The organism is Pigmentiphaga litoralis (assembly GCF_013408655.1).
Taxonomy (GTDB): domain Bacteria; phylum Pseudomonadota; class Gammaproteobacteria; order Burkholderiales; family Burkholderiaceae_B; genus Pigmentiphaga; species Pigmentiphaga litoralis_A.
The window spans coordinates 691,297-747,740 of record NZ_JACCBP010000002.1 but is presented as its reverse complement, the minus strand read 5'-3'; the positions used below and the strand labels follow the sequence as shown (position 1 = coordinate 747,740).

At 65.3% G+C, this 56,444-nt stretch carries 53 protein-coding genes (2 of these 53 only partly in view); 19 read left to right on the top strand and 34 right to left on the bottom strand.

Features of this window, described 5'->3' with window-relative positions; all coding sequences use genetic code 11:
* Both HD883_RS23450 and HD883_RS23445 read right to left on the bottom strand, forming a co-directional pair.
* Positions 1–768: the 5' end (the start) of an extracellular solute-binding protein gene (locus tag HD883_RS23450; RefSeq protein WP_179589366.1), read on the bottom strand. It extends 789 nt beyond the left edge of the window; only the first 768 of its 1,557 coding nucleotides appear in the window; its start codon is at positions 766–768; the stop codon falls past the left edge of the window.
* A gap of 28 nt (positions 769–796) precedes the next feature.
* The gene (locus tag HD883_RS23445) at positions 797–2,047 is read right to left on the bottom strand and encodes a D-amino acid dehydrogenase (protein WP_179589365.1); all 1,251 of its coding nucleotides are present in this window, start codon (positions 2,045–2,047) and stop codon (positions 797–799) included.
* 132 nt (positions 2,048–2,179) lie between these two features.
* Here HD883_RS23445 and HD883_RS23440 point away from each other — a divergent pair, with 132 nt between their 5' ends.
* The 5 genes from HD883_RS23440 to HD883_RS23420 all read left to right on the top strand — a co-directional run bounded on the left by HD883_RS23440 (position 2,180) and on the right by HD883_RS23420 (position 6,484).
* Positions 2,180–3,109, top strand: coding sequence for a branched-chain amino acid ABC transporter permease (locus HD883_RS23440; protein ID WP_179589364.1), 930 nt, complete (start codon positions 2,180–2,182; stop codon positions 3,107–3,109).
* Positions 3,106–4,254 carry an ABC transporter permease subunit gene (locus tag HD883_RS23435; protein ID WP_179589363.1) on the top strand — a complete coding sequence of 383 codons (1,149 nt, stop codon included), beginning with the start codon at positions 3,106–3,108 and terminating at the stop codon, positions 4,252–4,254. The genes HD883_RS23440 and HD883_RS23435 overlap by 4 nt, the downstream gene beginning before the upstream one ends.
* On the top strand, positions 4,251–5,030 hold the full coding sequence (locus tag HD883_RS23430; RefSeq protein ID WP_179589362.1) for an ABC transporter ATP-binding protein: 780 nt from the start codon (positions 4,251–4,253) through the stop codon (positions 5,028–5,030). Before HD883_RS23435 ends, HD883_RS23430 begins: the two co-directional genes overlap by 4 nt.
* 17 nt (positions 5,031–5,047) lie before the next feature.
* Positions 5,048–5,818, top strand: a complete 771-nt coding sequence (locus tag HD883_RS23425) for an ABC transporter ATP-binding protein (RefSeq protein WP_179589839.1) — start codon at positions 5,048–5,050, stop codon at positions 5,816–5,818.
* Positions 5,819–6,052: 234 nt separating this feature from the next.
* Positions 6,053–6,484, top strand: coding sequence for an STN domain-containing protein (locus HD883_RS23420; RefSeq protein ID WP_179589361.1), 432 nt, complete (start codon positions 6,053–6,055; stop codon positions 6,482–6,484).
* 156 nt (positions 6,485–6,640) lie between these two features.
* On the opposite strand, the gene HD883_RS23415 is transcribed toward HD883_RS23420, so the two are convergent.
* Together HD883_RS23415 and HD883_RS23410 are read right to left on the bottom strand one after the other, a co-directional pair.
* Positions 6,641–7,831 (bottom strand): acetylornithine transaminase, encoded by a 1,191-nt coding sequence (locus HD883_RS23415; protein ID WP_179589360.1) that lies wholly within the window; start codon positions 7,829–7,831, stop codon positions 6,641–6,643.
* A 70-nt stretch (positions 7,832–7,901) separates the two neighbouring features.
* Complete coding sequence (locus HD883_RS23410) at positions 7,902–8,948, bottom strand: CDP-6-deoxy-delta-3,4-glucoseen reductase (RefSeq protein ID WP_179589359.1); 1,047 nt, start codon at positions 8,946–8,948, stop codon at positions 7,902–7,904.
* Between the two features lie 129 nt (positions 8,949–9,077).
* On the opposite strand from HD883_RS23410, the gene HD883_RS23405 reads away from it, so the two are divergent.
* A complete protein-coding gene (locus HD883_RS23405) occupies positions 9,078–10,103 on the top strand; it encodes an SDR family NAD(P)-dependent oxidoreductase (protein ID WP_257022610.1) in 1,026 nt (341 codons plus the stop codon).
* A 93-nt stretch (positions 10,104–10,196) separates the two neighbouring features.
* On the opposite strand, the gene HD883_RS23400 is transcribed toward HD883_RS23405, so the two are convergent.
* The 10 genes from HD883_RS23400 to HD883_RS23355 form a co-directional block, all read right to left on the bottom strand.
* Positions 10,197–10,820, bottom strand: a complete 624-nt coding sequence (locus HD883_RS23400) for a LysE family translocator (RefSeq protein ID WP_179589837.1) — start codon at positions 10,818–10,820, stop codon at positions 10,197–10,199.
* Positions 10,821–10,859: 39 nt separating this feature from the next.
* Positions 10,860–11,234 (bottom strand): aspartate 1-decarboxylase, encoded by a 375-nt coding sequence (gene panD, locus HD883_RS23395; protein WP_179589357.1) that lies wholly within the window; start codon positions 11,232–11,234, stop codon positions 10,860–10,862.
* Between the two features lie 588 nt (positions 11,235–11,822).
* Positions 11,823–12,761 carry an ectoine hydroxylase gene (gene thpD / locus HD883_RS23390; protein ID WP_179589356.1) on the bottom strand — a complete coding sequence of 313 codons (939 nt, stop codon included), beginning with the start codon at positions 12,759–12,761 and terminating at the stop codon, positions 11,823–11,825.
* A 33-nt stretch (positions 12,762–12,794) separates the two neighbouring features.
* Positions 12,795–13,193, bottom strand: a complete 399-nt coding sequence (locus HD883_RS23385) for an ectoine synthase (RefSeq protein ID WP_179589355.1) — start codon at positions 13,191–13,193, stop codon at positions 12,795–12,797.
* Entirely contained in the window at positions 13,190–14,506 is a 1,317-nt protein-coding gene (gene ectB, locus HD883_RS23380; RefSeq protein ID WP_179589354.1) for a diaminobutyrate--2-oxoglutarate transaminase, read from the bottom strand. Before ectB ends, HD883_RS23385 begins: the two co-directional genes overlap by 4 nt.
* 89 nt (positions 14,507–14,595) lie before the next feature.
* Positions 14,596–15,195, bottom strand: a complete 600-nt coding sequence (gene ectA, locus HD883_RS23375) for a diaminobutyrate acetyltransferase (protein ID WP_179589353.1) — start codon at positions 15,193–15,195, stop codon at positions 14,596–14,598.
* 10 nt (positions 15,196–15,205) lie between these two features.
* Complete coding sequence (locus HD883_RS23370) at positions 15,206–15,727, bottom strand: MarR family winged helix-turn-helix transcriptional regulator (protein ID WP_179589352.1); 522 nt, start codon at positions 15,725–15,727, stop codon at positions 15,206–15,208.
* A 184-nt stretch (positions 15,728–15,911) separates the two neighbouring features.
* A complete protein-coding gene (locus HD883_RS23365) occupies positions 15,912–17,252 on the bottom strand; it encodes a sigma-54-dependent transcriptional regulator (protein ID WP_179589351.1) in 1,341 nt (446 codons plus the stop codon).
* A complete protein-coding gene (locus HD883_RS23360) occupies positions 17,245–19,137 on the bottom strand; it encodes a sensor histidine kinase (RefSeq protein WP_179589350.1) in 1,893 nt (630 codons plus the stop codon). Before HD883_RS23360 ends, HD883_RS23365 begins: the two co-directional genes overlap by 8 nt.
* Positions 19,138–19,213: 76 nt before the next feature.
* Complete coding sequence (locus tag HD883_RS23355) at positions 19,214–21,433, bottom strand: DUF6351 family protein (protein WP_179589349.1); 2,220 nt, start codon at positions 21,431–21,433, stop codon at positions 19,214–19,216.
* A gap of 390 nt (positions 21,434–21,823) precedes the next feature.
* Between HD883_RS23355 and HD883_RS23350 the strand changes: the two genes are divergently transcribed.
* On the top strand, positions 21,824–22,909 hold the full coding sequence (locus HD883_RS23350; RefSeq protein WP_179589348.1) for a 3'-5' exonuclease family protein: 1,086 nt from the start codon (positions 21,824–21,826) through the stop codon (positions 22,907–22,909).
* 74 nt (positions 22,910–22,983) lie between these two features.
* Positions 22,984–23,544, top strand: a complete 561-nt coding sequence (locus tag HD883_RS23345) for a M23 family metallopeptidase (RefSeq protein ID WP_179589347.1) — start codon at positions 22,984–22,986, stop codon at positions 23,542–23,544.
* 8 nt (positions 23,545–23,552) lie between these two features.
* On the opposite strand, the gene HD883_RS23340 is transcribed toward HD883_RS23345, so the two are convergent.
* Positions 23,553–23,756, bottom strand: coding sequence for a hypothetical protein (locus HD883_RS23340; protein ID WP_179589346.1), 204 nt, complete (start codon positions 23,754–23,756; stop codon positions 23,553–23,555).
* A 95-nt stretch (positions 23,757–23,851) separates the two neighbouring features.
* Between HD883_RS23340 and HD883_RS23335 the strand changes: the two genes are divergently transcribed.
* The gene (locus HD883_RS23335; RefSeq protein WP_179589345.1) at positions 23,852–24,892 is read left to right on the top strand and encodes an NADP-dependent oxidoreductase; all 1,041 of its coding nucleotides are present in this window, start codon (positions 23,852–23,854) and stop codon (positions 24,890–24,892) included.
* Positions 24,893–24,941: 49 nt separating this feature from the next.
* Here the strand turns inward: HD883_RS23335 and HD883_RS23330 are convergent, their stop codons facing one another.
* Genes HD883_RS23330 through HD883_RS23310 form a run of 5 tightly spaced genes read right to left on the bottom strand, consistent with a single transcriptional unit; the run spans position 24,942 to position 29,676 of the window.
* Positions 24,942–26,312, bottom strand: coding sequence for an amidase (locus tag HD883_RS23330; RefSeq protein WP_179589835.1), 1,371 nt, complete (start codon positions 26,310–26,312; stop codon positions 24,942–24,944).
* The gene (locus HD883_RS23325) at positions 26,312–26,698 is read right to left on the bottom strand and encodes a cupin (RefSeq protein WP_179589344.1); all 387 of its coding nucleotides are present in this window, start codon (positions 26,696–26,698) and stop codon (positions 26,312–26,314) included. Before HD883_RS23325 ends, HD883_RS23330 begins: the two co-directional genes overlap by 1 nt.
* A gap of 34 nt (positions 26,699–26,732) precedes the next feature.
* Positions 26,733–27,425, bottom strand: coding sequence for a DUF2848 domain-containing protein (locus tag HD883_RS23320; protein ID WP_179589343.1), 693 nt, complete (start codon positions 27,423–27,425; stop codon positions 26,733–26,735).
* 32 nt (positions 27,426–27,457) lie between these two features.
* Positions 27,458–28,423: a Bug family tripartite tricarboxylate transporter substrate binding protein gene (locus tag HD883_RS23315; protein WP_179589342.1), complete on the bottom strand. Its 966-nt coding sequence runs from the start codon at positions 28,421–28,423 to the stop codon at positions 27,458–27,460.
* Between the two features lie 53 nt (positions 28,424–28,476).
* Positions 28,477–29,676, bottom strand: coding sequence for an FAD-dependent oxidoreductase (locus tag HD883_RS23310; protein WP_179589341.1), 1,200 nt, complete (start codon positions 29,674–29,676; stop codon positions 28,477–28,479).
* A gap of 153 nt (positions 29,677–29,829) precedes the next feature.
* Here HD883_RS23310 and HD883_RS23305 point away from each other — a divergent pair, with 153 nt between their 5' ends.
* Positions 29,830–30,774: a LysR substrate-binding domain-containing protein gene (locus HD883_RS23305; RefSeq protein ID WP_179589340.1), complete on the top strand. Its 945-nt coding sequence runs from the start codon at positions 29,830–29,832 to the stop codon at positions 30,772–30,774.
* Positions 30,775–30,807: 33 nt separating this feature from the next.
* Here the strand turns inward: HD883_RS23305 and HD883_RS23300 are convergent, their stop codons facing one another.
* From HD883_RS23300 to HD883_RS23290, 3 genes are all read right to left on the bottom strand, one after another.
* Positions 30,808–32,046 carry a CaiB/BaiF CoA transferase family protein gene (locus HD883_RS23300; protein WP_179589339.1) on the bottom strand — a complete coding sequence of 413 codons (1,239 nt, stop codon included), beginning with the start codon at positions 32,044–32,046 and terminating at the stop codon, positions 30,808–30,810.
* Positions 32,047–32,113: 67 nt separating this feature from the next.
* Positions 32,114–33,706 carry a nitric oxide reductase transcriptional regulator NorR gene (gene norR / locus HD883_RS23295; protein ID WP_179589338.1) on the bottom strand — a complete coding sequence of 531 codons (1,593 nt, stop codon included), beginning with the start codon at positions 33,704–33,706 and terminating at the stop codon, positions 32,114–32,116.
* On the bottom strand, positions 33,703–34,665 hold the full coding sequence (locus tag HD883_RS23290; RefSeq protein ID WP_179589337.1) for an aldo/keto reductase: 963 nt from the start codon (positions 34,663–34,665) through the stop codon (positions 33,703–33,705). The genes norR and HD883_RS23290 overlap by 4 nt, the downstream gene beginning before the upstream one ends.
* A gap of 204 nt (positions 34,666–34,869) precedes the next feature.
* On the opposite strand from HD883_RS23290, the gene hmpA reads away from it, so the two are divergent.
* From hmpA to HD883_RS23270, 4 genes are all read left to right on the top strand, one after another.
* Positions 34,870–36,111, top strand: coding sequence for an NO-inducible flavohemoprotein (gene hmpA / locus HD883_RS23285; protein ID WP_179589336.1), 1,242 nt, complete (start codon positions 34,870–34,872; stop codon positions 36,109–36,111).
* Between the two features lie 99 nt (positions 36,112–36,210).
* Positions 36,211–37,413: a CaiB/BaiF CoA transferase family protein gene (locus HD883_RS23280; RefSeq protein WP_179589335.1), complete on the top strand. Its 1,203-nt coding sequence runs from the start codon at positions 36,211–36,213 to the stop codon at positions 37,411–37,413.
* Positions 37,414–37,514: 101 nt separating this feature from the next.
* Positions 37,515–38,549 (top strand): Bug family tripartite tricarboxylate transporter substrate binding protein, encoded by a 1,035-nt coding sequence (locus HD883_RS23275; RefSeq protein ID WP_179589334.1) that lies wholly within the window; start codon positions 37,515–37,517, stop codon positions 38,547–38,549.
* 34 nt (positions 38,550–38,583) lie between these two features.
* Positions 38,584–39,537, top strand: a complete 954-nt coding sequence (locus HD883_RS23270; RefSeq protein ID WP_179589333.1) for a LysR substrate-binding domain-containing protein — start codon at positions 38,584–38,586, stop codon at positions 39,535–39,537.
* A 98-nt stretch (positions 39,538–39,635) separates the two neighbouring features.
* Here HD883_RS23270 and HD883_RS23265 read toward each other — a convergent pair whose 3' ends face one another.
* The 6 genes from HD883_RS23265 to mdlC form a co-directional block, all read right to left on the bottom strand.
* Complete coding sequence (locus HD883_RS23265) at positions 39,636–40,439, bottom strand: citryl-CoA lyase (RefSeq protein WP_179589332.1); 804 nt, start codon at positions 40,437–40,439, stop codon at positions 39,636–39,638.
* A gap of 12 nt (positions 40,440–40,451) precedes the next feature.
* The gene (locus HD883_RS23260) at positions 40,452–40,790 is read right to left on the bottom strand and encodes a MaoC family dehydratase (RefSeq protein ID WP_257022608.1); all 339 of its coding nucleotides are present in this window, start codon (positions 40,788–40,790) and stop codon (positions 40,452–40,454) included.
* Between the two features lie 26 nt (positions 40,791–40,816).
* Positions 40,817–41,266, bottom strand: a complete 450-nt coding sequence (locus HD883_RS23255) for a hypothetical protein (protein WP_179589331.1) — start codon at positions 41,264–41,266, stop codon at positions 40,817–40,819.
* 111 nt (positions 41,267–41,377) lie between these two features.
* A complete protein-coding gene (locus HD883_RS23250) occupies positions 41,378–42,346 on the bottom strand; it encodes a Bug family tripartite tricarboxylate transporter substrate binding protein (RefSeq protein ID WP_179589831.1) in 969 nt (322 codons plus the stop codon).
* 143 nt (positions 42,347–42,489) lie between these two features.
* Positions 42,490–43,941, bottom strand: coding sequence for an aldehyde dehydrogenase (locus HD883_RS23245; RefSeq protein WP_179589330.1), 1,452 nt, complete (start codon positions 43,939–43,941; stop codon positions 42,490–42,492).
* Between the two features lie 43 nt (positions 43,942–43,984).
* The gene (gene mdlC, locus HD883_RS23240; protein WP_373563471.1) at positions 43,985–45,586 is read right to left on the bottom strand and encodes a benzoylformate decarboxylase; all 1,602 of its coding nucleotides are present in this window, start codon (positions 45,584–45,586) and stop codon (positions 43,985–43,987) included.
* Positions 45,587–45,736: 150 nt separating this feature from the next.
* Here mdlC and HD883_RS23235 point away from each other — a divergent pair, with 150 nt between their 5' ends.
* Positions 45,737–46,642, top strand: coding sequence for a LysR family transcriptional regulator (locus tag HD883_RS23235; protein ID WP_179589328.1), 906 nt, complete (start codon positions 45,737–45,739; stop codon positions 46,640–46,642).
* Here the strand turns inward: HD883_RS23235 and HD883_RS23230 are convergent, their stop codons facing one another.
* Positions 46,643–47,635, bottom strand: a complete 993-nt coding sequence (locus tag HD883_RS23230; protein WP_179589327.1) for a LysR family transcriptional regulator — start codon at positions 47,633–47,635, stop codon at positions 46,643–46,645.
* A 212-nt stretch (positions 47,636–47,847) separates the two neighbouring features.
* On the opposite strand from HD883_RS23230, the gene HD883_RS23225 reads away from it, so the two are divergent.
* Positions 47,848–49,389 (top strand): CoA-acylating methylmalonate-semialdehyde dehydrogenase, encoded by a 1,542-nt coding sequence (locus tag HD883_RS23225; protein WP_179589326.1) that lies wholly within the window; start codon positions 47,848–47,850, stop codon positions 49,387–49,389.
* 151 nt (positions 49,390–49,540) lie between these two features.
* Here the strand turns inward: HD883_RS23225 and HD883_RS23220 are convergent, their stop codons facing one another.
* Positions 49,541–50,503 (bottom strand): Gfo/Idh/MocA family oxidoreductase, encoded by a 963-nt coding sequence (locus HD883_RS23220; RefSeq protein WP_179589325.1) that lies wholly within the window; start codon positions 50,501–50,503, stop codon positions 49,541–49,543.
* A gap of 232 nt (positions 50,504–50,735) precedes the next feature.
* Here HD883_RS23220 and HD883_RS23215 point away from each other — a divergent pair, with 232 nt between their 5' ends.
* Positions 50,736–52,049, top strand: coding sequence for an NTP/NDP exchange transporter (locus HD883_RS23215; protein WP_373563470.1), 1,314 nt, complete (start codon positions 50,736–50,738; stop codon positions 52,047–52,049).
* A gap of 57 nt (positions 52,050–52,106) precedes the next feature.
* Here the strand turns inward: HD883_RS23215 and HD883_RS23210 are convergent, their stop codons facing one another.
* The 3 genes from HD883_RS23210 to HD883_RS23200 form a co-directional block, all read right to left on the bottom strand.
* On the bottom strand, positions 52,107–53,141 hold the full coding sequence (locus HD883_RS23210; RefSeq protein ID WP_179589324.1) for a Bug family tripartite tricarboxylate transporter substrate binding protein: 1,035 nt from the start codon (positions 53,139–53,141) through the stop codon (positions 52,107–52,109).
* Positions 53,142–53,261: 120 nt separating this feature from the next.
* Positions 53,262–54,374: an endonuclease/exonuclease/phosphatase family protein gene (locus HD883_RS23205; RefSeq protein WP_179589323.1), complete on the bottom strand. Its 1,113-nt coding sequence runs from the start codon at positions 54,372–54,374 to the stop codon at positions 53,262–53,264.
* A 221-nt stretch (positions 54,375–54,595) separates the two neighbouring features.
* The gene (locus HD883_RS23200) at positions 54,596–54,910 is read right to left on the bottom strand and encodes an HNH endonuclease (protein WP_179589322.1); all 315 of its coding nucleotides are present in this window, start codon (positions 54,908–54,910) and stop codon (positions 54,596–54,598) included.
* A gap of 90 nt (positions 54,911–55,000) precedes the next feature.
* Between HD883_RS23200 and HD883_RS23195 the strand changes: the two genes are divergently transcribed.
* Both HD883_RS23195 and HD883_RS23190 read left to right on the top strand, forming a co-directional pair.
* Positions 55,001–55,294: a DUF3253 domain-containing protein gene (locus HD883_RS23195; RefSeq protein ID WP_179589321.1), complete on the top strand. Its 294-nt coding sequence runs from the start codon at positions 55,001–55,003 to the stop codon at positions 55,292–55,294.
* 167 nt (positions 55,295–55,461) lie between these two features.
* On the top strand, positions 55,462–56,444 hold the 5' portion of the coding sequence (locus HD883_RS23190) for a SulP family inorganic anion transporter (RefSeq protein ID WP_179589320.1). It continues 502 nt past the right edge of the window; only the first 983 of its 1,485 coding nucleotides appear in the window; it begins with the start codon at positions 55,462–55,464; its stop codon lies beyond the right edge, outside the window.

The following is a 56,444-nucleotide window of genomic DNA, read 5'->3' as shown; positions in this document are numbered from 1 at the left end:
GCAGCTGACGCCGGCACCCAGCAGGGCGATCAGGTGCTTCTGCATTTCACGCCAGGTCTTTGGCGGTGCATCGGGATCCAGGCCTGCCTGCTTGTACAGGTCGCGGTTGTACATATAGACCGGCGCTTCGGCCATGAAGGGCAGCGCCAGCAGGCGATTCTTGGAATCGCGCATGGTGCCCGTCGTTTGCGGCAGGAACCAGCGCAGGTCCTTGATCGGGTACTTGTTCAACAGTTCGAACATGGGCAGCACCGCGCCCTGCTGGGCGATCAGTTCCGGCGAATGGTTGTCGCCGATCTCGATCAGGTGGGGCTGACGCTTGGCGCGGATCGATGCGATGCCGTCCTGGATCAGCTTTTCCTGCGTCGGTTCGGCGCGAACCTTGACCGTGAAACCGATGTTCTGCGCGTTGAAGCGGTCCACCAGCGCGTTGAATTCCTGGGACTGCTCCTTATTGAGCGCATGCCAGACTTCCAGTTCGATCGGCCCGCCGCTGGCCGGCTTGGAACCGTCGGCCGCCAGCGAGGAGCCTGCGGCGGCAGCCGCAGCGGCGCCACCGGCTGCTGCCGCAGCCTTGCCCTTGCCCGTCGACTTGGCGGGGGCCGCGGCCTTCGCGGCCGGCTTGGCTGCGGGCTTGGCGGCGGCCTTGGCAGCCGGCTTCGCGGCCGGCTTGGTCTGCGCCTGGACAGCCGACAGGCCGCCCATCATGAACATGGCGGCCGCCAGGGCGGATACGCCCGCGGAACGCCACAAATTCGGTTGCTGCATTGATCCGTCTCCGAATGGGGATATGGAGTTATAGAAAAGGGAAATCGACCTCGGGACGGCGCCCGGAGATCAGATCGGCAATCGCCCTGCCCGAACCGCATCCCATGGTCCACCCAAGGGTGCCATGGCCCGTATTCAGATAGAGATTCGGCAATTTGGTTCGCCCGATCAGCGGAACGTTAGACGGGGTGAGCGGCCGCAGGCCCGACCAGTACGACACCTTGTCGAAATCGACCGCGCCGGGAAACAGCTCGCGGGTCAGGCGGGTCAAGGCTTCGCAGCGCGTCGGATTCAACGCCCGGGAATAGCCATTGAGTTCCGCCGTGCCCGCCACCCGCAGCCGGTCGCCCAGACGGGAAATCACGACCTTGTGCGCGCTGTCGGTCAGGCTCACTTCAGGCGCCCGGAGGGGGTCGGTGACCGGAAAGGTCGCCGAATAGCCCTTGGCGGGGTACACCTGGCAAGGCACGCCCAGCGGGCGCACCAGCTCTGGTGAGTAACTGCCTACTGCCACCACAAAAACGTCGGCGTCGAGTTTACCGTAAGCGCCGGATGAGTCGATGGTTTCGACTGCCACAACCCGCCCCCCTTCCGCAATCAGCCGTGTGGCCTGGGTCAGGAAGCGAAAACGCACCCCCGCCAGCTTCGCCTTGTCGGCCAGTTGCTGCGTAAACAGGTGGACATCCCCGCTTTCATCGGCGGCCGTGTAGTCGCCCCCCACGATCGCCTGCCGGTGCGCGGCCAGCGCCGGCTCGATGGCCAGCACCTCGTCGGTCGACAGCACGCGGCGGTCGACCCCCACGTCGCGCATCATGTCGGCCGCCTTCTGCGACGCTTCGAACTGCGCGTCGTCGCGATAGAAATTCAGGATGCCCTTTTCCAGATGGTCGTAGCTGATGCCCAATTCGCGGCGCATGCCCTGCAGCGTGTCGCGGCTGTACTGGGCCAGGCTGACCAGGGCGCGGATGTTCACGGGCAGCCGGCCCGGCAGGCATTCGCGCAGAAAAGCGAAGGCCCACAACCATTGATGGATGTCGGCGCGCGGCCGGAACAGCAGCGGCGCGTCGGGCTGGGTCAGCCACTTCAAGATCTTCAGGGGGGCATCGGGATTGGCCCATGGCTCGGCATACGAGACAGAAATCTGGCCTCCATTGCCGAAGCTGGTCTCTTGCGCCGGGCCGAATTGCCGGTCGACGACAGTCACGTCATGCCCCGCCCGGTTCAGCCACCATGCGCTGGCAGTGCCGATAATGCCACTGCCAAGTACAACAACTCTCATCCTGACTCCTGGATGCGGACCGCTGGATGTGAACCACGTAAGGCGGCCGCCTTGCGCCGACATTCTAGACCCGTCCGTGACTCGTCATGCCGCGTGCCAACGGTTATGCTGACGCCAACGCAAGGAACCCGCTTGGAAACCCTACTTCAGCAAATCTTGAATGGCCTCGTCCTGGGCAGCGTCTACGCGCTGGTCGCACTGGGCTACACGATGGTCTACGGCATCCTGCAACTCATCAACTTCGCCCACGGCGACGTGTTGATGGTGGGCGCCATGACGGCCATGGTCACGGTCCGTTGGGTCATGACGACCTTTCCCGACCTGCCCGGCCCGCTGGTGCTGCTGGCTGGCCTGGCCGCCGCGATACCGACCTGCATCATCGTCAACGTCCTGATCGAACGGATCGCCTACCGGCCCTTGCGCAACGCGCCGCGCTTGGCGCCGCTGATCACCGCGATCGGCATCTCGATCATGTTGCAGACCATGGCGATGATCGTGTTCGGCCGCGAATACCATCAGTTCCCCAACCTGCTGCCCAATGACTCCATCAACGTGGGCGGCGCATTGGTCACACCCACCCAGATCGGCATCCTGGTGATCGCGGCGCTGGCCATGCTGGGCCTGACGCTGCTGGTCGAGCGCACCCGGCTGGGCCGGGCGATGCGGGCTACGGCTGAAAACCCCAAAGTGGCCGCGCTGATGGGCGTGAACTCCAACCACATCATCGTGATGACGTTTGCGCTGGGCGCCGCGCTGGCCGCGCTGGCAGGGGTCATGCTGGCCGCCAACTATGCCGTCACGCACTTCTACATGGGCTTCCTGCCCGGACTGAAGGCCTTTACGGCCGCAGTGCTGGGCGGCATCGGGAACCTGTACGGGGCCATGCTCGGGGGCTTGTTGCTGGGGCTGGTGGAATCCTTGGGCGCGGGCTACATCGGCGACCTGACCGGCGGCTTCCTGGGCAGCCATTACCAGGACATCTTCGCCTTCATCGTGCTGATTCTGGTGCTGACCATCCGGCCGTCGGGCCTGATGGGTGAACGGGTGGCGGACCGCGCATGACCGACGATCGCAAACGACAACTGTGGCTGGGCGCGTTCGGCGTGCTGGTCATCGCCCTGCCGTGGATCATGGGATCGTTCGGCAACAGCTGGATCCGTATCCTGGACATGGCGCTGCTGTACGTGATCCTGGCGCTGGGGCTCAATATCGTGGTGGGATTTGCCGGCCTGCTGGACCTGGGCTACATCGCCTTCTATGCCGTGGGCGCCTATCTGTACGCGCTGCTGGCGTCGCCCCACCTGGTCCAGAACTTCGAGTGGATCGCACAGATGTTCCCCGACGGCCTGCACATGTCCGTGTGGCTGGTGCTTCCGCTGTGCGCCGCCGTGGCCGCCTTGTTCGGCGTGCTGCTGGGCGCCCCGACCCTGAAGCTGCGCGGTGATTACCTGGCAATCGTCACCCTGGGATTCGGCGAGATCGTCCGGATCTTCATGAACAACCTGAACGCGCCACTCAACATCACGAATGGTCCGCAAGGCATCTCGCGCATCGACCCGATCAGCCTGTTTGGCACGTCGCTGGCGGGTCAACGCGGCAGCCGGGGCATGGTCGAGATCTTTGGCTTTTCCATTTCCGGACTGACCGCCTATTACTACCTGTTCGTGGCGCTGGCGCTGGTCATTCTGGTGATCTGCCTGCGCCTGCAGAACTCGCGCATCGGCCGCGCCTGGGTTGCCATCCGTGAAGACGAAGTCGCGGCCAAGGCCATGGGCATCAACACCCGCAACCTGAAGCTGCTAGCCTTTGCCATGGGCGCGTCCTTTGGCGGTGTGGCGGGCGCGCTGTTCGCGGCCTTCCAGGGCTTTGTGAGTCCGGAATCGTTCACCCTGATGGAATCGATCGTGGTGCTGGCGATGGTGGTCCTGGGCGGCATGGGCCATGTGCCCGGCGTGATCCTGGGCGCCCTCCTGCTGGCGGGCCTGCCCGAATTCCTGCGGCACTTCATCGTGCCGGTGCAGGAGGCCATTCTTGGCCCGGGCGGCGCCATCCTGGACGCCGAAGTCGGCCGGACGCTGATCTTTGGCCTGGCCATGGTGCTGGTCATGCTGTTCCGGCCCAAGGGCCTGTGGCCTGCGCCGCTGCATGGCGTTGGCCGGGCGGTGCCCAAGGCGGCGCAAGCCAACGATACGGTGAACAGTCTATGAGCGCGCCTTTGCTCAGAGTCGCCAACATCAACAAGCGGTTTGGCGGCCTGCAGGCCTTGTCGGACGTGGGCATGGAAATCCAGCAAGGCCAGATCTACGGCCTGATCGGACCCAACGGCGCCGGCAAGACGACTTTCTTCAATGTGATTACCGGGCTATACCAGGCCGATTCCGGTAGCTTCGAGCTGGGCGGCCAGCCGTACACGCCATCCGCCGTGCACGAAGTCGCCCAGGCGGGCATCGCCCGGACCTTCCAGAACATTCGTCTGTTTGGCGACATGACCGCCCTGGAAAACGTGATGGTCGGCCGCCACGTTCGCACCCGTGCCGGGTTGTGGGGCGCGATCCTGCGTACCCCCGGGGTGCGGCGTGAAGAAGCCGCCATCCGTGAACGGGCCATGGAACTGCTGGAATACGTCAAAATCGCGCATTACGCCGACTTCCGTGCCCGGACCCTGTCCTATGGCGACCAGCGCCGGCTGGAAATCGCGCGCGCCCTGGCCACCGATCCCAAACTGCTGGCGCTGGACGAACCCGCCGCCGGCATGAACGCAACCGAAAAGGTCGGCCTGCGCGACCTGCTGGACCACATCCGCAGCGACGGCCGCACCATTTTGCTGATCGAACACGACGTGAAGCTGGTGATGGGACTGTGCAATCGCGTGACGGTGCTGGACTACGGCAAGCGGATCGCCGAAGGCACCCCGGCGCAGGTGCAAAGCGATCCTGCTGTCATTACTGCCTATCTGGGCACCGGCCAACAGGGGACGCCGTGAAGGATATCGCTTCAGACCTGGCGTCAAATACCACCCCGGCCACCACCCCGGATCTCGTCCTGGACATCGCTGGCCTGCAGGTTGCCTATGGTGGCATCCAGGCTGTCAAAGGCATCGACCTGCAGATCCGCAAGGGCGAGCTGGTCACGCTGATCGGCGCCAATGGCGCCGGCAAGACCACCACGCTCAATGCCATTGCCGGTTCGTTGACACCCTTGCGCGGCGAGATCACCTATTTTGGCTCGCCGCTGAAAGGCCGACGCACCGACCAGCGCGTGGCCGATGGGCTGGTAATGATCCCTGAAGGCCGCGGCGTGTTCGCGCGCATGACGATCATCGAGAACTTGCAGATGGGCGCCTATCTGCGCAACGACAAGGCGCAGATCACGCGCGATGTCGACCGCATGTTCACGCTGTTCCCGCGCCTGAAGGAACGCGCCACCCAGCTGGCAGGCACGATGTCGGGCGGCGAACAGCAGATGCTGGCGATGGCCCGCGCCATGATGAGCCAGCCCAAGCTGTTGCTGCTGGACGAACCGTCAATGGGTTTGGCGCCCATCATGGTCGACAAGATCTTTGAAGTTATCCGCGAGATCGCCGCAGAAGGCGTCACGATGCTGCTGGTCGAGCAAAATGCCCGGCTTGCGCTGATGGCGGCGGATCGCGGTTACGTGATGGAGTCCGGCGTGATCACGATGGCCGGCGACGCCAAGGGGATGCTGGATGATCCCAAGGTGCGCGCAGCGTATCTGGGTGAGGATGTGGACGGAACACCTGTCGCGCCGTAGGGGGCATAGACGTTGACGGGACACCTGCCACGCCGTAGGAGGCGAGGTGTGACACCCACGCCCGCGGCCCGTCCGCATTGCACGGCCCGACAATGACAGGCTGCAGTCTGCCGCGCCTGGCAGCTTGCCCGCGGTAACAGATGGCAATTGCAGACGGTGTGCCGGCCACGGCCGTGCTACTTTTTTCAGCATAGACCCCGGCTGTCACGGGGCAACTTTTGCTGGGAGACGCTCATGAACACCCTCGTCAATCACTCCACGCTGGCGCGCCCGACCCTTCGCCGTGCCTTCCCCGCCTTGGCCCTGTCGGTCGCCCTGGCCGCCACGGCCTGGACCACCACCGCGCTGGCCGACACCGTCACCCCCGCTCCGGCAGCTCGGGTGGCCGCCGCCGAAAGCCGCAGCTACAACATCCCGTCGGGCACCCTGCCACAGGTGCTGCAGGCGTTTTCGCAGCAAGCAGGGGTTCGCGTGTCTTTCGATGCTGCCAAGCTCAATGGCCTGACCAGCCCCGGACTTAAAGGGCAGCACGCCCCCCAGGCCGCACTCGACGCGATCCTGGCAGGTAGCGGCTATGTGTCAAAGCCCGAAGGCGACGCCTTCGTCCTCGTCCCCGCTCCACCCGCATCGGCCATGCTCGGCCAGCCGGTAGCAAAGGCCGAATGAGGGAAGCTGGGGATTCGCGCGATCAGGGGGCACCAGGACATCCCTATCCACCCACGATGCGGCGACAAACATCGCGTTGCTCTCGTGGGCCAGCACGATCCGAAGGCAAAAAAAACGCGTCCCTCAGGACGCGTTTCCTTTTTCACCCAGAGCAGCTTACTTGCAGATCCGCTCCACCAGCACATCCAGCTGCTTCAGCATGCTGTCCATGTCCTCGGCGCTGACGTTCAGCGCGGGCATGAAACGCAGCAGGTTCGGGCGGGGGGCGTTGAGCAGCAGGCCTTCGGGGTTCTGGTCACGCGCGGCTTCGACGATGGCGGGGCCATGGTCGGTGCCGAGCTTCAGGGCGCGAAGCAGGCCCATGCCGCGCTCGCCCTTCATGCCGTACTTTTCGGACAGCTGCAACAGGCCGTCCGACAGCTGCTTGCCGCGCGCGTTGACGCCTTCCAGGAAGCCCGGCGCCGTCACCGCGTCGAACACCGCGATGCCGACGGCGGTCATGAGCGGGTTGCCGTTGTAGGTGCCGCCCTGATCGCCATGCTTGAATACGCACACGTCCTGGCGCGCCAGGAGTGCCGCAAGCGGCGCGCCGCCGCCGATGCCCTTGGCGAGCGTCATGATGTCGGGGGTGATGCCGAACTGCTGATAGGCGAACAGCGATCCGGTGCGGCCCATGCCGGTCTGGACTTCGTCGACGATCAGCAGCAGCTTGTGCTTGTCGGCCAGCTGGCGCAGGCCCTGCATGAATTCCTGGGTGGCAGGAATCACGCCGCCTTCGCCCTGGACGGGTTCGAGCATGATGGCGACCGTCTGGTCATCGACCAGGGCTTCGACCGACGCGATGTCGTTCAGGTCGGCCTTGGGGAAACCTTCGACCTGGGGCGCGAAGATGGTGCTCCAGCCCGGCTTGCCCGACGCCGACATGGTCGTCAAGGTGCGGCCGTGGAAGCTGTGGTCGAACGTAATGATCTTGAATGCGCCGTTCTTGTTGACCTGGCCCCACTTGCGCGCGAGCTTGATCGCGCCTTCGTTGGCTTCGGCGCCGCTGTTCGCAAAGAACACGCGGTCGAAACACGATGCACTGGTCAGGCGTTCGGCCAGTTCCACCATGGGCTGGTTGTAGAAGGCGGGCGACGGGTTGATCAGCGTGCGCGCCTGCTTGTCCAGCGCGGCAATGATTTCCGGCGGGCAGTGGCCCAGGGTGTTGACGGCCCAGCCCTGGATGAAGTCGAGATAGCGCTTGCCCGCATGGTCTTCGAGCCACGACCCCTGCCCTCGGACGAACACGATTTCCGGGCGCTGCGTGATCTCCATGAGGGCGTTGACGTTGAACTGGCCGAATTCCATGACTCAAACTCCTAAGGTGCCCGGACGGGCAAAAAACACAACAAGAACCGACTGGGTCGGGTAGGAAACCTTACACCGTGTTTGCTGCAATGTCTGCTTCAGAGGTAAACGAATCCGCATAAAACTCATCGAACGGCAGACCGGCTTCGGCGCCGAAATCACGCCCGGCCGACTCGACCACGATCGGTGCGCCGCAGGCATACACCTGGTAGCCCGACAGGTCCTTGAAGTCTTCCAGCACGGCGCGGTGCACGAAGCCCGTGCGGCCGGTCCAGTTGTCGTCGGGCAGCGCGTTCGAAATTACCGGCACGTAGGTGAAGTTGGGCAGTTCCTGCGCCCAGCCCTTGGCCATGGCGTCGGAATACAGGTCGTGCGGACGGCGGCCGCCCCAATACAGGGTGACCGGGCGGGTGATGCCCTTGGCCTTGATGTGCTCGACCATGGCGCGAATGGGAGCAAAGCCGGTGCCGCTGGCGACCATGACGATGGGCTTGTCGGAATCTTCACGCAGGAAGAAGGACCCGAACGGGCCTTCGAAGCGCATGATTTCGCGCTCTTTCATTTGCGTGGCGCCCGCGCCGAACACGTGGTCGGTGAACGCGCCGCCGGGCAGATGCCGCACGTGCAGTTCAAGCGCGCCTTCTTCGTGCGGCGCGCTGGCCAGCGAATAGCTGCGGCGGCGGCCATCTTTCAGAATGACTTCGATGTACTGGCCGGCGTTGAAGCGCAGCTTTTCGGTCGCAGGCAGTTGCAACTTCAGGATGACGACGTCGGGCGCCACCTTCTCGATGCTCTGGACGCGGCACGGCAGCTTCTTGATCGGGATGTCGCCGATGCCCTGCACTTCGCGGATCTCGATCGTCAGGTCGGTCTGGGGCTTGGCCACACAGAACAGCGACATGCCGCGCGCGATCTCGTCCGGCGTCAGCGACGCGGACTGGTGCGGGCCGAGCTCAACCTCGCCTGCAGTAATCTTGCCCTTGCACGATGAGCAAGCGCCATTCTTACAGCTATAGGGCAACATGACGCCTGCCTGGAGGGCCGCGTCGAGCACGGTCTGGCCGGCTTCGACTGCGAATTGATGGCCGCTCGGCAGTACGGTGACCTGATGACTCATCACCTGGATCCTAAAAATGGAAGTTCTATGAAACCCGGACCGACTTCAGCCGGAACGCACGTTTTTTCCCCACGTCCAGCCCGCCTCGGAAAGCCGCGCCTGCTGATCGTCGGCTGTGGCGACACCGGCATGCATGTGCTGGCGCAACTGGCCGGGCGCCTGCGGGTATTCGCCTTGACCTCGCATCCGGAACGCGCCGGCGACTTGCGGCGCGCCGGTGTGGTTCCGCTGGTGGGGGACCTGGATCAACCACGCAGCCTGGCACGACTGCGCGGGTTGGCCGACTGGACCCTGATGCTGGCGCCGCCGCCTTCGCAGGGGCCCGAGGATACCCGGTCGGCCGGATTGGCCACGGTGCTGCGTCGGCCTGCGGCCCGGCTGCGCGCCAGCATGAGCCGGTCTTCACAGCCTTGCAGCGGACAGCGCCACCTGCAACACGCCCTGATTGTAGCCAAACCCGCCTGGACCGGTGCGCGGCGGCCGGGGGCGCCGCGGCAATGGGCGTCGCAGCAACACCTGGGGGGCCGGCCCGCGCAGCGTCTGGTGTACGCCAGCACGTCGGGCGTGTACGGCAATGTCGGGGGCGCACGGATCGACGAGACGCGCCCTGCCCGTCCGCAAACCGACCGCGCCCGCCGGCGGGTCAGCGCCGAAACAACGTGGCGCGCCCTGGGACCGGACCGGGCCCGGCTGGCGCGCGGATGTCAGGCCGACGTCGCCCCCTGGCGCAGCACGATTCTGCGGATCCCGGGCATCTACGGGCCGGACCGCCTGCCGCTGGAACGCCTGCAACGCGCGATGCCCCGGCTGCATCCATCGGAAGACGTCTTTACCAATCACATCGAGATCCACGACCTGGCCCGCTGCGTGATCGCGGCCCTGTGGCGCGGCAAGTCGCAACGCGTCGTGCACGCGGCGGACGGCCAGGAATTGTCGATGGGGGATTATTTCGATGCGGTGGCGGATGCCGCCGGCCTGCCCCGTCCCCCCCGGCAGTCGGCCGACGAGGTCAAGGCCGCGGTCAGCCCGGCCATGTGGTCCTTCATGAACGAGTCGCGCCGGTTGATGAACGGGCGACTGGTCAACGAGTTACGAGTGAAATTGGCCTATCCGACGGTGGAGACGGCGTTGCAGGACTGGTATCGAAAGGAATAGCGGTCAAGTCGGGAAGGCGGCCAGGCGGCAGGACGCGCCTGGTGCTGATGCCAGCCGATGCGCCGTCCTGTCAGGATCATTCCCCGCCATCCATCAAGACGACCACACGATCCGCAGCGCCAGCAACAGGAATACCACCCCGGCCAGGCGATCCAGCCACACGGCGGCGCCGGGCCGGCGCTGCAGCCACTCGCCCACATAGCCCGCGCCCCACGCGATCGCGCCGAACACCACGGCCGTCTGGACGGCAAACACCGCGCCCAGGATCGCCATCTGGCCGTCGGGATGCCCCAGCCACGGGTTCACGAACTGGGGCAGGAAGACCAGAAAAAACAGGGTGACCTTGGGGTTCATCATGTTCGCCAGGACGCTCTGGCGAAAAATGCGCCACCGCGACACGGGCGCGCCCGACCCACCCGGCCCGCCTACCGACAGCCCGCCGCGGCTGCGCAGCGCCTGCACGCCCAGCCACATCAGGTAAGCGGCGCCGGCCAGCTTGATAGCGTCGAACGCCATGGGCGACGCGCGCAATACCGCGGCGATGCCCACCACGGCCAGCGTCGTATGAAAGACGCATCCGGACGCAAACCCCAACGCCGCCGCCACCCCCGCCGCCCTGCCCTGGCTCATGGCCCGCGCCAGCACCTGCACGTTGTCAGGCCCCGGCGCGATCGTGACGGCCAGCGAGGCCGCCAGGAAGAGAAGGAGGTTGGGCAACATGGCCGATCAGCGGCGGTTGGCGGCGGTCAGGAACAATCAGCCGTTCGAGTTTTTCTCGATGATTTCCTTGATGCGATTGTTTTCGTCGACCAGGATCACCTTCGGCTTGTGGGCATGGGCCTCTTCTTCGTTCATCGGGCCGTAGGTGCAGATGATCATCAGATCCCCGATCTGCGCCCGCCGTGCCGCCGCGCCATTCAACGATATTTCGCCGGACCCGCGCTTGCCTTTGATGACGTAGGTGGAGAAGCGCTCGCCGTTGTTGATGTTGTAGAGCTCGATCCGTTCGTACTCTTTCATGTCGGCGGCGTCGAGGAAGTCTTCGTCGATACCGCAGGAACCTTCGTAATTCAAATCCGCCTGGGTCACCGCGACACGGTGGATCTTGGCGCGAAGCATGACGCGTTGCATAAGGGGGGGTCCAAAAGTGCTGTGTGAGACGGGGTTTATAACTTATTGGGGTTCGGTTTGGGATTGGAAGAGTTTGGTGCTTGGAGCCCGGCCGGAGCGGACAGTCCCCTGGGAAGGCCGAGCTCGCGAAGTCCCGGCCTACGCCGGGCCTTGCATTGCAAGTACCTCCCCAGGGGACTGTCCGCTCCGTCCCTGTTCGCACGAACAAGGTGGCATGCATGGAGGGATCCGCACTGTAGGTGGGGTGGAGGGGGGATATTACGTGGCGGCATCTGGATGCCACGGGCGCAGCATGGCATCAAGCATCTCACCACATACCCGATGCTCGCACCAAGACACCGCGCGGCACGCGAATGCAAGACGCACAAAGGCCGGCGCGGGGGCTCGCGTTGGGAGGCTTTGCTAAGCCCAGGCCCGGCGTAGGCCGGGACCCAGCGAGCTCGGCCTTCCAACGCGAGCCCCCGCGGCGGCCGCGCAAGAACTCGATAACCACGGCAGCACCAAGAACCCCGCCGCTAGAACTCGACATCAACGACAGACCCAAGAAGCCGGCCGCAAGAACCCAAAGCGACGGCGATCAAGAATCCCTTACTTCCCCACCGCCCGCAAATACCCAGGCTCCACCGGCTTGATCGCCGCAAAGCTCTCGCGCGTGGCGATGAACTCAGGCCGTGGAGTCAGCCCGAACTTCGGGGACCCCAACGCGTTGTCCACCGAGTTGTAGACCATGAACACGTTGGATCGTGGCGACGGCGAAATGTTGGAATTGGAACCGTGCATCGTATTGCAATCGAAAAACACCACCGACCCGGCCGGCCCCATCAGCGTCTCCACGCCCCCCTGGTCCGCCAGCAGCTTCAGGCTCAACGTATCCGGCACGCCGTACTCCTGCTTCTTCAACGACGCCTTGTAATGCTCCTCGGGCGTCTCGCCCACGCACGACACGAACTGCTTGTGCGAACCGGGCATCACCATCAGCGGGCCATTGCTCGCATTGTTGTCCGTCAACAGCACCGAACAACTCAGCGCCCGCATCGCCGGCATGCCATCTTCCACATGCCACGTCTCGAAATCCGAATGCCAATAGAACTCCTTGCCCTTGAAACCCGGCTTGATGTTCGCGCGCGACTGGTGGATGTACACGTCCGACCCGAGGATCTGCCGCGCGATATTCACCAGCCGCATGTCTTGCGACAGGCGCGCCAGCACCTTGCTCAGCTTGTGCACCATGAACACCGACCGCACGGCATCGCTGCCGCGTTCGGTAATCGCTTCTTCGCGGCGGCGGATGGCGGGGTCGACGGTCAGGCGCTGCACTTCGTGCATCAGCGCCGCGGTTTCCTGGGCGGAAAAGAAGTTCTTGAGCATGATGAAACCATCGCGCTCGTACGACGCCAGTTGCGTCGTATCCAGTCCCGACGCAGGGGCATCGTCGGGGCGGCCGTACACCACCGGATCGTGTCGCTGGACAATCGCCGCGCCGCGATCCGAACGGCTCGCATATCTATCTCGTGCTGGGGTAATCAATATCGTCTCCGTAAAGAAGGAAAGCGGGAAAAATCAGGCGGCCTCGGCTTCGGGCAGGGGGTAGACGCCGTCGGCGTCATGCACTTCCTTGCCGGTCAGTGGCGGGTTGAACACGCAGATCACCCGCAGCGGCTCCTTGCCGCCTCGCAGGTAATGTTCGTCGTTGTCGTTCAACGCGTAGACCACGCCCGGTCCCAACGCATACTTCTTGCCGTCGGCCACCGTTTCGATTTCTCCGTCACCCTCGATGCAGAACACGGCTTCGACGTGATTCTTGTACCAAATGTGGGTCTCGGTTCCCGGGAAGATGATGGTCTCGTGAAACGAGAAACCCATCCCGTCCTGCTTGAGCAACACGCGGCGGCTGGTCCACGTGTCGGTCGACACTTCGTTGTCGGTGCCAACGATATCCTTCATGTTTCTGACGATCATCGTGCTTTCCCTCCAAATTTGATCACGCGGGCATTGGCCTGTTTCTGCTCGGGCTGGGCGGCCACAACCTCGGCCACGCTGCGATCCAGCACGTCCAGCGCCTGGCGCAATTGCACTTCTTCAATGGTCAATGCGGGCAGGAACTTGAGCACTTCGTCGTTCGCGCCCGAGGTCTCGATCACCACGCCATGCTTGAACGCCTGCGCGGCTACCTTGTTGCTGAAGCCCGGAATGTCGCTGACCAGGCCCTGGATCAGGCCACGGCCCCGCACCGACAAGCCCGCTGCCGGATGGCTGTGCACCATGTTTTCCAGGAAGTCGCGCAGCAGGGTCGCCTTGCCGGCAATGCTCTGCGTGAAGCGGTCGTCGGCCCAGTAGGTTTCCAGCGCCTTGGCCGCGGTCACGAAGGCCAGGTTGTTGCCACGGAACGTGCCGTTGTGTTCGCCGGGCTTCCAGATGTCCAGTTCGGGCTTGATCAGCACCATGGCCATGGGCAGGCCGAAGCCGCTCAGGGACTTGGACAGCGTGATCAGGTCGGGCTCGATGCCGGCGGCTTCAAAGCTGAAGAAAGTGCCGGTGCGGCCGCAGCCGACCTGGATGTCGTCGATGATCAGCAGCATGTCGTGGCGGCGGCACAGGCGCTGCAGTTCTTTGAGCCAGCGCTGCGTGGCGACGTTGACGCCGCCTTCGCCTTGCACCGTTTCGACGATCACGGCGGCAGGCGCGTCCAGGCCGCTGCTGCGGTCTTCCAGCATGCGCTCGAAGTAGGACATGGTGTCGACGTCCGGACCGAAGTAGCCGTCGTACGGAATGAAGGCGGTATTGGCCAGGCTGACGCCGGCCGCATCACGGTATTTGGAATTGGCGGTCATGGCGAGCGAGCCGCCGCTGACGCCGTGGAAGCCGTGCGTGAACGACACGATGTTCTGGCGCTGCTTGACCTTGCGGGCCAGCTTGAGCGCGGCTTCAACGGCATTGGTGCCGGTCGGCCCGGTGAACTGCATCGAGTACTGCATGTTGCGCGGCTTGAGAATCACGCGCTCGAAGGTCTCGAGAAACGCTTTCTTGGCAGAGGTGGCCATGTCCAGGCCGTGCACCACGCCATCGGAGGCAACGTAGTCGAGCAGGGGCTGCTTCAAGACGTCGTTGTTGTGGCCGTAGTTCAAGGTGCCCGCACCGGCGAACAGATCGATGTATTGCTTGCCTTCTTCGTCGAACAGCAATGAGCCTTTTGCCTTGCTGAACACCACCGGAAACGAGCGCACATAGCCGCGCACTTCGGATTCTAGGCGGTCGAAAATATTGAGATCCATCGGTTATCCCTTCTGTCTTGCGTATTGAAAACAACGTTCGGCGAACCCGGCATGGCGCCGGGACAGGTACATGGCGTACCTGGCCTTGGTCAAAACGGACCGATCCGCAACAGTCGTTCGTCGTCGTGATCGGCCCCCCCAAACAAAGTGGGTGGAAACAGCGCCTGCTCATCAAGCGGCGCGTTCAGGTCAGTGGCCAGTCGCGCGAACATGCGGCGCGACGCGGCGTTATCGGGGGAAACGGTCGTCTCGACATACCGCACCAGCGCTGCGGCATCGCGCGCCAGAAGCTCGGTCAGCATGGCCGCGCCCAGGCGCTGGCCGCGCGCCGACGGATGCACGGCAACCTGCCACACGAAGAGCACATCGGGATGTCGGGGGGGCACGTAGGCGGAGATGAAACCCGCCAATTGACCGTTCCGTTCCGCGACCACACAGGTGTCGCGGAAATGAAGGCAGAGGAGCAGATACGCGTAGGTCGAATTCACATCGAGCGGCGGAGCATCCTGGATCAACTGCTGGATGGCCGCGCCGTCGGACAACTCGGGCTTCCTGAAACGGCAGCCTGGCGGCGTGGCCAGGGTGGCTGACGTGGGTACTGCGGGGACGGGGGTCGTGTCTATCGCGTTCAGACCGTGATCCTCCTCTTTCTTTGCCGCCGGCAGCCTTGGGCAACCGGCGTGGTTCATGTGGCCGAGGTCAAACCGCCAGGCCGGACTCCGGTGAATTTTCCGATGCATTGATATCGAGCAACGGCGACGGGTCCGCCTGGCGGGCCTCCATCAGGTCGACGATGCGTTCCAGCGACAGCGTGATCGTGGCCTGCTCCAGTTCGGGCAAGGCGTTCAACGCGTCGGCCAGCGTCTTTTGCAAGGGCGACGGGGCTTCGGCAGCCAGTGTCCGCCCTGGATCGGTGGCCGTGATGAACACCGTACGGCGGTCTTCCCGGCTGCGTTCGCGGCGGATCAGCTGTTTGTCTTCCAGGCGATCCAGGATCCCGACCACCGTGCTGGGGCTGACACTGATTAGGCGGCTGAGCGCGGTGGCCGTGACGGGACCGGATTCGATCACCGCCAACAGGCAAACCAGTTGCGGCGCCGTGATGTGGCTGTACGCCGCCAGCTGCTTGGAATGCAGGGCGACGTTGCGCGTGATGCGGCGCAAGGCACGCAGGATGCGCAAGTCGTAACTGCTGGGGGAATGCGAGGTGGGCTGGTCCATCTGGGTCGAACCTGTTTGAGTCAAATCTTGTTGCGTCGAATCATTTCAACTCGAATGATTCTAACGCGACGCACCTACGTTGTCAAAAGTGCAGTGTGCGGATTAACCCTGACGCAACTTACAAACGCATGACAATGCGATGACATCGTGCCGATATCTGCTGCGATCGCCTTCCAACCCGCCGTCAGGCCTTGAAGGCGTCGGTGCTGAGTCCCAGCCGGTGCATCTTGTCGTACAGCGTCTTGCGCGGCATGCCCAGCAGCTCACTTGCGGCGGTCGCCCTGCCCGCACAGGACTTGAGCGCATCTTCGATCAGGTGGCGCTCGAACAGGGACACCTGTTCATCCAGCGACCGGGACGGCGTGGACGCGGGCAGCGACGTCTTGTCCTTGAGCAGACCCAGCACATACCGGTCGGCGGCATTGCGCAGTTCGCGCACGTTGCCCGGCCAGGTCTGCGACATCAGCTCGCCCATCAGGGCGCTCGATACGGTCGGCACATCGCGGCCGTAGCGCAGCGCGCCCTGCATCAGGAAGTGTTCGAACAGCTGCGGGATATCTTCGCGCCGCTCGCGCAGGGGCGGCAGTTCGAGCACGGCCACGCTCAGGCGGTAATACAAGTCGGCACGAAAGCCATCTCGCGCTGCAAGGGCCAGCAGGTCGGCCTTGGTGGCGGCCACGACCCGGCTCGTCATGGGCAAGGGGTCGTTCGAGCCCAGCCGTTCAAAGCTGCGTTCCTGCAAGGTGCGCAGCAGCTTGATCTGCAGCACCATCGGCATGGTTTCGATTTCGTCCAGGAACAGCGTGCCGCCCTGCGCGTATTCGATTTTGCCGATGCGGCGTTTGGCCGCGCCCGTGAATGCGCCCGCCTCGTGGCCGAACACCTCGCTTTCGAACAGCGACTCGGGCATGCCCCCGCAATTGAGCGCGGCAAAGTGCTGGTCGCGGCGCGCGCTGTAGTCGTGCAGGCAACGCGCCACCAGTTCCTTGCCCGTGCCCGTCTCGCCCACGATCAGCACGTCGGCATCGGTGTCGGCCAGGTCAAGAATCGTGCGGCGCAGGGTCTCGACCGCGGGCGATCGGCCCAGGATCAGGGACTCGATCGCCTGCCGGTTCGCCAATTGCTGGCGCAGGGTTTGCACCTCCAGCGTCAGGCTGCGTTTATCCAGCGCGCGATGCACGACCTCGGTCAGGTGTTCGGATGAAAACGGCTTTTCGATGAAGTCGTAGGCGCCCAGCCGCATGGCTTCCACCGCCATCGAGATATCGCCATGCCCCGTCACCAGGATCACGGGCAGGCTGGCGTCGATCTGCAGCGCATGGCGCAGCAAGGCCATGCCATCCATGCCGGCCATCTTGACGTCGGTGACCAGCACGGCGGGCATGCCCGGGACGATATGGCGCGCGACCTGTTCGGCCGACTCGAACACCTGCACGGTCAGGCCGGCCAGCTGCAGCGCCTGCTTGCCACCCAGTCGCACCGCAGGGTCGTCTTCGACGAACAGGACGGTCAGGTTGTCATGCATCCGCGCTTTCCTCGATAGTTGCAGATCGCAACTGTATGACAAATTCGGCGCCGCCGTCCGGATGGTTGCGGGCTTTTAGCGTACCGCCAAATTCGCGCACGATGCCGGCCGAGATCGCCAGGCCCAGCCCCAGGCCGGCGCCCTGCTCTTTGGTGGTGAAGAAGGGTTCGAACAGCCGTGGCAGATGCTCGGGCGCAATGCCCGCGCCGCGGTCGCGCACGGCGATACGCACCACCGGCCCGTCCTCCCGCGCCGACACCGTCACCACCCGCGGGTCGGACTGCGCCATCGAATCCAATGCGTTGCCCAACAGATTGACGAACACCTGTTCCAGCCGATTGGCGTCGCAATACGCATGCATGTCAGACGGCACATCGGACGTGTCCAGGTCGGCGTGGGCTTCCCGAAAACGTTGCCCCATCAGGAACACGGCGTCGGCAATCACCGTGCTGACCGAAGTCGGGCGCAGTTCCGCTGGCGACTTGCGCGCGAACTTCTTCAGTTGCCCGGTGATCTTGCCCATACGTGTGATCAGGTCACTGATGAGCTCAAGATTGGCTTCGACCTCGATCGTCTGGCCCCGCTGCAGCAGCACGATCGCGTTGTCGGACAGCGTGCGCAGTGCGGCCAGCGGCTGGTTCAGTTCATGCGTGACGCCGGCCGACATCTGGCCAAGCGCGGCCATCTTGCCGGCCTGCACCAGCTCTTCCATGGCCGCCTTCAACACCACCTCGGCCCGTTTGCGCTCCGCGATCTCGGTCTGCAAATGCAAATTGGCGTTGCTCAGGTCGCCGGTGCGCAGCGCCACCTTGCGTTCCAGTTCATCATGCGCCCGTTGCAGCGCTTCTTTCGCGGCCACGTTCTGCGCGATCGCGCGGCGGCGCTGCCGGATATACAGCGCGCTGATGCCCAGGAAGGCCAGTGCGAAGGCGACGCTGATCGCACTGATGCGCGCGCGGGCGCGAATCGGCCCCATGTCGGACAGCACGATCAGCTTCCAGCCCGTGCCAGGGATAGGCCGGCTTTGCGCCAGGTACAAGGGGTCGGCCGGCCCGCCCCGCACGATGCTGGCGTCGTCGGCCAGCACCCGCACTTCGTTCAGGCCGATCGGCCCGGGCTCGCCAGCCAGATGGTATTGGCGCGTCAGGGCGAGCCTGGCCTGCGTGCTCGCGCTCAACGGCGCCAGCGCCTTGAACTTCCAGTCGGGCACGGATGTCAGGAACACGATGCCGTTTTCATCCACGACCACGACCCGTTCATCGGCGCGCAGCCAGGCATCGTCGAGCTTGTCGAGGTCGACCTTGAGGGCGGCGACGCCCGCCATGCGGTTGTCGCGATAGATGCCGTAAGAGAAGTAATAGCCCGGCGCCTGGCTGACGGTGCCAATGCCATAGAAGCGGCCCGGCAGGCCCTTCACCGCATCGGTGAAGTACGGGCGATACGAAAAATTCTTGCCGACGAAACTGTTCGCGGCGTTCCAGTTGCTGGCGGCCAGGGTCAGTCCTTCCATGTTCATCACATAGATGTCGGACGATCCGGCTTTTTGATTGACGGTATGCAGATAGCGGTTGACCCGGTCCAGCATGACGGTGTCATCGGGCGATTGCAGCAGCGCGATCACATCCTTGTTCAAGGACAGGATGCCCGGCAGGTAGTCGTAGCGCGTCAGTTCGCTGTGCAGCCCCACGGCATACACATCCAGCCGGTGCGCCATGGTCTGGCGCAACGCGCGCACACCCGTCTGCTCGCCCCACAGGTACGCCAGCACGACACCGGTGGCGATCAGGAGTGCGGAAAGGCCGCCCGTGATCAGGCGGCGGCGCAAGGACATCGACGGCGGGGCCCCGGGCAAGGTGTCTCCATGCATGTCGGGAGGGATGGGCATTCAACCTCCCGCGGAATTTATCATGATGGAGACACCAGGCCGGGGCCTTGGCCGTCAGCTCAGCGCGTGAGCAGGCTCAAGGCGTTGCGGTCGGGTTGGTGATGTCGAACACCAGGTTCTTCTTCGACGGGCCGAACGATGCCCAGGTCGACTTCAGCGCCTGCTGTTCCACACCCGGCTTGCTCCAGTCGCACACACCGGTAGCGAAGGTCGCGCGCAATGCGGCGGCCTGGGCATCGGTGAACGTGATCGGCGCGTAGTCGGCCAGGTTGACCGGCTTGAGTTGGCACTTGACGATATCGTCGGCCAGCGGGCCACCGGCTACCAGGCGCGGCGTGGTGCCGGCCGGATAGGCGGTGTTGCACTGCCCGGCGCCCGCGGCGGTCGAAGGCTCGATCACCTTGGTCGTGCCGATCCAGCATGCGTCCACCAGGGCGGCGGGCCGTGCCTTGATCAGCTTGTCGCGCTTGGCGGCTGCCGTCGTGTCGGCCAGCATGCCCGACAGCCACGTGTCCATCAGCCCCAGCGTGTCGTCAAGGATGTTGCCCGGACCGACGATGACATGGTTGTCGAAGTTGCCGTTGGCCTTGGTCAGGCGTTCACGCACCGAGTACGAGTGGATCTTCTGGTGGATGTCGCCATTGACCGCGTCATCGAAGTAATCGCGGCGGTCGATGATGGCCGTGGTGGCCAGGCCCCCGCCCCCGTTCAGGATCCGGCCCGACTGGTAGGCCCGGCGGATCGCGCCCAGGTCACCCGACGTGCGCGCCGCCTGCGGCTTCATATCCGGGTCCAAACCGCCAATGCGCGCGTTCAGGTCCAGGAAGTCGTCCACCGTGATCGCGCCGGCCAGCATGGCTTTCAGGCCGTACTGCACCCCCACGTTGTCGATCGGGCGCTGGGCGAAACCGCGGGCATCCTTGCCGTACACGTTGACCGTGTGGTCGTACACGGTGGCGCGGGTGCCGGTCGGATTGGTCGTCGGGTTGTACTTCAGTTCGTTCGGGAAACCGGCCGGGAAGGACACGACCGGATCCAGGCGCGCCGCGCTGCCGCTCATGTTCGCGATCTGGCCGACCTGCAGATAGCCGGAAATGGCCTTGCGCTGATCGACCGTGAACGGACGCCCGCCGGTGTTGAAGTAGTTGTTGAGCAGGCGCGAATCGAAGATCTTGAAGATGGTGGCCGTGGTCACGTCGGGGAACACCGAGTTCACGATGATGCCGTCAAAGAGGCCAGGGTAATTGTCGGAAGTCTGGTAGCTCTGGTATGCGCCGCCCGATCCGCCGGTGCCGATGGTGTAGGTCGGCTTGCCATAGGCTTCGGTAAAACGTTCCTTGGTCATGGCCACGGTTTCGGACGACAGCAGGTCGTTGCAGTTCGTGCCGAAGGTGTTGAGCGTGGACGTGACGGCCGCATAGCCGCGCTTGAACCACGTGTCGTTGATCGACAGCGACACGTTGTTGCCTTGCATGTACCAGCCGCCCTGGCAGCCGCCGCCCAGCGGATACATCAGCTTGCCGTTCCAGTTGGCCGGACGGGTGGTGGGGCTGGGTGCGGGTTCGGTCAGGGGGTCATGCAGAATGATCGACTGATAGATACTGCGGTTGATGGTGCCGGTCTCGACACGCACCAGGTACGGCACGCGCTTGTTGGTGCCATCCATCACCAGGAATTCCATGTCGGCCGGATAGACCGGCGTTGCCGTCGGGATGCCGGTGGTCGGTGGCGCCCAGGCCACGACCGGACGGCCCGCGGCGGTGCTGCGATACACGTACGTGACGCGGGTCGGCACCGAGCAGTTGGCGTCCAGCGGATTGCCCAGGCCGGTGCTGCCCACGGGGATGCCCGCGAAGGTGGCGGTGGCGCACACGTACGGCGATTCATGCGGACCCGAAATCATCGGGCCGGTCACGGGATAGTTGGTCAGTGTTAACGATCCGGTCGCCTCGCCCATCCGGGCGGCCAGCGTATGTTCGCCCACCGCCATGCCTTCGACCTTGCCCAGGTAGGTGCCGGTGGAGGTGGCCTTGAAGGCGGTCGAAACGTCGCGGCCATCGAGTGTCACGACGGGCGTGCCGGTCGCGCCGGCGGGTGGTGCGATCTCGACCAAGGCGTCGCCGCCGCTCACGTACTCGGGCATCGAGGACACGGTGCTGACGCGCAGGGATTGCGCGGGCGTATCCGAATCGTCGCTGCCGCCGCAACCGGCGAGGAACAGGCTGGCGATCCCCGTGGCCAGCAGGGTCTGGCCCCGCGTGAAGCCGCGCCGTTGCGTGTGTTGGTGCTGTCTCATCCCAATCTCCTGGACTTCTATTTGCTGTTATGGATACGGCGGTACCGCAGGTCGGCGGGGACGATGCCGTGAGTCGCCCCGCTCGTCAGACTGCGGGGAGGCAAAGCAATGGTCGTGCCATCGCGCGAGAATCCGTGAAGAATGGCGGCAAGACCAACGGCTGCGCGGTTGGGCGCGGCAGGTGCTGACGCGATCTTCGCAAGCCTGTGCAGGATTCCGGAATCGACCTGGCGGCAATGTCCGCCTTTCCAGACAGGTTGGGCCTCGGGTGCCAAGGGATAACCCGATTGCGGGAGGGTGGCCACAGTGTCCCTTGCATGATCGCCTTCCGGCCCCACTTGGTAGACTGGACCCCTGCCGCACCTTCCTCTGTCCTTCTTGCCTTCCCTGATGTCCCTCCCCCTAGCCTTCGTCGACCTTGAAACCACGGGCACCACCGCTGCCTTTGACCGCATCACCGAAATCGGCATCGTGCGCGTCGACGAAACCGGCGTGAATGAATGGCACCGGCTCGTGAATCCCGGTCGGCCCATCCCGCCGATGATCCAGTCATTGACCGGCATCTCGAATGAGATGGTGCGCAGTGCGCCGCCGTTCGCCGATGTGGCCGCCGAAGTGGCCGAACGGCTGCAAGGCTGCCTGTTCATCGCCCACAACGCGCGCTTCGATTACGGCTTTCTGCGGGCGGAATTCGAACGCGTCGGCATGCCCTTCCGGCCCGGCGTGCTGTGCACCGTGCGGCTGTCGCGGCGGCTGTATCCCGAGCACCGGCGCCATAACCTCGACTCATTGATCGAGCGGCACAGCCTGGTGATTGCGGAACAGGATCGCCACCGCGCGCTGGGCGACGCCAAGCTGGTGTGGCAGTTCTGGCAATCCATCCACGGCGAGTTTCCGGCCGAGCATATCCAGGGCATTGCCGACGTGCTGTCGGCGCGTGTGCGCTTGCCCGACTACCTGGACCCGGCGTTGCCGGACGTGCTGCCCGATGCGCATGGCGTGTACGTGCTGTATGGCGATCAGCGCGAGCCCCTGTTCGTCGGCCGGGCCGACAACATCCGCAGCAAGGTGCTCGCGCATTTCAAGGTGGCGGGCGCGCCGGCGAAAGCCGTGCGGATGGCGGAACAGACGCGGCACATCGACTGGAAGGAAACCGGCGGCGCCATCGGTGCGCTGTTGCATGAAATGGAAATGGTGCAGCGGCTGGCGCCCCGCCACAATCGGCGCGGCCGCCGGGCCACCGACGTGACCGCCGACTGGCCCTATGCCGGCGCGATCGGCATTCGGGAAGGGCATGCCATTCACGTGATCAACAACTGGCACTTTCTGGGCACGGCGTATCAGGATGAGGGGCTCTGGGCATTGCTCGACAGTGGCCGGCCCGACTTCGACTATGAGGTGTACCGGATCCTTCGGGACCGCCTGGCGCTCCTGCGGGTCGTGGACCTGAGCCAGCCACCGAACAGCGACTTCTAGCATCGGCTGGCCGTGGCCGCCGAACCTTGGCGCCTCCGTCCGGTCGAACCTGGATGGTGTCTTCTGGATCGCACATGGAACTCGCGGGTCATTCTGCGCCCCCGGCGCGCGCTACCCGGCGCGGCTTCATCTTTCCCTTGCTGCTTGCGCTGACCGCCTGGTTTGGCTGGCCGGTGATCGAACACGCGCTTGAACTCCCCATTTATACCTACCGCCTGCTGCGCATGCCCGCGCCCGAGCAGGTCGCCGTCCCCGTCAAAGGCGTGCGTCCGGCCAACCTGCGAGACTCCTGGGGCGGCGCACGCAGTGGCGGACGCCGTCACGAAGGCATCGATATCTTCGCGCGCGTCGACACACCCGTCATTGCCTCGACCGAAGGCATCGTGACGCGGGTCGGCACCAATTCGCTGGGTGGGAAGGTGGTGTGGGTGATGGGGCCGGGTGGCCAGCGCCATTACTACGCGCACCTAAACGCGTACGCGAATGTCCGTGCCGGACAGCGTATCGACGTCGGCACGGTATTGGGATTCGTGGGGAACACCGGCAATGCGCGCGGCACGCCCCACCATCTGCATTACGGGGTGTACACCCGCAACGGGGCGGTCAATCCCTACCCCTTGCTGGTCCCGAAATGATCAGCGGCTTATTTGCCGCCCGGGCCGGCGATATCGATGCCGCTGCCCGACGTCTTGTTGGTGCGCCCGGAACGGCTGCCATAGTCGGCCGAGGTATTCTTGTCGTTGATACGATCCACGATCTGCTGTTCGCGTTCACGATCGAGGTTCAGGTCATGCTCAGGGTTCATTTCCTTGGGCGTCGACTGTTTCGGTTGTACGGTAGTAGTCATGGTGGCTCCTTCGTGTCAAAGACGGCGTTGCGATCACGCCGGAGAACGTAGTCAGCAGCATCATTCGTGCCCGCCCTTCCAACAAGGAGACCCCGATGAACGCCTCTCCCGACACCAATCGCCGCATCGTCCTGGCGCGACGCCCGGTCGGCGCCCCTACCCTGCTCGACTTCCGGCTGGAATACGGTCCGGTACCCGAGCCCGGTGACGGCGAAGTGCTGCTTCGCACCCGCTACCTGTCGCTCGACCCCTACATGCGTGGCCGGATGAGCGACGCCAAATCCTACGCGCCGTCGGTCGCCGTGGGCGCCGTCATGGTTGGCGGCACAGTGGCCGAAGTGGTCCGATCCAACCATGCCGACTTTCAGCCAGGCGAATTGCTGCTCGCCAACAATGGCTGGCAGGACTACGCGGTGTCGAACGGCAAGGACCTGATGCGCCTGCCCGACAACCTGCAACATCCGTCCTGGGCGCTCGGGGTGCTGGGCATGCCCGGATTTACCGCCTACATGGGCCTGCTCGACATCGGCAATCCCCAGCCCGGCGAGACCGTCGTGGTCGCGGCGGCCACCGGCGCCGTGGGCGCGAACGTCGGCCAGATCGCCAAATTGAAGGGCTGCCGGGTTGTGGGTATTGCAGGCGGCGCGGCCAAGTGCCAGTACGCCGTGCGCGACCTGGGCTTCGATGCTTGTCTGGACCATCGCGAACCGGATCTGGCCGGACGCCTGGCCACCGCCTGCCCCGACGGCATCGACGTGTATTACGAGAACGTGGGCGGCAAGGTGTTCGAGGCTGTCTGGCCGCTGCTGAACCGCCATGCCCGCGTGCCCGTCTGCGGCCTGATCGCGCAATACAGCCAGGTGCCCACCGCCGACGCCGCGCCCACGCCTGACCTGCGCCCGCAGATGCTGCGCGACATCCTGACCCGCAGCATCCGCATCCAGGGCTTCATCATCTTTGACTCTTACGGCAACCGCTACGGCGAATTCGCGCAGCAGATGGGCGAATGGGTCGCGCAGGGGAAGATCAAGTACCGCGAACACCTTGTCGACGGCCTGGAGAACGCGCCCCAGGCCTTCATCGGTCTGCTCGAAGGCAAGAACTTCGGGAAGATGGTGGTGAAGGCGGACGCCTGAGGGCGTTCATGAGCAGGGGGGCGGGGGGCGGGGGGCGTACACCCGGAGGTCAGTCCCCGTGCCCCGTCAGCGCGGCTTCCATGGCGCGGGCGATCGACAGCACTCGTTCGTCCTGGCCGCCCCGCTGCATCAGCATCAGCCCGACCGGTGCGTCGCCAGCACGATGGCACGGTATTGATACCGAGCAGCCATCCAGGAAGTTGGCAAACGTCGGGTTGCGCAGCATGGCCAGGTTGATGCGGCCAAATGCGTCATCGTCTTCCAGTTCGGCAAACGTGGGCGCAATCGTCGGCACTGTCGGGCACACCACCACGTCCACGCTGTCGATCTGTCGCGACACGCGCATGATCCAGTCCCTGCGTGCGGCCTGCACCGCCAGGTATTCCGCGGCCGTATGCGATGCGCCTTTTTCAATGCGCACCCGGACGCGCGGATCGTACTCATCGCCCCGGGCGGCAAGCAAGGCCGCGTGCAAGGCATAGGCCTCCGCGGCAGCCAGGCCACCCTTGGCATTGATGGCGGCCAGCTCGGCAAATTCGGTCATCGGCAGATCGATGATCTGCGCGCCTGCACCCGACAAGCGTGTCAGCGCGCGGGAAAATGCGGCGGCAACGTGTGCGTCCAGTCCGTCCAGCACCACCGTTTGCGGTACGCCAATACGCAAGCGGCGCAATGAGGTTCCGGCCAACGGACGTAGCGCTTCCCCGGCCAGCACGCGGTCCAGCATCGCGCAACAGGTCACGGTCGGCGCGAGCGTGCCGACCGAATCCAGACTGGTCGACAACGGAAACACCCCTTCCGACGGCATGCGCGACGCGGTGGGCTTGAAGCCCACCAGGCCGGTCAGCGCCGCGGGAATCCGGCAGGACCCGCCCGTGTCCGTCCCGAGGCCCGCCGCCGCCATGCCATCCGTCACGGACACGGCGGCCCCCGACGACGATCCCCCAGGGATACGTCCCACCTCGCGATCGAAGGGATTGGCCGGCGCGCGGTCATGCGGATTCAGGCCCAGCCCCGAATAGGCGAACTCGGTCATCTGCGTGCGGCCGATCACCACGAACCCCGCCGCTTTCAATCGCGCGACCGCACCCGCATCGCACGCTGCGGGCGCGGCGTCGGCCAGCACGCGGGACCCTGCCGTGGTGATCTGCCCGCCGATATCGAACAGGTCCTTGACCGATATCGGGATGCCCGCGTACGGCGATGGCTCGATGCCTTCGCGGCGCAAGCGGTCCGCCGCATCGGCGGCGAAGCGTGCCGCGTCGGCGTCGACACGCAGGTACACACGCGGCCCTTCGCCCGTACCGGCACGGTCAAGACAGGTCTCGACCAGCGCCCGCGACGTCGTGCGTCCGGCGGCAAGGTCGGCGCGCAGGGCGTCGAGCGAGCCGCCCGCCCCAAGATCGGACGCGCGGGTCATCATGCCGGATCGTAGTAGTGGATCTCGAGCAGCATGCAGCCGTTCTGTGACTTGAACGGGCCATGCACCGCGCCGGGCGGGCGGCAGGCATAGGTGTTGGGGCTGAAGGGCTCGCCGCCTTGGCCCTGCTCGTCATTGCCTACCGTCAGGTCGCCCGACACCAGGTAGACCTCTTCCCAGTAGTCATGCACGAACGGCTTGGTGGTGAACACGCCGGGGCCGAACTTGAGCAGCCGCGTCTGCGAGCCCTGCTTGTTCGATTCATCGAGTCCGCCGGCCAGGATCTTCTGGTGCACGTCGACACCGGGCGGATACCCCGGCGGCGTTTCCCAGCCACCTTGCAGATCGATCGCGTGGAATTCCTTGTGTTGTTTGTTGACTGCCATGAGGGATCCTTAAAGATGAAAGAAAAGTCGCGCTTCAGCCTGCAACGGGCAGCGCGTCAATGTCGTAGGCATGGGAAAGGGTGCGGCCCAGCACCGGATCTTCCAGCGCGAACTCGAAGCGTCCGGCGGGACGGATACCGCCTTTTGCCGCCAGGGTGCCGCAGAACATGACCGTGCCTTCTGGCAGCGTGGATGCGCCCGCGCGCCAACCGGCGATCAGCGCCAGTGGGTCCAGCATGGTGGTGACAGGACCGTCCTGGTAGACGCGCGCCTCGCCGTCTTCGATGATGCGGGCGCTCAATCGCAGGCGGTCCCAGTGATCCGCCACGTCATCGAAACACCAGAGGTCGGCCGACATGGGCTTGTCGCAGACCTGCTTGGAGATGGCCACGCCGCGCGTCTCGAGTTCGCGGTCGGTATGGTCCGACCCGACGCCCACCCACAGCTGGCCGTCGAACTGAAGCAGCAGGAATTCGACCTCGCCACTGGAGGCCTCGCCACTGCATTCGATGCTCGCCGCCGTGGTAAGCCGCGATGCGCTGACGCGGTAGTACATCGGCGTGGAGACCGGGCGCGCGACGCCCAAGGCTTCCAGTTCGACGATATGTTTTTCCATCGCGTCGCGGTCGCGGCCGGTCCAGCCGGCAATCACGGCCTGCGTGACCGTGACCGTTTGCGCGCGGGTGCCCGATGGGCGAATCAGATTGAGTGCAAGCGTGGTGGACATGAAGGGACTCGATTGGGGGTTGACGCCGGGCCTTACTGGACGCGCGCGCCCGCTGCGGCGACGACCTTCTGCATGCGGGCGGCTTCATCGGCGATGAAGGCTTTGAACTGCTCGGGCTTGTCGGCCACGATGCTCAGGCCCAAGGACTCGAGCCGGGACGTGACGGTGGGGTCTTTCAAGGCCGCGGAAAATTCGGTATTCAAGCGATCCACCACGGCCTTCGGCGTGCCCGCCGGCGCGACAAAGCTGTACCAGATGCCCGCCTCCAGATCCGGCACGCCAGCCTGCGCGGACGTCGGCACACCGGGCGCCTGCGGACTCGCTTCCTTGCCCGTCACCGCAATGGCGCGCAGGCGCCCTGCCCTGACGTTCTGGATCACGTTCGACAGGTTGTCGCAGATCATCGACACGCGGCCGCTCAACACATCCTGCATCGCGGGCGCCGGTCCCTGGTACGGCACATGAACGATGTCCACGCCCGACGCCACCTTGAGCGACTCCCCACAGAGATGGCTGGTGCTGCCATTGCCGGCCGACGCATAGGTCAGGGTGTTGGGCTGCGCCTTGGCCAGGGCCACCAGTTCCTTCAACGTGGACGCCTTGACCGACGGATTCACGACCAGCATGTTGGGCGTGGACGCCGCATTGATCACCGGCTCGAAATCCTTGTCGGGCGCATATTGCAGCTTGGGATAGATCCACTGGTTGATGGCCAGCACGCCGGTCGTTGCCATCAGCAACGTGTAGCCATCGGGCGCGGCCGTCGCCACGCGCGCGGCGCCCAGCGATCCATTGGCGCCGGCCCGGTTTTCCACGACCACGGTCACGCCCATGGACTGCGACATCAGGGGCGCCACCAGGCGGGGGATGAGGTCACTGGTGCTGCCCGGCGGGAATGGGGTCACCAGAACGATGTTCTTGTTGGGATACCCGGCGTCGGCGTGCGCCGCCACAGCGGAAAGACCGAGAACACTTGCCATCAGGAACTTGGAGAGCATGGGATCACCTGCGAAAGGAACGGGAGGAAGACGCCGGGCAAACACCTGGCGGGCTAAGCGGCGATGGTTGCGCCCCGCAAGCTGCTGATCATCGAGACCTTGAGCAGGTACTCCCTGGCCAGCCGCTTGTCGCCAGAAATGCGGGTCATCTCCTCACGCCATTTCCTCTGTTCGTTGGCATCACGCGTTTCGAGGTTGCGTTTGTTCGCTATCGTTATGGTGTTCACGTAGTCGAGCGCCACCGGGCGGCGCCGTTGCTCGTACGTGTCGAGCGTGGCTTCGTCGGCCGCCCCTTGCAGCACCGCGACCAGTTGGTCCGCCAGCGTGAAGGCATCGTGAACGCCGCCGTTCATGCCCATTCCGCCCAGCGGATTGTTCAGGTGCGCGGCGTCCCCGGCCAGGAATACGCGGCCATTGCGGTAGCTGTTCGCCACACGCTGGTGGACGGCATAGATGGTGCGGTGGATGATCTCGAAATCGCCGGCCTTGTCGTGCACACGGTGCAGGCGCTGCTGGATGTACGCGTCCGACAGCACGTCGGCATCGCTGTCTTCGGCGCCGATCGGCATCATCACGCGCCAGAGTCCCGACACGCGCAGCAAGAAGAACCATTGCTCGGGATCGGCGAAATAGCTGACCTCGCACAGGTCGGGAATGACCGCCGGAAAGTCGAAGGGCGTGCTGGCAACCAGGAAGCGTTCGGGCCAGGTGAAGCCGCCCAGCGACACGCCGATTTCATCGCGCACCTTGCTGCGGCCGCCATCCGCGCCGATCAGCCAGGCGCCGGTGGCCGAGGTGTCGCCCTGCTCTCCGGTCAGCGCTACCGTGACCTGATCCGCGTCTTGCGATACCCCCGCGATGCGCGCGCCGAACGTGATGTCGGCATGGGGAAAGCTGGCCAGGCGATCGGCCAATAAACCGTTCAATCTGAACTGCTCGCACTGCACGCGATACGGGTGCTGCGTCACATCGGACAGCACGCCAAAATCGAACTCGGCCATCCAGCCCTTGCGATCCCGGTACTGCATGCGCGGCGCGACCAGCCCCATCTCGATCAGCCGCTGCGATACGCCAAAGCGCGACAGCAGGTCGAGCGTGGAGGGCTGGAAGGTGGATGCACGCAAGGTCTGCGGCAATGCCGCCTCGGCTTCGAACACGGAAACCGGAATGCCCGCATCGGCAAGGACATTGGCGGCCACCAGGCCAACGGGGCCGGCACCGGCGATCAGGACACGCTTGTTGAGATTTGTCATGGGAGCAGAACACGAATGCAAGGTCATCATCCGGCGTCGCCAGGCAGCGCCGGTCAGGGCATATCGATATGACTTGCCGCCATGGTGAAGTCTTGCCCCGGCCGTCGCAAACAATTTATTCTGCGGACATCTTGCGTTTTTGGAATCAACTTCATGCGCCGACGCATCCCCAGCATGACCGCCTTGATCGCCTTCGACGCCGCGGCGCGCCATCAAAGCGTGACCCGCGCCGCCGACGAACTGGCGCTGACCGAGAGCGCGGTGTCGCGACAGATCTCGCTGCTTGAAGACCAGTTGCAGGTGCGGCTGTTCAACCGTGTAAAGAAGCGGATTTCATTGACGCGGGCAGGCGTGGTCTACGCCGCCGACGTCGCGTCGACCATCAGCAGGATTGAACGTGGCACGCTGGAAATCATGGCGCACGAAGGCGAAGGCGGCATCCTGGAAATCGCCGCGCTGCCGACGGTGGGGACGCAATGGCTGATCCCCCGGTTGACGAGCCTGTATGCCGAGCGACCCGACATGACGATCAATGTCAGTGCACGGAGCAATCGCTTCCTGTTCAGCGAAACGACGCTGGATGGCGCGCTGTATTTCGGCAAGGCGTCATGGCCCGGCGCATTTTCGGATTACCTGTTCGATGAAGAACTGGTGCCGGTGGGCCACGCGAAGTTCCTGGAAGGGGACGCGCGGCCCGACGCCCACACCTTGGCAAGCTACCGATTGCTGCACCTGATGACCCGGCCCGAAGCGTGGCGGGCCTGGTGTGTCGAAGCGGACGTGACGCACGAAAACGTGATGCGCGGGCCGCGCTTCGAAATCCAGTCGATGTTGATCAGCGCCGCATGCGCGGGCCAGGGCGTGGCCCTGCTGCCGCGATTTCTGATTGCCGATCAGCTGCGATCAGGCAAGCTCAAGGTGCTGTCCGACGTGTCCGTGCGCAGCGAGGGCGCCTATTATTTTTCGTATCCCGAAGACAAGGCCGACGAACCGCATCTGACCTTCTTCCGGGCATGGTTGCAGGAACAGACGCGCATGTTCCAGCCGCGCGCGACGCAGGCCAGGCCGCGGCCAGGACGCGCCCCTTCCGCCCGGTGATCCCGTGCTGGCCGGATCCGCGGCCGGGCCGGATTACCGCTCCGGCCGGCGTACCGCGCCACTGTCATACAGCCGCGCCCGGGCGTCGGCGTCATAGCCCGCCTCTTCCAGCACGCCCTCCGCGTCCTGCCCCACCGTGGGCGCCGGTCGGCGCGGCGCGGGCGCGTAGCCTGACAGGCGCGTCACGTCCTGCAGGTCCCACATGCGGCCTTCGGTGGGGTGGTCGACCCGTTCCAGCAAGCCCGACGCCAACACCTGCGGGTCGGTCATCAGGCTGTCCAGCGTGTTGTAGCGCATGCAGGGAATGTCGGCGGCTTCGAGCAATTCCAGCCATTCGGCGGAGGTGCGGGTCAGCATGGCGTCGGCGCGCAGCTTGAAGTAGTCGGCGCTGTGGGCGGCCCGGGCGGCCTTGGTGGCAAAGCGCGGATCGTTGCGCATGTCGGGGTAGCCCATCACCTCCATCAAGCGGAAGGCCTGGGCGTCGGTGTTGGTGGTCAGGCAGACATACCCGTCCTTGGTCTGTACGGGCCGCGCTTGCGGATCGATCAGGCGCAGGTCGCCGGGCGGCGTCAGGGCGGGATCGTAGGTGGCGCCATACAGGTGTTCGCTCAGGACCAGCGACACCATGTTCTCGAACATGGGCACGTCGACCGATTGGCCGCGGCCGGTGCGTTCACGCTGGAACAGGGCCATCATGACCGCGTTCAGGGCCATGAGGCCGACGGTGCGATCGGCCACCACATACGGCACATAGCGCGGCACACCCGTATACATCTCGTTCAGGGCCGCCAGGCCGGACCCGCCCTGGATGATGGAATCGTAGGCGGGCTTGTCGCGGTAGGGCCCGGGGCCGAAGCCGCTCATGGCGCAGTGGATCAGCCGGGGGTTCTGCGGCGCCAGGCTGGCGTAGTCCAGGCGCAGGCGTTCAATCGGGCGCGGCCGCATGTTGATCAACAGCACGTCGGTGCGCGCGATCAGGCGCGTGACCACCTCGTGGCCGGCGTCGGACTTGAGGTCCAGGGCGATGCTGCGCTTGTGGCGGTTCAGGTGCACGAACTTGCCCGACATGCCGGGGCCGGGTGACGGGCCGGCGATCCAGCGGATCACGTCGCCTTCTTCGGCTTCGACCTTGATCACGTCGGCGCCATAGTCGGCCATGATCTTGGCGGCATACGGGCCGACCACGGCCGAGGTCAGGTCCAGCACGCGGATGCCCGCGAGCGGCGCGCGGGAAGGGTCGTCGTGGTCGTGCGGGGAACCTGCCGGACTCATCGTGTCTCCTCAACGGGTCCGTGGGCGGACCAACTAGTTGTGAAACACAATCATAATCGAAGCGCGGCTATTTGATCCCCAACCGTTTGGCGAGGCGGTTCAGGTTGGCGCGGTCCAGCCCCAGCCCCCGTGCGGCGGATGCCCAGTTATGCCCGTGGCGGACCAGCGCATCAAGGATCAGGCGGCGTTCGTAGTCGTCCACGGCGGCGCGCAACCCGACCGAAGGATCGATCGCTGGCGGGCTGATCGGCGCGGACGCGTCCGCCAGGCTGCCCAGGTCGGCAGGGTCGTCCTCAGGCGCCTGGGCGGGCCCCACGCGCGGCAGGTCGATCTCGGCTTCCGACAGGCTCAGGATCCGCGGACGGCGCCCCTGCCTGGCCAAGGCCTTCAGTACACTGCGGCTCAACAGATGTTCAAGCTCGCGCACATTGCCGGGCCAAGCGTAGGACAGCAAGGCGGCCTGCGCATCAGCCGTCAGCCGCAGCCCGCTCAGGCCCAGGCGGACGCGGTTCTCTTCAAGGAAGAAACCGGCCAGCATCAGCACGTCGCGCTGCCGGTCGCGCAGCGGCGCGACATGGACCGGGAACACGCTGAGGCGATGGAACACATCGGCGCGAAAGCGCCCTTCCTGCACGTCTTCGGCCAGGTCACGATGCGTGGCCGCGATCACCCGCACGTTGACCCGGTGGTCGCGATCGGACCCCAGTCGCTGCAGCTGGCCGTTCTGCAGTACACGGAGTAATTTGGCCTGGATCGGCAACGACAGTTCGCCGACTTCATCCAGGAACAGCGTGCCGCCATCGGCCAGTTCGAATTTGCCGCGGCGGTCGCCCACCGCGCCCGAGAACGCGCCGCGCACATGGCCGAACAGCTCGCTTTCGACCAGGGTTTCGGGCAGCGCCGCACAGTTGATGCTGATCAGGGGCTGCGCGCCCCGGCCGGACGCCGCATGAATGGCCTGCGCCACCAGTTCCTTCCCGACGCCGGTCTCGCCGGTAATCAACACCGTCAGGTCGCTGTCGGCCACCACGGCGATGTCCTGCAGCAGGCGTTGATTGGCGGGGCTGTTGCCGATCAGGTCGCGCGGCGGTTGCTGGCCCGCGGCCAGGCGATAGACCTCGGCCCGCTGCCGCTCGTCTTCCACCCGCGACGCCAGCGAGTGGATGCGGTCCGCCACCGTCACGGTCGCGGCCGCCAGGCTTGCGAACGCCTGGACCGAGGGAAGGTCGACCATGGCGAACCGTTCGGGGTCCAGCGCGTCCAGGGTCAGCAGGCCCCACGGCTGTTCGCCCACCATCAGCACGCAGCCCATGCAGTCATGGACTTCCAGCGCTTCGGGCGGGCCGTCCACCAGGCCGTCGTAGGGATCGGGCAGATCGCAATCAGGCGCAAAGCGCAGCGGGCCGTCCGCCTCCAGCAGGGCCTTGAAACGCGGATGGTCGTCGATGCGGAATCGCCGGCCCAGCGTGTCGGTCGACAGGCCATCGACCGCCAGCGGCAGCAGCCACTCGCCTTCCCGTTGCAGCAGCGCGGCGGCGTCGCACGGCAGCACGGCGCGCAAGGCCTGCAGCAGCCGCCGGTAACGCTCGCCTTCCGGCAGGTCGCGCGACAGGTCGTCGACCAGGGGCACCAGCGCGGCAAGGAGGCCGCCGGTATTCATGGCGCGCTGGCCGTCGTCAGCAAGGCCTGCTGCGGTTCGGTCAGGGTCAGCGACATGGCGGCCGACAAGGCCGCCAATTGCGTCAAGGACGTGGCGCTGGCGATGGGTGCCCCGATGGCAGGCCGCGCCATCAGCCAGGCCAGTGCGACCGATGCCGGGCTGGCGCCTGTCTCGGCCGCCACGGTATCCAGCGCGGCCACCACGCGCTGGCCGCGCGGCGTCAGGTACTTGCGGACCCGTTCACCGCGTGTCGGGTTCGCCGCAATGTCGGCATCGGTGCGGTACTTGCCGGTCAGGAAGCCGCTGGCCAACGAGAAATACGGAATGACGGCGATGTCGTTCTCAAGGCAGACGGCCATCAGATCCTGCTCGAACGCCTCGCGGTCCATCAGGTTGTAGAGCGGCTGCAACGTGGTGTACGCGGCCCACCCGTTCGCGGCGCTGGCATCGAGCGAGGCTTTGAGGCGGTCGGCCGAAAAATTCGACGCGCCCAGGGCCCGCACCTTGCCTGCACGCACCAGCTTGTCGAAGGCTTCCAGCGTTTCGTCGATGGGGGTATCGGCATCGTCGCGATGGGATTGATAGAGATCGATGTAATCGGTCTGCAGGCGCTGCAGCGACGCTTCGACTCCGCGCACGATGGTGTCCGCCTTCAGGCCACCGGGGCTGGTGGCCATGGGGCTGCCCACCTTGGTCGCCAGCACCACGTCGCTGCGCCGGCCGCGCGTCTTGAACCAGGTGCCGATCAGCGCTTCGGATTCGCCGCCCTGATTGCCGTCGACCCACGCCGAATACGCGTCGGCCGTGTCGATGAAGTTGATGCCGTGATCGGGCAGCGCGTCCAGCATGGCCAGTGACGCCGCTTCATCCAGGGACCAACCGAACACGTTGCCGCCAAAACAGATGGGCGACACAGTCAGGCCGGTGTTGCCCAGAGCGCGATGAAAAAAGTGGGACATGGAAGACTCCTGTTCGATAACGATGAGGCGGCTCGGCACAGGGTCGATCCGACACGCAATTGGTCATTATGACCCTAAAGCAGCGTGTGTCGAATCGACTCCCGAAACGTAAGAAATGGCGTCAATGCTTGCGCTCCGAGATGGCACGGATCGTGAAAGGGTGAGGTATCCCTTCCCGCAGCCCCTGTCATTGGAGACCGTCCCATGCTTTCCGTTCCACACCGCAACATCGTCAAGGCCACCGTGCCTGTGCTTGAACAGGGCGGCGAAGCATTGACCACCCACTTCTACCGCATCTTGTTGCAGGACCACCCCGAGGTCCGGCCGCTGTTCAATCCGGCGCATCAGGCCGACGGCGCCCAGCCCCGCGCACTCGCCAACGGCTTGCTGAAAGTGGCGCGTCACATCGATCAGCTGGACGTCCTGGGCGACCTGTTCGCGGTCATCGTGAACAAGCATGTGTCCTTGCAGATCCAGCCGGAGCACTACCCGGCGGTGGGCGCCTCGTTGTTGCAGGCGATCCGCGAGGTGCTCGGGCCCGATCTGGCGACCGATGACGTGGTGGATGCCTGGGCTGCCACCTATGGGCTGCTGGCGGGCATGCTGACGTCGGCGGAAGGCCAGGCCTACGATGCGCTGGCCGCCGCACCCGGCGGATGGCGCGGCGGGCGGGCGTTCCGCGTTGCCGACAAGCGCGAGGAAAGCAAAGAGATCACCTCATTCACCTTTGCACCGGCCGATGGCTTGCCCGTCCTGGCTTTCGCGCCGGGCCAATACATCGGGCTGCGGCTGTTCGTGAACGGTGTTGATGTCAGGCGCAACTATTCGCTGTCGGCAGCGGCCAACGGGCGCGACTACCGCATCAGCGTGAAGCGCGAACCGGGCGGCGTCGTGTCCAACCATCTGCATGATCACGTCGGGATCGATGACACCGTCCACCTGTTTCCGCCGGCAGGCCACCTGACGCTTCAAGCCGGCTCGCGGCCGGTCGTGCTCATCAGTGGCGGCGTCGGCATCACGCCCATGCTGCCGCTGATGTCGGCCGCGCTGGCCGCCGGCCGCGAGGTCCGTTTCATCCACTGCGCGCGGGATGCCGGCGTGCATGCGTTTCGCGATTGGGTGGACGGCCATCTTGAGCACCATCCGGCATTGAGCACGTTCTATTGCTATGAGCGGCATGACGGGAGGGTGGACGGTGACAACGTTGATGGTGGCAACGATGACGGCCACAACGATGCGGCGTCACGGCGCGCCTCGGCGCCCCACGCCGTCGGCCGGCTGAATCGGGCCCACCTGGCGGAATGGCTGCCTGGCCATCGCGATGTCGATGCCTATGTGATCGGTCCCAAGCCCTTCATGACGTCGGTGCTGCAGGACCTGCGCGCGCTGGACGTGCCGCCGGCGCAATGTCATTACGAGTTCTTCGGGCCTGCGGAGGTGCTGTGAGTTTTCCTGACCGGCTGTGAAAGCTTGTCGATGGATCGTTCGATGGCCCGGTTGCACACTGCGACCTGTGTCATTCAACCGTCCAGAGAGGTAGCCCGCATGCTGTCCGACTTTCGCGTTCTTGACCTGACCTGGGTGCTGGGCGGCCCGTTTGCCGGGCAACTGCTGGCGCAGCTGGGCGCCGAGGTCATCAAGGTCGAGCCGCTGGAAGGCGACCTGTCGCGGCAGGTGTCGCGCCACGGTTCCGAATTCGAAGGCGACTCGGGCTTCTTTCTTTCGGTGAATCGCGGCAAGTCCAGCATTGCGATGGACTTGAAATCGCCGGAAGGCCGCGAGGTGTTCTACGACCTGGTCCGGGAGTGCGACGCAGTCGTCTATGGCTTTGCGCCGGGCGTGCCGGCGCGCCTGGGCCTGGACCGCGATGCCTTGCTGGCCGTGAACCCGCGCCTGTGCATTGCGCAGATGATCGGCCTGCACGACCAGCCGCCGTATGCGGATGCCCCCGCCTTCGACCTCGTGGTCCAAGCGTTGAGCGGTGTCATGAGCATCACCGGCGAACCCGGTGGCGCGCCGGTGCGTGTCGGCTATCAGGTGGCCGATCTGGCGGGCGGCCTGTACCTGGCGTTGGCCTGCCTGGGCGGCATGCTCAAGGCCCTGAAGACCGGCCGCGGCGAACTGGTGCAGGTGTCGCTGCTGGATTGCCAGCTGGCGCTGCTGACGTGGCAGGCGCAGAACTACTTTGTGTCGGGCGAGGTGCCGCACGCCAATGGCGCGCGTCATCCGGTGATCGCCCCCAGCGATATCTACCGCTGCCTGGACGACAAATTCATTGCCATCTCGCCTACCGGGCAGCAGTTCTGGCGGACGTTTTGCGCGGCGATCGACCGCAAGGACCTGATTAACGACCCGCGTTTTGCCTTGCCCAAGGACCGCGTCAGACATGTCGATGACCTGACCGCGATCCTGCAGGACGTCTTCCGCCGCTACACGGCGGCCGACTGGCAGGAACGGTTGTTTGCGTCGCGCGTGCCGGCGGGCGCGGTGCATGACGTGGCGCAGGCGGTGGATCAACCCCTGGCGCATCTGCGCAAGATGGTTGAAGACCTGCCCCACCCCGCCACCGGCGAAACCTTGCGGTTTCTGGGCAACCCGTTCAAGTATCCCTCGGCCCACCCCCTGTCCTATCCTCCGTCGTTGGGATCGGATACGCAGGCCGTGCTGTCGCGGGTATGCGGCTATGACGCCGCGCGAATCGCCGACCTGACCGGCCAGCGCGTTGTGGCGACCGGAAAGTCCGTCTGAGCGTGAATGGATCCGGGGCACGGTCCTGGCCGCGGGTCCCGCCGGTGCCTGCTTGTTCCAACACAGTTCCGTCCCAAGAGGCGGAACAAGGAGACATGACCATGACCCACCTTCCGTCCCTGCTGCCTGCCGTATGGCCTTCAACGCTGCGCGCCACCTTCGTCGCGCTGGCTCTGCCTCTGGCTGCCTTGCCCCTGGCAGCGCTGACGCCGGCGGCCCAGGCCCAGCCCGCGGCCTTTCCGAGCAAGCCGATCCGGCTGGTGTGCGCGCATGCGGCCGGCGGCGCCGCTGACCAGCTGTCACGCATCGTGTCGCAGCAGTTGTCGACCACGCTTGGGCAACCCGTGGTGGTCGAAAATCGGCCCGGCGCCAGCACCATGATTGCCGCGGAACAGGTCGCCCGATCGCCCGCCGATGGCTACACGCTATTGATGGCGACGGTGACGACCTTGTCGATCAACCCCGCGCTGTACGCCAAGATGCGTTATGACCCGATCAAGGATTTCGCGCCGATATCGATCGTGGCTTCGACCCCTTTCTTCCTGGGGGTGAACGCCGCCCTGCCGATCACGTCGGTGCGCGAACTGGTCGCGGCGGCCAAGGCCGCGCCAGGTGGTCTCAACTACGGGTCGTCGGGCCAAGGCACCTCGTCGCATCTGGCGGGCGAACTGTTCACGTCGATGTCGAACACGCAAATGGTCCATGTGCCCTACAAGGCAACCGCGACGCGGAACACCGACTTGTCCGCCGGTTCCATACAGGTTGTCTTCGGCAACGACCTGCTGGAATTCGCCAAGACCGGCAAGGTGCGGATCTTGGGCGTGACGTCGGCGCAGCGGCTGTCCGGCTATCCGGACATTCCTACCGTGGCCGAAGCGGGTGGCATGCCGGGCTATGACGCCAGTGTCTGGTATGGCCTGGTTGCCCCGGCCGGCACACCTCCGGCGATCGTTGCAAAGATCAACGACGCGCTGCGCACCGCCGTGGCCGACCCGGCGGTGCGTCAGCAGATCATGAGCACGTTGGGCGGCGATGCCGTCGGCAGCACGCCGGAAGCCTTCGCATCGATGATCAAAAGCGATCGGGACAAGTGGACCCAGGTGATTACCCGGGCGCATATCAAGGCAGAAGAATAGGCAGCGTCCGGCTATCCTCTGCATCGGCACGATCATGCGACGGGGACATCCGATGGAACGGCGGGCATTGCCTTTAAACGCGCTGCGCACCTTCGAAGTGGTAGCGCGCAACCTGAGTTTTACGCGCGCGGCCGCGGAACTGGGCGTGACGCACGGTGCGGTCAGCCGGCAGATCATCGCGCTGGAAACCTCGATGCGCATGCCGTTGTTCCATCGTGAAGGTTCGCGCATCCGGCTGACCAACGAAGGCTCCCGCCTGTTCACCGGGGTGGCGCCCGCGCTGGATCGCATCGCGGCAACCATGGACAGCCTGCAGGACAGCACGGCCGCGCGCGTGCTGTCGGTCAACGCCCCGCCTACCTTCACCATGCGCTGGCTGATCCCTCGGCTGACCGGGTTCCAGCGGGCCAATCAGAATGCCGAAGTGCGGCTGGCCACCGGCACCGGGTCGCCCCAGACCTTGAAGATGAACGACTACGACGTGGTGATCCGGCGCCTGGCGGACGATGACGATGCCGAGACGCTTCGGCCCACGCCGTTTCTGTCGGGCGCGCTGGTAGCGGTTGCGTCGCCAGACCTGATCGGTACGCGCCCGGTGCAAAGTCTCGACGACATCGCTCCCTTCCGCCTGATCGAGGCGGCGACCAATGTCGTGGGCTGGCCGGACTGGTTTGCACGCGCAGGCGGCAGCATGCCGACGCCCACCCGGTTCCTGCGGCTGGAAGAAATGTTCTATGCGGTGCAGGCGGCGCTGGATGGATTGGGCGTGGCGCTTGTGCCGTCGGCCCTGGTGGTCGATGATCTGGCGGCCGGACGGCTGCAGCGGATCCTGGATGTCCCCGGCGTGTTCGAGCGCGACTACTGCCACGTCGTGTCGCCCGTCACGCGCAACCCGGAACTGGCCCGCGCGTTCTGCGCGTGGCTGGATCATGAGGGGCAGGAAGCGCGCCGCCTGTCGAGTTCCGTGATGGGCGATGGCATGGCGTGACTGCCGCACCTTGCCACCGGACGACGCCATCGGACGACGCCGGAGCACGATGCAGCAGGATGACGACGCAGCAGAAGGCTCGCTGAAGGCCTGCCGGGTCAGCCCTGTTCCGGCGGTTCGTACCGCACCGCTGCCTTGCTCGCGCGCCAGATGGCCCGCGCCGACGGCCTAGCCGCTTCTTCCAGCAAATGCCCTGCCAGTCCGCCTGCACGCGACACCACCGAAAAGCTGCGCATGGCCGCGATCGGCACGCCGATCTCGAGCAGCAACGCAGCAATCGCGCCAGTGGCATTGATGGTCAGATGCCGTCCCGACGCGGCATCGACCGCCGCGCCGAAGCGTTGCAAGGTTTCGACGTGTGCGCCCGACACGCCCGCCTGTCGGCCCACCTCGAATAAGCGGATTGCCCGCGGGTCGTCAGGTTTGTGGGTCGCATGACCAAAGCCAGGGATGGGACTGCGGCTGTCGCGGAAGGCTTCCGCACGCAGCCGCAAGGCATCCGTATTGCCCGCCGCTTCTTCGGCCTGCAAGTCGACCAACAGCGCCGCACACTGCTCGGTGGTGCCAGCAAACACGCTGCCGATGGCCAGCAGGCCCGACGCAATCGCTACCTGCGGCTCGCCTGGCACGCTATCGGCCATCAGCCGCGCAATGACGGCACTGGGCGTCAGGCCGTGTTCCATGAGCGTTACCAGGCAGGCATCCAGCACCCGCACCCGGGCCGCATCGGGCCGGCGGTGGCAGGTCAGGAAATACAGCATTTCGGTGTAGCTGTACTCGCCGATCAGCTCGTTGATCAGATCCTTCCCGCCTACCGTAATGGACGTTGCGTCGGAGGTGGAAATGCGAGTTGCGGGTCGCGTATCAGTTGCGCGATCCGCGGCGGGTCCGGTGTCTGCCATGGTGTCCCTTCCTCAGTCTTTCAATGTGGCTGACCCCACCAGCGTCGTGCCGAATTGCGAACGGCATTCGGCCTTGCCATCGTCGGCAAGCAGGACCTCGAGTTCATCGCCCGGGCATACGGGGGCCACGAATTTGACGGTCAGTTCACCGCGGTAATGCCAGTCGGCGCCGTACTTTTTCGCCGCCAGGTCGGCCACGTAGCCGGTGTACATCAGCCCGTGGCCAAGCGTGCCGCGAAAACCGCGTTCTCTGGCATAGGCATCGTCGTAGTGGAGGATGTCGTTATCGCCGTTGAGCTTACCGTAGTTGTCGAACTTTTCCTGCGTCTGCGTAATCGTCTTCTTCAGCATGCTGATCTCCTGGAACGTGGGCGAGCTCACTCGGCAAAGGCCGAGGTATGGCTGACGCTGCACAACCGCGTGCCGTCGGCGCGATGAAAATCGACCTGATAGCAGATGTACTTGCGTCCCTTCTTTTCATACTTGTCCGTCAGCCGTCCGCTGCCAACGACGTGGGTGGGCTCATCCGCCCAGATCGGGTGATAGAAGTTGAAGGTATTGCCGATCATGATGCCGCCCTGTTGCGGCGGATATTTGCGGTACATCACGGCCATCATGTAGACGGCCAGCACATTGGGGGGTGCGGCCTGCCGGCCATCGACCCGATAGTTCGACGGGTCGCCATCGACCACCGACAGGTATTCATTGACGATGTCGGGTGTGATGGTAAAGGCGAGCTCGGGAAACTCGGCGCCCACCTGCCAGTCCTTGTACAGGGCGGCGGGCAGGTCTCCTTCGCGGGGTTTGACTTCGCTGGGTCGTGTCATGGTGTCTCCTGAAGAGACGCCATGGTGCGATACGCACAACGGCCGGACAATCGATTAGATCTGCCCGGCCGTCAGGAAAACTCACAGTCCTCAGTCCGTAGTCCTCAGTCTTCAGTCACCCACGATCTTCTTCGCCTGGATGATCGCGCCAAAGCGCTTGGCGTCTTCCATTGCCTTGTCGTGGAATTGCGCCGGGCTCATCGGGGCGGGGTCGCCGCCCAAGGCCAGCATGCGTTCCTTGAAGGCCGGGGTTGCGATGATGCGATTGATCTCGGTATTCAGGCGCGTCACGATGTCCTGCGGCGTGCCCGCGGGGGCGTAGAAGCCGAACACCGTGTCGGCGTCGAAGCCCTTCAAACCGGCCTCGTTCAGGGTCGGCACGTTGGGGAACAGCGGCGAGCGCGTCATGCTGCCCACTGCCAACATCGTCAGGCGGCCGGCCTGTACGTGCTGCATGGCGATGCCCGGATCGAACACGAAGTCGATCTGTCCGGCCAGCAGGTCCACCAGGGCGGGCGCGGCGCCGCGATACGGCACATGGACCGCGGTCACCTTGGCTTCGCTCTGGAACATCTCACCCGCCAGATGCGGCGAGCTGCCGTTGCCGGGCGACCCGTAGGTCAGTTTGCCAGGGTTGGCTTTCAGGTAATCAATGAAGCCCTTGATGTCGCCCGGCAGTTTGCCCGGCTTGGTGACCAGGAACACCTTGACGCGCGCGGCGGCAGCGACGGGCACCAGGTCTTTGGACGGGTCGAACGACATCTTCGGGTAGATGAAGGGGTTGACCGACACCATGCCGCCCGAGCTCATCAGCAGGGTGTAGCCATCGGGCGTGGAGCGCGCGACCGATTCGCCGCCGATGTTGCCGCCCGCACCGCCCTTGTTTTCGACCACGACCGATTGGCCGAGCACTTCCTGCAACGGACCGGTGATGGCGCGCGCGATCTGGTCGGCGGCGCCGCCCGGCGGGAAGTTGACGACGACCTTGACGGGCTTGTTGGGCCAGGCCTGGGCATGGGCCACGGCGGGCAAGGCCAGCGCGGCGACGGCCGATACGAGGGTGACGCATCCAAGCGCCATCGCACCGATGCGCCCGCTGAGCGATCGGCAAGTGTTGGGGGTAAGCATGGTTGTCTCCTGCTGAAGGTCTTGTAAGCCGCGGCACTGGATGGCCGCGTGCGGAAGTTCCGGCCGGCGCACGGAAGGCGCCGGCCTGTGCTGCGTCAGAACGGGTAGTGACGCGGCGTGGTTTGCAGGGTGATCCAGCGCAGTTCGGTGAACTCGTGGATGCCGGCCTTGCCGCCGAAGCGGCCGATACCGCTGGCCTTGACGCCGCCAAACGGCATCTGCGCTTCGTCGTGCACGGTCGGGCCGTTGATGTGGCAGATGCCCGATTCGATGCGCTGCGCCACCAGCATGGCGCGCGACACGTCGCGGCCGAACACGGCTGACGACAGGCCGTATTCCGTGTCGTTGGCCGAGGCCACCGCTTCGTCGACACCGCTGACGCGTACCACTGCCTTGACCGGACCGAAGGATTCTTCGGAATAGATCTTCATGTCGGCCGTGACGTGATCCAGAATCGTTGCGGGCATCAACGTGTTTTCGGCCTTGCCGCCGCACACCAGTTTGGCGCCTTTGGCGAGTGCGTCATCGATCAAGGCGTTGCAGCGTTCGACCGTGCTCATGTCCACCACCGACCCCAATACGCCGGGGCCCTTGCGCGGGTCCTGCAGCGGCAGCGCGCTGGCCTTGGCCGCGAACTTGGCCACGAATTCATCGGCAATGGCGCGGTCGACCACGATCCGTTCGGTCGACATGCAGATCTGGCCCGAGTTGGCGAAGGCGCCAAAGGCCGCGGCGTTCACGGCTGCGTCGATATCGGCATCGTCCAGCAGCACCAGCGGGGCCTTGCCGCCCAGCTCCAGTACCACCGGCTTCAGGTACTTGGCGCAGGTCATCGCAATGATCTTGCCGACCCGCGTCGAGCCCGTGAAGTTGACGCGGCGCACGGCCGGGTGCGCCACCACGGCTTCGACCACGGCGCCCGCATCGGCCGGGGCATTGGTAATGAAGTTGACGACGCCTTTGGGGAAGCCGGCTTCATCCAGCGCGTCGACGATCAGGCCATGGGTGGCCGGGCAGACTTCGGATCCCTTGAACACGACGGTGTTGCCGCAAGCCAGCGGCACGGCCAGGGCGCGCACGCCCAGGATCACCGGTGCGTTCCATGGCGCCATGCCCAGCACGACCCCTGCGCCCTGGCGCACGGCCATGGCCACGCTGCCGGGCACGTCCGACGGAATGATTTCGCCACTGATCTGCGTGGTGAGCGCGGCGGCTTCCAGGAACATGCCGGCGGCCAGGTGCACGTTGAAGCCGGACCACATGGCCGATGCGCCGGTCTCCGCGGCCATCGCCGCAATAAAGGCATCGGTCTTGGCTTCAAGCGCGGCGGCGGCTTTCATGAGCAGCGCGCGGCGCTCGCTCGGGCCGACGTGGCGCCAGGTTTCGAAAGCCCGAGCGGCGGCATCGGCGGCGCGCACGGCGTCTTCCACCGTGGCGGCGGGCGCCTGGGTCGCGACTTCGCCATCAAGCGGATTGCGCCGTTCGAAGGTGGCGCCGTTGCTGGCGGCCACACGGGCGCCGTCGATCAACATGGTGATTGCGGTCATCAAGAGTTCTCCTTGTCTTTGTTATGGGTGCATGCGCGAGCGATCAGCCGACCTGGATATCGACCAGGATCGGTTCAGGGCTGGCCAGTGCCTCGCGCAGCACATCGTGCAGCGTGGCCGGATCTTCGACACGCACACCGCGCATGGCATGCCCGCGGGCGAGCGCAATGAAGTCCAGATCAGGCAAGGCCGTTCCTACCAGCGGGTCTTCGGGTTTGAAACCGAAGGTGGATGCAAACTCCTGCAGCGCCGCATACCGCCGGTTGTTGATGATGATAAAGGTGATGGGCAGACGCAGACGCGCCGCGGTCCACAAGGCCTGGATCGAATACATGGCCGACCCGTCACCGATCAGCGCAATGATCTTTTGATCGGGCTTGGCCAGCGCCACGCCCACGGCTGCGGGCATGCTGTGGCCCAGCCCGCCGCTGCACATGGTGTAGAAGGTTTCGCTGTGCAGCATCGGCAGGTAGCGGTGCATGACCGGCCGCGCGCTGGGCGACTCTTCCACGATGATCGAATGCGCATCGCGCACTTCGGCCAGGGTCTGCAAGGCAAAGGCGGCCGACATGACCGGCGTGGGTTCGGCGCGCGGCGCCGGCACGCGCAGTGGCGGCAGATCGCGTTGCGCGGGTTGGCTCAGGTCCAGCAGATCCCGCACGCCGGCCTTGATGTTGCCGACTGCCGATGTGCCGACCGGGGCCCAGGCGGCAATGGAGGGATCGTCGATCAGTTGCACGAGTTCCGCGCCTTCGGGCAGGTGCGGGCCGAAGCCTTCGACGTGATACGTGAAGGCCGGCGCGCCCAGCGCAAAGACCACGTCGTGACCGTTCAGCAGGCTGACGATCTTTTCGCGCATGGCGGGCAGGAAGCCGCTGAACAGACGATGGTCTTCCGGGAACCCGCAGCGGCCCGACATGGGTGCCACGAACACTGCGGCGTTGTGGCGTTCGGCCAGTTGCAGCACCTCGTCCCACGCACCACTGCGGTCCACGGCGGCGCCGATCACGAAGGCCGGACGCTGGGCGGCATCCAGTTTGTGGGCAATGGTCGCCAGCACGGCGGCGTCGGGGCGGACCACGGAACTGACCACACGCGGCGCCACCGGCTCGCAGGTGCGCGCCCAGTCATCGGCCGGGACCGACACCAGCACCGGGCCTTGCGGTTCCTGCATGGCAATGTAGTAGGCCCGCGCAATGGCCAGCGGCACGTCTTCGGCACGCGCCGGCTCGCAGCTCCACTTCACGTAGGGCTTGGGCAGTTCGGTCGCCTGGTTCGAAAACAGGAAGGGGTCGAAGGGCAGGATGGAGCGGGCCTGCTGGCCGGCCGTGATCACCATGGGCGTGCGGTTCTTGTGCGCCGTAAAGATGTTGCCCATCGCATTGCCGACACCGGCTGCCGAATGCAGGTTCACGAACGCGGCGTTGCGCTTGGCCTGCGCGTAGCCGTCGGCCATGCCGACCACGACGGCTTCCTGCAAGCCGAGGACGTATTCGAAATCGTCCGGAAAATCAAGGAACAGCGGCAGCTCGGTCGACCCCGGGTTGCCGAAGATGGTGGTCATGCCGAAGGCGCGCAGCAGATCCAGGACGGCTTCCCGAACGGTGGTCTGTGGGGCTGAAGGAGTTGATTCTGTCGCGCTGATAGTGGCGCGTGCGGACACGGGGGAAGGCGCGGTCAAGCGTGTCTCCTGAGGGTGAGTGGGCGTCGTCTGGCGACGATCTGTGCCCGCAGTATGGCGATCGCTCCCTTGCTTGAATATTGCCTTTTCGACCAAAAGTCATTACCGTTTTGCATGACTTTGGATATCCGACAGCTGGGCGCCTTTCTATGCGTGGCCCACCACGGCACCCTGGGCCGCGCTGCCCAGACGCTGAACATCACCCAACCTGCCTTGAGCCGCACGATCAAGCGGCTGGAAGATCAGGTGGGCGCCCCCCTGTTCGAGCGCCACACTACCGGCATGGTGCTGACGCCGTTTGGCCATGCCCTGCTGCCTCATGCCAAGGTGCTGCAACACGAAGCCGATCAGGCCACCGAAGAAATCGATGCCTTGCGCGGCCTGGCCAAGGGGACCATACGGGTCGGCGCGGTGGCCAGCGCGATCAGCCTGATCCTGCCGCTGGCCATTGCCCGGGTGCTGGCGCGCTGGCCGAATCTGCAGGTCCACATCGTGGAAGGGGTTGGCGACCTGCTGACCGATGCCTTGCTCAAACACGAGATCGACCTGGCCATTGGCGTGTCGTTGACCGAGAACGAGGCCATCTGCGCGATCCCCGATGCCGAATGGCATGACACCAGCGACGTCATCGCGGCCGTCGGCCACCCGCTGCGCGCGCGCGGGCCCTTGCAGGTGACCGACCTGATCGGCCACAAGTGGGTCTTGCCGCCGCAAGGCACGGCGCCCTTTGCCGAAGTGGTGGGCCTGTTCCGCGAGCAAGGCTTGCCCGGTCCGGATGTCGTAGTCGAGACGCGTTCGATCATTGCGATCAAGAGCCTGGTGACACACGCGGGCTTTTTGAGCTGGATGCCGCGGCCCATGTATGACGCGGAGCGCCTGGCCGGATTGGTGCAGGCGCTGAGCGTGAAAGGCGCGCCCAGGGATCGCCGCTTGATGGTGTTCCGGCGGCGTCAGGGGGTGCTGTCGGGACCGGCGGTCAAGCTGCTGGATGCGCTGCGGGACGTGGCGGCCGAGGGGTGATCAGTCGTTCATGAAGGCCGCCGGGTAGCCGCCCGCCATCGTCGTGCGCAGGTGCTCGACAAAACATTGCACCGCGCGCGGCACCTGGTGGCTGCGGGGGCGCAAGGCGTAGATACGTTCGCCAAAAAAACCGTGCGCGCGCCAGGCAGGCAGGACGGCAACCAGGCGGCGTGACGCGACTGCGTTGCCGGTGCTGCCCGCATTGCCGGTGCCGCCCGCATTGCCTGGGGCGACGCTGAAGTCCGGCAGCAGTCCGATGCCCAGGCCATCCAATACGGCTTCGCGCAGCACTTCGCTGTTGTTGGCTTTCAAGGGGCCCGACACCGTCACGCTGAGGGGCTGCCCCGCCTTGCGCGCGGCCGGCCGCGAGAAGGTCCAGGTGTCGGCGTGCCCGCCCAGGTACAGCAGGCAGTCATGCGCAGCAAGTTCGGTCGGGTGGGCGGGCGTGCCGCGCCGTTTGAGATAGGCGGGACTGGCAACCAGCAGGGATCGGGTGTCGGACAGCACCCAGGCCACGTAGGTGTCGGGGGGCGTACTGGTGTGGCGGATCGCCAGGTCGAAGCCTTCTTGCGCGAAGTTGACGAAGCGGTCGGTCAGTTCGAGTTCGACCGTGATATCGGGAAAGGCGCGCAGGAACTCGGCCAGGCGCGGGGCAATATGTTGCCGGCCCAGCGCAACGGGGGCGGTGACGCGAACCACGCCGCGGGGCGAGCCGGCCTGGTCCTGCACGGCGGTAAAGCTGTCGTCGATCCGGCCAAAGGCGGGACGCGTGTCGTTGACCAGCTGCTGTCCGGCTTCGGTCAGGCTGACGGACCGGGTCGTGCGGCGCACCAGCGGCACGCCTGCATGGCGTTCCAGGTCGCCGATGCGCATGCTGACGGAGGCCTTCGAGATGGCCAGGCGCTGCGCGGTCTGCGTGAAGCTGCGCGTTTCGGCCAGCACGGTCAGCAGGTGCAGGTCGGCCACGAGGGTGGCAAGCGTGGCGGTCGACATCGGGGCATTCCTTGAGGGCCAGTGGCGCCGGTGCGACGCCGGCATAGTGGCCGAGGCGCGGCAACGCGCACTTCGTCCGCCAAGATCAACTGTTCATTTTTCTGAACAATCAAATCAAGAATACCCGGATTATCAAAGCCCCGCGACCGCCCTACACTTGCCTGGCTCGGGGGCCCAGCGCAGGCGCCCGCCATCAACGACAAGGAAGCGACATGAACATCTCTGCCAAGAACGATCCGGTCAACACGGTTGCCCAGGTGGCCCATTGGGTGTCGGGGCAGCCCTCGCCCGGCACCAGTGGCCGCAGCGGCCCGGTGTTCAATCCGGCAACCGGCGCGCTGAGCGCCGAAGTGGCGATGGCAAATTCGGCCGATGTGGACCACGCGGTGGCGTCTGCCCGCGCCGCGTTCCCGGCCTGGGCCGACACGCCGCCCATCCGCCGCGCGCGGGTCATGTTCAAGTTCGTGGAATTGCTGAACGCGCACAAAGATGAGCTTGCTCACCTGATCACCGCCGAACACGGCAAGGTCTTTACCGACGCCCAGGGCGAAGTGGCTCGCGGGATCGACATTGCCGAATTCGCCTGCGGGATTCCGCAGCTGCTGAAGGGCGACTACACCGACCAGGTATCCACCGGCATCGACAACTGGACAATGCGCCAGCCCCTGGGCGTCGTCGCGGGCATCACCCCCTTCAACTTTCCGGTGATGGTACCGATGTGGATGTTCCCGGTCGCGATCGCCGCCGGCAATACCTTTGTGCTCAAGCCCAGCCCGACCGACCCCAGTGCGTCCCTGATGATGGCTGACCTGCTCAAGCGCGCGGGCCTGCCCGATGGCGTCTTCAACGTCGTGCAGGGCGACAAGGAATCTGTTGACGCGCTGCTGGCGCACCCGGACGTCGCTGCGATCAGCTTTGTGGGATCGACGCCAATTGCCAATTACATCTACGAAACCGGCGCGCGCAATGGCAAGCGGGTGCAGGCCCTGGGCGGCGCCAAGAACCACATGGTGGTCATGCCCGACGCGGATCTGGACCAGGCCGTGGACGCGCTGGTCGGCGCAGGCTACGGGTCGGCTGGCGAGCGCTGCATGGCGATCAGCGTGGCCGTGCTGGTGGGCGACGTGGGCGCGCGACTGCTGCCCAAGCTGATCGAGCGCACACGGTCATTGAAGATCCTGAACGGCACGAACCTGGACGCCGAAATGGGCCCCATCGTGACGGCCGCCGCCAAGGCGCGCATCACCGGCTACATCGAACTGGGCGAACAGGAAGGCGCGACGCTATTGGTTGACGGTCGCAACTTTGATGGCAGCACGGCGGGCGACGGCTGCACCGACGGCTTCTGGCTGGGCGGCACGCTGTTCGACGACGTCACGCCCGACATGCGCATCTACAAGGAAGAGATCTTTGGCCCGGTGCTGTCGTGCGTGCACGTGAAGGACCTGGCCGAAGCGGTGGCCTTGATCAATGCCCATGAGTTCGGCAATGGCGTGAGCTGCTTCACGCGCGATGGCAACGTGGCGCGCGAGTTCGGCCGCCGGATCGAAGTGGGCATGGTCGGCATCAACGTGCCGATTCCGGTGCCGATGGCATGGCATGGCTTTGGCGGCTGGAAGCGGTCGCTGTTCGGCGACATGCATGCCTATGGCGAAGAAGGCGTGCGCTTCTACACCCGCCAGAAGAGCATCATGCAGCGCTGGCCGGAGAGCATCGGCAAGGGCGCGGAGTTCGTGATGCCGACGGCGAAGTAAGAAACGGCGACGTAACGAAGCCAGGTCGGTGCAGCGGCTACGTGCCGAGCCGCCCGGCCCGGCATGCGCGTGGTGAACGTCCAGCGCAGCAGGTGCGCGTGGCGGCACACCCGATAATCGGGCCGCCCACGGGTGACTTCACGCGGCCGTCTCAGCGAGCCTGGTTTTGGCCAATGCACCTTTCGATCGCATCGAGCAGCCGCATCGACGGGATCACCGAATGAATGTCGCTTTCGGGCGTGCTTTGATTGCGCACGGCTTCGATGAACGCGCGGTCCTGCCGGTCGAACGCAGGCTCGGCATCCAGCGCAATCAGCTGGTCATCCGACCCACGCAGTTCGTCCCGCCACGCGCGGTAGGTGTCTTCTTCGCCAATGTAGCGATAGAAGCCGCCAAACGGCCCCTTGTTGTTGAAGGACATGGCCATCGTGAACAGCACGCCCGTGCGCGGCGAACGCATCACGATGCTCATGTCCATGGGCACGCCCAGTTCCGGATGATCCGGCCCCTGCTGCGCCTGCACGACAAAGTCCGGCTCATCCAGCAGCCAGACCGCCAGGTCCACCGAATGGCACGCGTGATGCCACAGCAAGCTGTCCACCCAGGTGCGCGGCTGCCCGAACATATTCAGGTTCGTGCGGCGCAAGAAGTAGGTCTCCACCACCATGTGATGAAGTTTGAAGCTGCCGTCGCGGATGCGATCGCGGATCAGCCGGTGCGGCGCGCCAAAGCGGCGGCTGTGGCAGACCATGAGCGGCACGCCTGACGCTTCCTGCGCCGCGGCCAGCCGCAGCGTGTCAGGCAGGTTCAGCGCGGCGGGGATTTCCAGCAGCACGGGTTTGCCTTCGCCGATCACGCTTAGCGCGTGGTCGGTGTGCAGGCCCGACGGCGTTGCCAGCACCACGGCGTCAACGTCCGGTCGGGCCACGCATTCCGCCAGGTGGGTGGAATGAAAGGGGATGCCGTACTTGGCGGCAAAGGCAGCGCCCTGCACCGGGTCGCCGACTGCGGCTGCCGTCAGCCGGACGCCCGGCATGGCGGACAGCACTTTGGCATGCGTTTCGCCCATCGCGCCTTCGCCCGCAATGCAGATTCCCACGGTGGATGTCGTCATTGGTCACGTCCTTGTCAGGGGGGTGGCAGCGCCGCTGCCTGATCGCGCCATGATAGGGGATTCGGACAGGCAAGATTCGTGAGCATGCTCATCCATTCGCGCTGGCGGCAACAGAGGTGCAGGCCCGGCGATCGAGGCTTGTCGTCGAGACCCATGCACGCTACCGTCGATCCAGTGTCACTGCTCCCGGATTCCCGTGCCCGACCCGTCGCCCCCCGTTCTTCCCTCCGGTCTGCCGTCCTCCTTCTCGCATGCGGAGTCGCCCCCTGCCCTGCGCGCGCGCCTGGCCGGCCTGCTGCCCAACGAACGCCCCGCCGTCGTCGCCGGCTTCCTGTTGTTCTTCTGCCTGTTCGCCGGCTACTTCATGTTGCGGCCGGTGCGCGAAACCATGGGCATCACGGGCGGCGTGCAGCATCTGCAATGGTTGTTCACCGCAACTTTCGTGGTCATGCTGGTGGCGGTGCCGATCTATGGCGCGTTCGCCGCCAGGGTGCGCCGGGCACGCCTGGTGCCGTGGCTGTACGCGGCATTCATGGTGCAGCTGGCCGCGTTCGCCGCGGCCTTTTACGTCGCTGCTGACAGCGTCGTGCTCGCCCGTGTGTTCTACGTCTGGGTGTCGGTCTACAACCTGTTCGTGGTGTCGGTCGCGTGGAGCTTCCTGGCCGACGTCTGCCAGCCCGGCCAGGCGCGCCGCCTGTTCGGCCCGATTGCCGCGGGGGCCAGCGTGGGCGGTCTGGTCGGCCCGGTGCTGGGCGGACTGCTGGTGCGGGCGATCGGCTTTTCGGGTCTGTTGCTGCTGTCAGCCATGTTGCTGGGCGCCAGCCTGGCCTGCGTCGCCTGGCTGTTGGGCTGGCGCACGCGGCACGGCGCCGCGGCCCAGGGCGAGCCCGACAATCCCGCGCGCCCCCTGGGCGGATCGTCGTGGGCGGGATTCGTTAGCGTGCTGCGTTCCCCCTACCTGCTTGGCATCAGCGCCTTCGTGATTCTGCTCGCCACGGCAAGCACCTTCCTGTATTTCGAACAGGCACGTCTGGTGGCGGAACAGTTTCCGGATCGCGTGCGGCAGGCCGAGATTTTCAGCACCATCGATGCCGTTGTGCAGGCGCTGACCATCCTGATTCAGCTGGGCGTGACCGGCCGGCTGGCCCAGCGCTTTGGCTTGCGGATGTTGCTCGCGGCCATCCCGCTGGCGATCGCGCTGGGCTTTGTCGCCCTGGCCGTCATGCCGATCTTCAGTGTGCTGGTGATCGTCATGATCGTGCGGCGCGTGGGCGAATACGCGCTGATCCGACCGGGCCGGGAGATGCTGTTTACCGTGGTGGATGCCGAGACCAAGTACAAGGCCAAGAACGTGATCGACACGGCCGTGTACCGCGCGGGCGATGCCGTCAGCGGATGGGCGAAGGCCGGGATCGACGCGCTGGGTGCAGGCGCCGGGCCCGCGGCGCTGGTCGGCGCTGCACTGGCGCTGGTGTGGGCGGGGTTCGGGATCGGCCTTGGCAAGGCCTATGGGAAGCGGCTGCCGGACGATACGCCAGACGCTTGACCTCAGCTGACGCCGCGCGATCGCGCGAAAGGCCATCGCCGGGCCGGCGTCAGCGAATCAATCCACCTTCAGGTTCGTGTCCTTCACCAGCTTGCTCCACTTGCCCGCTTCTTCTTTCAGGAACGCGCCAAACTGCGCGGGCGAGATGGGGGTGGGCTCCGCAGCCATTTCGACAAACCGCGCCTGGATGGCCGGCTGCCCCAACGCGTCGTTCAACGCTTTGTTGAGAGTCGCAACGACCGGCGCCGGCGTCTTGGCGGGCGCGCACAGGCCCCACCACTGAATCGCGCTGAAGCCCGGAAAGCCTTGTTCCGCAACCGTCGGCACCTCGGGCGCGGCGGGGTCCCGCGCTTCGGACGCAACTGCCAGTGCACGCAGCTTGCCGCTTTTGATATGCGGCAAGGCGGTCGTCAGGCTGGGGAACATGGCATCGACCCGGCCGGCCAGCAGGTCCTGCATGGCGGGCGCGGCGCCTTTGTAGGGGATGTGGGTCAGATCCACCTTGGCCTGGTTTTCCAGGTATTCCATGATCAAGTGAGTGGCGGACCCGGCGCCCGCCGATGAGAAGTTCAGCACGCCGGGCTTGGCGCGCGCCAGGGAAATGAAGTCCTGCAGGGTCTTGGCGGTGGAATCGCTGCTAACCACCAGCACGTTGGACGTTTTGCCCATCATGCCGACCGGCGCAAAGTCGGCGATCGGGTCGTAGCTCAGTTTGAGGACGGCCGGGTTGGTGCTGTGGGTGGCGACATAACACTGGACCAGGGTGTAGCCGTCCGGCTCGGCACGCGCGACTTCGATTGACGCGATGGATCCAGATCCGCCCGCCTTGTTTTCGACGACGATCGTTTTGCCCAGGGATTGCGACATCTTGTCGGCCACCATGCGCGCAACGGCGTCCGCCCCGCCGCCTGGCGCAACCGGCACGATCATCTTGATCGGCCGGTTGGGGTACGGGCCGGTCTGGGCGTGCGCGGTGGTCGGAAGCGTCGCGGAGACGCACAGCGCGGTGAGCAAGGCGGCGGCCAGGGCGGCCTGGTCTGGTCGCGTGTCGCAATTCCGCCCCGAGCGAGCTTCCCGCAAATACATGGTCATGACAGCCGTCCCCGTCTCATTGTTATGTCCGGGGATTGTCCACACCCTGCGTGGCGGCCGGTAGTAGGCACTTACCCGCGGGCTTCCGCCTCTGGGACCCTGCCCCACTCCTGCCGACATTTACAGGTCCAGATCGACCCACACCGCCGCGTGATCCGACCCGGCGTCTTCCGGACGGGTCAGTTCGGGGAAAGTCTCCCACTTTCGTGGCCGGACGCCGGGCCACATCCCGGTCCGGAGCACCCCGCCCGCCTGCACCGTGGCGTACAGCGCCGGCGACAGCAGCAGGTAGTCGATCTTGTTCGAGGCGTTACAGGCGCCGTAGGTGCCGGGATAGCCACCGTCGTCGAACGCCGGATGGGTGAAGGCGTCCTTCAGTGTGGTGCCAGTGATCAGCGGCGCAAGCGGCGCGCTGTCGGGCGTGTCGTTCAGGTCGCCAATGACCGCGATGTGCTTGACCCCCTCTTTCAGCAGACGGCGATAGATCTCGCCGACCTGCGTCGCCTGCGCCTTGCGCCGTGCATCGGACGACGCCTTGCCGCCGTAGCCCTTGCTTTTCAGATGGTTGACCAGGACAACCAATCGGGCGCCATCCGGGGTCGTGATCTCGAATTCCGGACAGTCGCGCGAGAACACCGTCTCGCCATTGGGCAGACGATCGTCGACATGGCTGCGCATCGTGCCGATGCGAAAGCCTTCGCGCGTCAGCAGGCCGACGTCGATGCCACGGTCGTCATTGCCGTCAATCACCATGACTTGCCGGAAGGCATCGCCCCCGATGGCTGGCAGGATCTGCCCGTTGAAGGCCGACAGCACGGGCCGGTTTTCGGCTTCGACCACGCCCAGCACGTCGGCGCCCAGGTCGTTGATGACCCGCGCGGTGTTGCGCATGGCCTGTTCGTCGATGGGTTCATCGCGCAGTTCCAGCGAGCCGACCCAGTCCGCGCGGCCTTCGGCCACGATTTCGACCCCACCGCCTTTCGGGCGCTTGAGAAGGCCGCCGCGATTGCGCCGCAGGAGCACGAACGGGCCGGTGTCGGACGCGGCCATCCCCAGGTCGACGATCAGCTTGGCCATTTTTGTCTTGTCGGACGGCCGGTAGCGGATCTGGCCCAGGAGGCGGTTCAGCGCGGCGAACTGTTCGAGCACCTCACGGCCCTGCGCCCACGTGCCGAGGTTCATGGCTTTGGCGCGATCGAACAGGTTTTCGACGTTGTAGACGGCAAGGCGCATGGTGTTCTCCTGGAGCAAGGACGGCAGAGGTCGGGGCAGGAAGTCGAGACAGGCAAATGAGAACGCGAGGCCGGCGACATCGAAACAGGAATGACAATGACGCAGGCAGATGTCCGGCCCGTGACAGTCGCAACCCGCTTGGTGCCTCCGAACATCCCCAGATCAGGACAAAGGCGACTGGGGCCGTCCGGTGCGTGGAGTCCACGTCACCTTTTCGCCGCCTACCGCTTGCTGCGCCGCGTCCGCTCGTAAAAACCGGGTGGCTTGGTGCGGATCCACTTCACGAATCGTCGGATCGAATCGTTCGTCATCAGCGCGTCGATGGTGGCGTAATCGTGCGCCAATTCGCTTTCGGTGAACAGGGCATGGATCTGGCGATGGCAGATCCGGTGCAAAACGGCCGTTTCCTTGCCGCCTTCCGACTTGGGAATCAGATGGTGTTTGTCACGCTGGTCGCCAGGCACGACCCGGCCGCAAAGCGCGCAGCGCTCTTCGACGGGCGGTTGATACCAGGGTTCGGTGACGCGTTTGGCCATGCGACGGTGGGTGGGCAGTGGATCCGAAAAGTGTATCCCTGTGCAGTGCGCCTTGCCGGGCCGCGGCACCGCTCGGTTACTCTCGGCAGCATGCGCAACAACAACGCCGACTTCACCGATACGCAACTGGCCGACCGCATCGTCGCGCTGCTGGCCGAGCGTCGCCCGGACGTGTCGATCTGCCCGTCGGACGTTGCCCGGTCGCTGTCCGACGACGAGGCCATATGGCGGGGGCTGATGCCGCGGATCCGCGACGTGGCCGCGCGCCTTGCCGATGCCGACGTAATTCGCGTCACGCAGGGGCAGACCACCATCGACCTGAACCAGCCGGTTCGAGGGCCGATACGATTGCGACGAGCGGCGAAGTTCGATTCAAAGAAGTGATGTCTGCAGCCTGCGCCGTGGGGCAACCTGCCGGTGTCGCGCAGCTTCACGTCTACCGCAGCGTGTGAAGTAAACTCGCCGGCCGTAAGCATTCCTCTTCTTTCTTCAACTGCCCGGTCAGTAGGCCCGGCCGCGCCGCTGCCCCGTGCACCGGCCAGGTGATTCCCATGTTCTCTTCCCATTCCTTCCGCCGGGACTGGCTGTCCAACGTCCGCGGCGATCTGCTGTCCGGCATCGTGGTCGCGCTGGCGCTCATTCCTGAGGCCATTGCCTTTTCGATCATCGCGGGCGTGGACCCGAAAGTGGGGCTGTATGCCTCGTTCTGCATTGCCGTGGTGATCGCCTTCACCGGCGGGCGGCCGGCCATGATTTCGGCGGCGACCGGGTCGATGGCGCTGGTGATGGTGACGCTGGTCAAGGATCACGGCCTGCAGTATCTGCTGGCGGCAACCTTGTTGACCGGGGCACTGCAGATCGTGGCAGGCCTGATGCGGCTGGGCGTGCTGATGCGGTTTGTGTCCCGTTCCGTGGTCACTGGCTTCGTCAATGCGCTGGCAATCCTGATCTTTGCGGCGCAATTGCCTGAACTGATCGGCGTGTCGTGGGTGGTCTACGCGATGACGGCGGCCGGCCTGGGCATCATCTATCTCCTGCCTTATGTGACCCGGGCGGTGCCGTCGCCGCTGGTCTGCATCGTGGTGCTGACGGCGGTGTCGCTGTTCCTGGGCCTGGATATCCGTACGGTGGGCGACATGGGCCAGTTGCCCGACAGCCTGCCGATTTTCCTGCTGCCTGATGTGCCGTTCACGCTGGATACCTTGTGGATCATCCTGCCCTATGCCTGCACGCTGGCGATCGTGGGCCTGCTCGAGTCGTTGATGACCGCAACGATCGTGGATGACATGACCGACACCCCCAGCAACAAGAGTCGGGAATGCGCGGGCCAGGGCATTGCCAACATTGCGTCGGGGCTGCTGGGCGGGATGGCGGGTTGCGCGATGATCGGGCAGTCCGTGATCAATGTGCGGTCGGGCGGCCGCACGCGCCTGTCCACGCTGGTGGCGGGCGGATTGCTGCTGGTGATGGTGGTGTTTCTTGGTCCGTGGGTGGCGCGCATCCCGATGGCGGCGCTGGTCGCCGTGATGATCAT

What these genes read in the sequence shown, in the direction of transcription:
- HD883_RS23445 (WP_179589365.1), bottom strand. Translation starts at nt 2,047, where the DNA reads ATGAGAGTTGTTGTACTTGGCAGTGGCATTATCGGCACTGCCAGCGCA.
- HD883_RS23435 (WP_179589363.1), top strand. Translation starts at nt 3,106, where the DNA reads ATGACCGACGATCGCAAACGACAACTGTGGCTGGGCGCGTTCGGCGTG.
- HD883_RS23430 (WP_179589362.1), top strand. Translation starts at nt 4,251, where the DNA reads ATGAGCGCGCCTTTGCTCAGAGTCGCCAACATCAACAAGCGGTTTGGC.
- HD883_RS23420 (WP_179589361.1), top strand. Translation starts at nt 6,053, where the DNA reads ATGAACACCCTCGTCAATCACTCCACGCTGGCGCGCCCGACCCTTCGC.
- HD883_RS23415 (WP_179589360.1), bottom strand. Translation starts at nt 7,831, where the DNA reads ATGGAATTCGGCCAGTTCAACGTCAACGCCCTCATGGAGATCACGCAG.
- HD883_RS23410 (WP_179589359.1), bottom strand. Translation starts at nt 8,948, where the DNA reads ATGAGTCATCAGGTCACCGTACTGCCGAGCGGCCATCAATTCGCAGTC.
- HD883_RS23405 (WP_257022610.1), top strand. Translation starts at nt 9,078, where the DNA reads ATGCATGTGCTGGCGCAACTGGCCGGGCGCCTGCGGGTATTCGCCTTG.
- panD (WP_179589357.1), bottom strand. Translation starts at nt 11,234, where the DNA reads ATGCAACGCGTCATGCTTCGCGCCAAGATCCACCGTGTCGCGGTGACC.
- HD883_RS23385 (WP_179589355.1), bottom strand. Translation starts at nt 13,193, where the DNA reads ATGATCGTCAGAAACATGAAGGATATCGTTGGCACCGACAACGAAGTG.
- ectB (WP_179589354.1), bottom strand. Translation starts at nt 14,506, where the DNA reads ATGGATCTCAATATTTTCGACCGCCTAGAATCCGAAGTGCGCGGCTAT.
- ectA (WP_179589353.1), bottom strand. Translation starts at nt 15,195, where the DNA reads ATGAACCACGCCGGTTGCCCAAGGCTGCCGGCGGCAAAGAAAGAGGAG.
- HD883_RS23370 (WP_179589352.1), bottom strand. Translation starts at nt 15,727, where the DNA reads ATGGACCAGCCCACCTCGCATTCCCCCAGCAGTTACGACTTGCGCATC.
- HD883_RS23365 (WP_179589351.1), bottom strand. Translation starts at nt 17,252, where the DNA reads ATGCATGACAACCTGACCGTCCTGTTCGTCGAAGACGACCCTGCGGTG.
- HD883_RS23360 (WP_179589350.1), bottom strand. Translation starts at nt 19,137, where the DNA reads ATGCCCATCCCTCCCGACATGCATGGAGACACCTTGCCCGGGGCCCCG.
- HD883_RS23355 (WP_179589349.1), bottom strand. Translation starts at nt 21,433, where the DNA reads ATGAGACAGCACCAACACACGCAACGGCGCGGCTTCACGCGGGGCCAG.
- HD883_RS23350 (WP_179589348.1), top strand. Translation starts at nt 21,824, where the DNA reads ATGTCCCTCCCCCTAGCCTTCGTCGACCTTGAAACCACGGGCACCACC.
- HD883_RS23345 (WP_179589347.1), top strand. Translation starts at nt 22,984, where the DNA reads ATGGAACTCGCGGGTCATTCTGCGCCCCCGGCGCGCGCTACCCGGCGC.
- HD883_RS23340 (WP_179589346.1), bottom strand. Translation starts at nt 23,756, where the DNA reads ATGACTACTACCGTACAACCGAAACAGTCGACGCCCAAGGAAATGAAC.
- HD883_RS23335 (WP_179589345.1), top strand. Translation starts at nt 23,852, where the DNA reads ATGAACGCCTCTCCCGACACCAATCGCCGCATCGTCCTGGCGCGACGC.
- HD883_RS23330 (WP_179589835.1), bottom strand. Translation starts at nt 26,312, where the DNA reads ATGACCCGCGCGTCCGATCTTGGGGCGGGCGGCTCGCTCGACGCCCTG.
- HD883_RS23325 (WP_179589344.1), bottom strand. Translation starts at nt 26,698, where the DNA reads ATGGCAGTCAACAAACAACACAAGGAATTCCACGCGATCGATCTGCAA.
- HD883_RS23320 (WP_179589343.1), bottom strand. Translation starts at nt 27,425, where the DNA reads ATGTCCACCACGCTTGCACTCAATCTGATTCGCCCATCGGGCACCCGC.
- HD883_RS23315 (WP_179589342.1), bottom strand. Translation starts at nt 28,423, where the DNA reads ATGCTCTCCAAGTTCCTGATGGCAAGTGTTCTCGGTCTTTCCGCTGTG.
- HD883_RS23310 (WP_179589341.1), bottom strand. Translation starts at nt 29,676, where the DNA reads ATGACAAATCTCAACAAGCGTGTCCTGATCGCCGGTGCCGGCCCCGTT.
- HD883_RS23305 (WP_179589340.1), top strand. Translation starts at nt 29,830, where the DNA reads ATGCGCCGACGCATCCCCAGCATGACCGCCTTGATCGCCTTCGACGCC.
- HD883_RS23300 (WP_179589339.1), bottom strand. Translation starts at nt 32,046, where the DNA reads ATGAGTCCGGCAGGTTCCCCGCACGACCACGACGACCCTTCCCGCGCG.
- norR (WP_179589338.1), bottom strand. Translation starts at nt 33,706, where the DNA reads ATGAATACCGGCGGCCTCCTTGCCGCGCTGGTGCCCCTGGTCGACGAC.
- HD883_RS23290 (WP_179589337.1), bottom strand. Translation starts at nt 34,665, where the DNA reads ATGTCCCACTTTTTTCATCGCGCTCTGGGCAACACCGGCCTGACTGTG.
- hmpA (WP_179589336.1), top strand. Translation starts at nt 34,870, where the DNA reads ATGCTTTCCGTTCCACACCGCAACATCGTCAAGGCCACCGTGCCTGTG.
- HD883_RS23280 (WP_179589335.1), top strand. Translation starts at nt 36,211, where the DNA reads ATGCTGTCCGACTTTCGCGTTCTTGACCTGACCTGGGTGCTGGGCGGC.
- HD883_RS23275 (WP_179589334.1), top strand. Translation starts at nt 37,515, where the DNA reads ATGACCCACCTTCCGTCCCTGCTGCCTGCCGTATGGCCTTCAACGCTG.
- HD883_RS23270 (WP_179589333.1), top strand. Translation starts at nt 38,584, where the DNA reads ATGCGACGGGGACATCCGATGGAACGGCGGGCATTGCCTTTAAACGCG.
- HD883_RS23265 (WP_179589332.1), bottom strand. Translation starts at nt 40,439, where the DNA reads ATGGCAGACACCGGACCCGCCGCGGATCGCGCAACTGATACGCGACCC.
- HD883_RS23260 (WP_257022608.1), bottom strand. Translation starts at nt 40,790, where the DNA reads ATGCTGAAGAAGACGATTACGCAGACGCAGGAAAAGTTCGACAACTAC.
- HD883_RS23255 (WP_179589331.1), bottom strand. Translation starts at nt 41,266, where the DNA reads ATGACACGACCCAGCGAAGTCAAACCCCGCGAAGGAGACCTGCCCGCC.
- HD883_RS23250 (WP_179589831.1), bottom strand. Translation starts at nt 42,346, where the DNA reads ATGGCGCTTGGATGCGTCACCCTCGTATCGGCCGTCGCCGCGCTGGCC.
- HD883_RS23245 (WP_179589330.1), bottom strand. Translation starts at nt 43,941, where the DNA reads ATGACCGCAATCACCATGTTGATCGACGGCGCCCGTGTGGCCGCCAGC.
- HD883_RS23235 (WP_179589328.1), top strand. Translation starts at nt 45,737, where the DNA reads ATGACTTTGGATATCCGACAGCTGGGCGCCTTTCTATGCGTGGCCCAC.
- HD883_RS23230 (WP_179589327.1), bottom strand. Translation starts at nt 47,635, where the DNA reads ATGTCGACCGCCACGCTTGCCACCCTCGTGGCCGACCTGCACCTGCTG.
- HD883_RS23225 (WP_179589326.1), top strand. Translation starts at nt 47,848, where the DNA reads ATGAACATCTCTGCCAAGAACGATCCGGTCAACACGGTTGCCCAGGTG.
- HD883_RS23220 (WP_179589325.1), bottom strand. Translation starts at nt 50,503, where the DNA reads ATGACGACATCCACCGTGGGAATCTGCATTGCGGGCGAAGGCGCGATG.
- HD883_RS23210 (WP_179589324.1), bottom strand. Translation starts at nt 53,141, where the DNA reads ATGACCATGTATTTGCGGGAAGCTCGCTCGGGGCGGAATTGCGACACG.
- HD883_RS23205 (WP_179589323.1), bottom strand. Translation starts at nt 54,374, where the DNA reads ATGCGCCTTGCCGTCTACAACGTCGAAAACCTGTTCGATCGCGCCAAA.
- HD883_RS23200 (WP_179589322.1), bottom strand. Translation starts at nt 54,910, where the DNA reads ATGGCCAAACGCGTCACCGAACCCTGGTATCAACCGCCCGTCGAAGAG.
- HD883_RS23195 (WP_179589321.1), top strand. Translation starts at nt 55,001, where the DNA reads ATGCGCAACAACAACGCCGACTTCACCGATACGCAACTGGCCGACCGC.